Raw genomic sequence first — 57,671 nt, 5'->3', positions numbered from 1 at the left:
GCCGTAGGTGTCGACTTCGCCGGTGGCGCGATTGAGCACGTAGGCGCCCAGGCAGCGTTGACCGTCCAGACCCAAACGACGTTCGGTGATCAGGTCGACCGCGACGCGCTGTTCCAGTAGCTCAATGTTGGGCCTGAGCCGGGCTTGCGCGAGCAGGGTTTTGAAAATCGCAGCGCCTGTCGCATCGGCAGCGTGGATGATGCGCCGATGGCTGTGGCCACCTTCTCGGGTCAGGTGAAACTCGAAACCGCCGTCTTCCGTGGCTGACTGGTCATCGCGAGTAAACGGCACGCCTTGGTCAATCAGCCACTGAATGGCCTCGCGGCTGTGCTCGACGGTGAAGCGCACAGCGTCTTCATGGCACAGGCCGCCGCCTGCATTGAGGGTGTCTTCGACGTGGGATTGCACGGTGTCGGTGTCGTCCAGCACGGCCGCAACACCGCCCTGGGCCCAGAATGTCGAGCCGCTGGCCAGGTCGCCCTTGCTCAAAACGGCAACGCGTAAATGGCTCGGTAAAGTTAGCGCAAGGCTCAGCCCTGCGGCACCGCTGCCAATCACCAGGACGTCGTGTTGAAAATGTTGGCTCATGTCTGAATTCCGAGCTTGGCGGCCACTAGTATATAGAGGGGTGGATCGGCACAATAGCCTCGCCTTTATGGCATTGTGAAACCACGGCGGGCTGGGATTGTGCTCCAGTCGGAACGATGATGCATACCGTTTTCCCTGCGAAAGGGTCGGTGTTGCGATTGTTTCAGGGCGGAATCAGCGTTTACTCGAGAGCCGCCGTGAGCTTCTTACACCTGAGCGCGAAACCAGGGAACTTTTCATGCACGCCCGGGCTCAATAGCAGGTTGCCCATAAAGGAACATGTTGGGTATTTGCGGGGGGTCAAAAGCAGCTTCCACCACGCGCGTATTCGACGACAAGATTATTCACGCAGCCGGCCATGTCCGGGCTGCGTTTTTCGTGCGGGTCTAATGACTGCCCGCAGGAAACTTGCTGAGAGGGGAGAACTTTTGCGCAAAGCCCGAGTCTATGTTTGCAAGCCTGTTCAAGGGTTGATGCAACACTCCTTCAGCTTCAATGAGGAGCGTTCATGTTGACCCAGGAAGAAGATCAGCAGCTGGTCGAGCGCGTACAACGCGGCGACAAGCGAGCTTTTGATCTGCTCGTGCTGAAATACCAGCACAAGATTCTTGGTTTGATCGTGCGATTCGTGCACGACACCCATGAAGCGCAGGATGTTGCACAGGAGGCCTTTATCAAGGCTTATCGTGCACTGGGTAATTTTCGCGGCGACAGCGCCTTTTATACATGGCTGTACCGCATCGCTATTAATACGGCAAAAAACTATTTGGTGTCGCGCGGTCGGCGACCACCCGATAGCGATGTAAGGTCTGAAGACGCGGAGTTCTACGATGGCGATCATGGCCTCAAGGATATCGAGTCGCCAGAGCGCGCATTGTTGAGGGATGAGATCGAGGGCACTGTCCATCGAACTATCCAGTTACTTCCAGAAGATTTGCGGACAGCCCTAACTTTACGTGAATTCGATGGTCTGAGTTACGAGGACATTGCGAGCGTCATGCAGTGTCCGGTGGGTACCGTGCGCTCTCGCATTTTCCGCGCTCGGGAAGCCATAGACAAAGCCCTGCAACCCTTGTTGCAGGACTCCTGAGACAGCGGCGATAGCCAAGAGAGGAACCGCCATGAGTCGTGAAGCCCTGCAGGAATCGCTGTCCGCGGTGATGGATAACGAAGCGGACGAATTGGAATTGCGCCGGGTATTGAATGCCTTCGGCGATGCGGATACACGTGCCACATGGTCGCGTTATCAAGTTGCCCGTGCAGCCATGCACAAAGACTTGTTGCTGCCTCATCTGGATATCTCGGCGGCTGTTTCTGCTGCGATCGCCGATGAAGTCACTCCGCTGAAAGCAAGCCGTAGCCCTTGGCGCAGCTTGGGTCGCCTGGCAGTTGCCGCATCGGTAACCGTTGCTGTATTGGCCGGTGTACGTTTGTACAATCAGGACGATATCGCGGGTGTCGAATTGGCTCAGCAAGCCGCTCAGCCAGCGAATCTGTCGGTACCCCAAGTAAAAGGCCCAGCAGTATTGGCCGGCTATAATGAAAGCGCCGAGCAAGCCCCGGGTCCGATGGCCAGTGGTGTTTTGCAAGGTCAGGCTGGCTGGCATGATCAGCGTCTGCCAGGCTATCTGCGTCAACATGCTCAGCAAGCCGCTTTGAAGGGCACTGAAAGCGCCCTGCCATATGCTCGTGCTGCCAGCCTGGAAAACCGTTAAGGAGGATCATGCGCGCCATCCCTCTATTACCGCTTCTACTCGGTGGATGGCTGGTTCTTCCAGCGCATGCCGATGACGCGCAAGACATGCTCAAGCGTCTTGCGCAGGCTGAGCAAACACAAAGTTTCCAAGGCACTTTCGTTTACGAGCGTAACGGTAGTTTCTCTACCCATCGTATTTGGCATCGTGTGATCGATGGCAAAGTTCGTGAGCATCTGCTTCAGCTGGATGGTTCTGCACAGGAAGTGCTGCGCGTCGATGGGCTTACCCAATGCGTCAGCGGCACGCTTGTACCGGGTGTGGCCAATGTGCGCGATTCGTCGGCACGGGCTCTCGACTCGAAAAAACTGTCTGTCTGGTATGACATGAAAGTCGTCGGGAAATCGCGGGTCGCGGGTCGTAATGCGATCATCGTTTCGATGACGCCTCGAGATCAACACCGCTACGGCATCGAATTGCACCTGGACAGCGAAACAGCATTGCCTTTGAAATCGTTGCTGTTGAACGACAAAGGTCAATTGCTCGAGCGCTTCCAGTTTACCGAGCTTGATACCCGGGACGTCCCGACCGATCAAATGCTTGAAGTCAGTTCTGATTGCAAGCCGGTACAAACGGTCAAAACCAAGGACGACGCCCCCAATACGCGTTCCACGTGGCGCTCCGACTGGTTGCCGGACGGCTTCGAGTTGAGCAGCAGCGCAGCGCGCAAGGACCCCGTTACCAAGGCTTTGGTGACTAGCTTGATGTACGACGACGGTCTTGCACGATTCTCGGTTTTTATCGAGCCATTGAACGGGGCTGCTGTTACTGATATCCGGACCCAGCTCGGTCCGACAGTGGCAGTATCGCGTCGGGTGACGACAGCTGTCGGAGACGCCATGGTTACGGTGGTGGGAGAGATACCGATAGGCACCGCAGAGCGGATTGCGCTCTCGATGCGCAGCGTGGATGACCAAACCAGGCAGGTCACCAAGTGAACGGCTGGGTAAGCGAGAGCAGGAGGCGGTGCCTGGAATGAGAGATGTTCATGCCCGGCTGTTTTCTCTGCGAGGCAAGCCTGTGCTTGTCTTGCGGCCGAGATGCTGACATGTTTGGTGATACTTCCAGGTTGCAAAAAACTTCGATTTTTTTTATAGGTCATGGCTTGGCAGCTTTGGCCTTCGTCGTTTCTGGGGTAAAAAAATGCCCCGAGGAGACGCGCAGCGGTTGCTTGTGATGTGCCCATGCTCCTCGGGCCACTTGGTCCGTACTGTTTAACCATGCTCGTTGTGAACGGGAGCCGTATGTTGATTCCACGCTTGAAGTCTTATCTGTCAATTGTCACCGCAGTCCTGATACTGGGCCAGATGGCCGCCGCGCAAGCGGAAGCCTTGCCTGACTTCACCGATCTGGTTGTGCAAGCCTCGCCCGCCGTGGTGAACATCAGTACCCGCCAGAAAATGCCTGAGCGCTCCACCGTGAGCAATCAAATGCCGGACCTGGAAGGGCTGCCACCGCAGCTTCGCGAGTTTTTTGAGCGCAACATACCCAAGGGGCAACGCACGCCCAAAGGTGATCGCCAGCGCGAAACCCAGTCTCTGGGCTCCGGCTTTATTATTTCTGCCGACGGTTATGTGTTGACCAACAACCATGTCATCGACGGCGCGGATGAGATTCTCGTGCGTCTTTCCGACCGCAGCGAGTTGAAGGCCAAATTGATCGGCACAGATCCTCGCACGGATGTCGCGGTCCTGAAGATCGAAGGCAAAGACCTGCCGATCGTCAAGATTGGCAACTCCGAAAAACTGAAAGTCGGTGAGTGGGTGCTGGCCATCGGTTCGCCCTTCGGCTTCGATCACTCGGTAACCAAGGGTATCGTCAGCGCCAAGGGCCGCAGCCTGCCGAACGATACTTATGTACCGTTTATCCAGACCGACGTGGCGATCAACCCGGGTAACTCCGGCGGCCCGCTGTTTAACATGTCTGGCGAAGTGGTCGGGATCAACTCCCAGATATTCACCCGCTCCGGTGGTTTCATGGGCTTGTCGTTTGCCATCCCGATCGACGTCGCGATGGATGTCGCGAGCCAGTTGAAAGCGGGCGGCAAGGTCAATCGTGGCTGGCTGGGCGTGGTGATTCAGGAGGTCAACAAAGACCTGGCTGAGTCCTTCGGTCTGGATAAACCGGCCGGTGCGCTGGTGGCTCAGGTGTTGGAAAACGGTCCGGCCGCGAAAGGCGGCGTGCAGGTGGGTGACGTTATCCTCAGTGCCAATGGTCAGCCGATTGTGATGTCTGCCGATTTGCCGCATCTGGTCGGCAATCTGAAAGACGGCAGCAAGGCCGATCTGGAAGTGATCCGTGACGGCAAGCGTAAAAACTTGACCGTGACCATCGGCGCGCTGCCCGAAGAAGGCCAGGAAATGGATGTTCCGGATTCTGGCGTCGAGCGCAGCAGCAATCGTCTGGGCGTGTCGGTGGTCGAACTGACCGCTGAACAGAAAAAAAGCTACGACCTCAAGGGTGGCGTGGTCATCAAGGAAGTGCAGGACGGTCCTGCGGCCTTGATCGGCTTGCAACCGGGCGATGTGATCACGCACCTGAACAATCAGGCGATCACGTCGGCCAAGAACTTCACTGAGGTTGCCAAGGAGTTGCCGAAGAATCGTTCCGTGTCCATGCGCGTTCTGCGTCAGGGTCGAGCGAGCTTCATCACCTTCAAATTGGCCGAGTAACAGATTGGCGTGACGAAAAGGGCGGTGATCACCGCCCTTTTTTGCGCCTGTCGTCCAGAGAATGCGGTTACTGACCGCTGGTGTGGCCTGCGAACGTGACGCCCCAGTCTTCCATCAGGTACAATTCCCGGCTATTTTTCGGCGGGCAATCTGCCTGCAACCTTTTTGAGTGTTGATCCGTGAGTGATTTGAGTCATATCCGCAATTTCTCCATCATCGCCCACATTGACCATGGCAAGTCGACGCTGGCCGACCGCTTCATTCAGATGTGCGGTGGCTTGTCCGAGCGCGAAATGGAAGCTCAAGTCCTCGATTCCATGGACCTGGAACGCGAACGCGGCATCACCATCAAGGCCCATAGCGTTACCCTGTATTACAAAGCGCTGGACGGCAAAACCTACCAGTTGAACTTCATCGACACCCCAGGCCACGTAGACTTCACCTATGAAGTCAGCCGGTCTCTGGCCGCCTGCGAAGGCGCGCTGTTGGTTGTCGATGCGGGTCAAGGGGTCGAGGCCCAGTCCGTCGCCAACTGCTACACCGCTATCGAGCAGGGCCTTGAGGTCATGCCGGTACTCAACAAGATCGACTTGCCGCAGGCCGACCCGGACCGCGTCAAGGAAGAGATCGAGAAAATCATCGGTATCGATGCCACCGACGCGGTTGCATGCTCGGCCAAGACCGGTCTGGGCGTCGACGAAGTGCTTGAGCGTCTGGTTCACACGATTCCTGCGCCGACCGGCAACATCGAAGACCCGCTGCAAGCGTTGATCATCGATTCCTGGTTCGACAACTACCTGGGCGTTGTCTCGCTGGTGCGTGTACGCCACGGTTGCGTACGCAAGGGCGACAAAATCCTGGTCAAGTCCACCGGCAAGGTGCATTTGGTCGACAGCGTGGGTGTTTTCTCTCCCAAGCATACGCAGACCGTTGACCTGAAAGCCGGTGAAGTAGGCTTCATCATCGCCGGCATCAAGGATATTCACGGCGCCCCTGTCGGCGACACCCTGACCCTGAACACTACGCCCGACGTGGACGTACTGCCTGGCTTCAAGCGTGTTCAGCCGCAGGTGTATGCCGGTCTGTTCCCGGTCAGTTCGGATGACTTCGAAGACTTCCGCGAAGCGCTGCAAAAGCTGACGCTCAACGACTCGTCCCTGCAATACTCGCCAGAAAGCTCCGACGCACTGGGTTTCGGCTTCCGTTGCGGATTCCTGGGCATGCTCCACATGGAGATCATCCAGGAGCGTCTGGAACGCGAGTACGATCTGGACCTGATCACCACCGCGCCAACGGTAATTTTTGAATTACTGTTGAAGAACGGTGAAACGATTCACGTCGATAACCCGTCCAAGCTTCCAGATCAGTCCGTGATCGAAGACATGCGCGAGCCGATCGTGCGGGCCAATATTCTTGTGCCGCAAGAGCACCTGGGCAACGTCATTACACTGTGCATCGAAAAACGTGGTGTGCAGCACGACATGTTGTTCCTGGGGACTCAGGTACAGGTGACCTATGACCTGCCGATGAACGAAGTGGTCCTGGACTTCTTCGACCGTCTCAAGTCGGTGAGCCGTGGTTATGCGTCTCTGGACTACCATTTCAACCGTTATCAGTCAGCAAATCTGGTCAAGCTCGATGTATTGATCAACGGTGAAAAAGTCGACGCTCTGGCGTTGATCGTGCACCGCGATACGGCGAACTCTAAAGGTCGTGCGTTGACCGAAAAGATGAAAGAACTGATCCCGCGGCAGATGTTCGACGTGGCAATCCAGGCCGCCATTGGTGGTCAGGTTATCGCACGTACATCCGTCAAGGCGCTCAGAAAGAACGTACTGGCCAAATGTTACGGCGGCGATGCCAGCCGTAAGCGTAAACTGCTCGAGAAGCAAAAGGCCGGTAAAAAACGCATGAAGCAAGTGGGCAACGTGGAAATTCCACAGGAAGCCTTCCTTGCAGTGCTCAGGTTGGATAGTTAGGTCCTATGTCACTCAATTTCCCGCTGTTGTTGGTCATCGCTGTCGTCGTATGCGGTTCACTTGCATTGCTCGATCTGCTCATTCTGGCACCACGCCGGCGGACGGCCATCGCGACTTATCAGGGCAGCGTCAGCCAGCCGGATGTCGCGGTATTGGAACGCCTGGACAAAGAGCCTTTGCTGGTTGAATACGGCAAATCGTTCTTTCCGGTGCTGTTTATCGTGCTGGTGCTGCGCTCATTTCTGGTCGAGCCCTTCCAGATCCCTTCGGGGTCGATGAAGCCAACGCTGGACGTGGGTGACTTCATCCTGGTGAACAAGTTCTCCTACGGTATTCGCCTGCCAGTGCTGGATCAGAAAGTGATTCGGATCGGTGATCCTCAACGCGGCGATGTGATGGTGTTCCGTTACCCAAGCGACCCGACCGTCAACTACATCAAGCGTGTGGTCGGTTTGCCAGGTGATCAGATCCGTTACACCAGCGACAAGCGTCTGTTCGTCAACGGTGATTTGGTGGCCAAGCAGCTGATTGGCTCCGAGCCGGGGACCTTGGGCAGCGCGGATCTTTATCTTGAGAAGCTTGGCGCCATTGAACACCAGATTCGCCAGGAGATGAGCCGCTACCGTGCGCCGCCAGATCATGAATGGACTGTGCCGGCCGGGCACTACTTCATGATGGGTGACAACCGGGACAACTCGAATGACAGCCGTTTCTGGGATGATCCAAACATTCCCAAGGATGAGCTGGGCATGGTTCCCGACAAGAACATCGTCGGCAAGGCCTTTGCTGTCTGGATGAGCTGGCCTGAGCCGAAACTGAGCCACCTGCCGAACTTCTCGCGGGTTGGTCTGATCAAGTAGCCAATGCGGCGCTGTACTCAACAGCGCCGTACGTCGTTTGGGCTGCGTTGAAACGATGGCAATGGAACACCAACCTTGCCGGCACCATAGAACAGCTACGCTTGAGGTCGAACATGACACCTGCCGGTTCGCAGAAAGGCTTGTCGTTCGTGGGGTGGTTGCTGGCTTTGGCTTTGGTCGCGTTTGCGGCAAGCACGGCCTTTAAACTGATTCCGCATTACCTCGACTATATGTCGATGAAGAAAATCATTAGCTCGGTCGAAACCGACAAAACGCTGGAAATTACAACGGTCAGCGATTTTTACAGCCATGTCAGTAAAGGCATGCAGGTCAACAGCATTCGGGATTTGGATTTGAACAAGGCGTTAAGTGTGACGGTGGAGAACAACAAGTTTCTCGCCCATTTGAAATACGAGAATCGTGAGCCACTGATCCAGAATATCGATCTGGTGGTCAAGTTCGACCACGAATTCAGCGTGGGCAAACCGTGAGCGTTTCCTTGAGTCGCCTGGAGCGTCAGCTCGGCTACACCTTTAAAGACCAGGAACTGATGATTCTGGCCCTGACTCACCGTAGTTTTGCCGGGCGCAATAACGAGCGTCTGGAATTCCTCGGTGATGCCATTCTGAACTTCGTCGCAGGGGAAGCCTTGTTCGACCGCTTCCCTCTGGCGCGCGAAGGCCAGTTGTCGCGCTTGCGGGCGCGGTTGGTGAAGGGTGAGACACTGGCCCTGCTGGCCCGTGGTTTCGACTTGGGCGAGTACTTGCGCCTTGGCTCCGGCGAATTGAAAAGCGGTGGTTTTCGCCGCGAATCGATTCTGGCCGATGCCCTGGAAGCGCTGATCGGTGCGATCTACCTGGATGCGGGCATGGACATGGCGCGTGAGCGTGTGTTGGCCTGGCTGACCACCGAGTTCGACAGCCTGACCCTCGTCGATACCAACAAAGATCCTAAAACCCGGCTGCAGGAGTTTCTCCAGTCGCGTGCCTGTGACCTGCCGCGTTACGAAGTGGTGGATATCCAGGGCGAGCCGCACTGCCGAACGTTTTTCGTCGAGTGCGAGATCAACTTATTGAATGAAAAAAGCCGGGGTCAGGGTGTCAGCCGTCGTATTGCCGAACAGGTAGCAGCGGCCGCAGCACTCATTGCCCTTGGCGTGGAGAACGGCCATGACTGATTCAACTGCAACACGCTGTGGCTATGTTGCCATTGTTGGCCGGCCCAACGTGGGCAAGTCCACGCTGCTGAACCACATCCTTGGGCAAAAACTGGCGATCACGTCGCGCAAGCCGCAGACCACTCGCCACAACATGCTCGGTATCAAGACCGAAGGCACGGTACAGGCGGTCTACGTCGATACCCCCGGCATGCACAAGAACGGCGAGAAAGCGCTCAACCGTTACATGAACAAGACTGCTTCGGCCGCGTTGAAAGACGTCGACGTGGTGATTTTCGTGGTTGACCGTACCCGTTGGACCGATGAAGACCAGATGGTCCTCGAGCGTGTGCAATACGTGCAGGGCCCAGTGATTCTCGCGATCAACAAGACTGACCGCCTCGAAGACAAAGCCGCGCTGATGCCGCATCTGGAGTGGCTGCAAGGCCAGTTGCCGAACGCGCAGATCGTGCCGATCTCTGCTCAGCAGGGTCATAACCTCGAAGCGCTTGAAGGCCTGATCGCCGCCCATTTGCCGGAAAACGATCACTTCTTCCCGGAAGATCAAATCACCGACCGCAGCAGCCGTTTCCTGGCCGCCGAGCTGGTCCGCGAGAAGATCATGCGTCAGCTCGGTGCCGAGTTGCCGTACCAGATCACCGTGGAAATCGAAGAGTTCAAGCAGCAGGGCAAGACCCTGCACATCCACGCGCTGATTCTGGTCGAGCGTGACGGCCAGAAAAAAATCATCATTGGCGACAAGGGTGAGCGGATCAAACGTATCGGCACGGACGCACGCCGGGACATGGAGTTGCTGTTTGACTCCAAGGTCATGCTCAACCTGTGGGTCAAGGTCAAAGGCGGCTGGTCCGATGACGAGCGCGCCCTGCGTTCGTTGGGCTACGGCGACCTGTAAGCCTCATAAGCCTGGTGATTGGCCGCCTCGCCGCCGATCACCGGGCAACGCTGCACCTTTTCCTCGCTATGCCCTTCCTACTGCTGCGATCTGCGAGCCTGCCTGAACGATGAGCACGCCCACCGGCCAACTTGCTTATGTGCTGCACAGCCGGGCGTACCGCGAAAGCAGCGCATTGGTCGATTTCCTTACCCCGCAAGGCCGATTGCGAGCCGTGTTACGCAGCGCTCGCGGCAAGGCAGGCACCCTCGCGCGTCCCTTTGTCCCGCTTGAAATCGAGTTTCGTGGGCGCGGCGAACTGAAAAACGTCGGGCGAATGGAAAGCGCAGGCCTTTCCACCTGGCTGGTGGGTGAAGCGTTGTTCAGCGGTCTTTACCTGAATGAGTTGCTGATCCGCCTGCTGCCCGCCGAAGATCCTCACCCTGCTGTTTTCGATCACTACGCCGCCACCTTGCTGGCACTGGCTGAAGGTCGGCCACTCGAACCCCTGTTGCGCTCCTTTGAATGGCGGCTGCTCGATGATCTGGGCTACGGCTTCGATCTGGACGCCGACATCAACGGCGATCCGGTGGAAGCCGACGGCTTGTATCGCTTGCAAGTGGATGCGGGCCTGGAGCGAGTATGGTTGTTGCAGCCGGGGCTGTTTCAGGGGGCTGAGCTGTTGGCCATGGCTGAAGCCGACTGGAGCGCCACAGGGGCCTTGGCAGCCGCCAAGCGATTGATGCGCCAGGCGTTGGCCGTGCACCTTGGCGGTCGCCCGTTAGTCAGCCGTGAACTGTTTCGCAAGCCGTGAGCAAGCCTTATGCTTGCGCGGTCTGTTTTGATCAAATTTCTAGGAGAGATCCGTGACCCATAGCACTCGCATTCTTCTTGGCGTGAACATCGACCATGTCGCCACCCTGCGTCAGGCCCGTGGTACTCGCTACCCGGACCCGGTGAAAGCAGCGCTGGATGCTGAAGAGGCGGGTGCCGATGGCATCACCGTGCACTTGCGTGAAGACCGTCGGCATATTCAGGAGCGCGACGTACTGTTGCTCAAGGATGTGCTGCAAACGCGCATGAACTTCGAAATGGGCGTCACCGAAGAAATGCTCGCGTTCGCCGAGCGTCTGCGTCCGGCACATATCTGTCTGGTCCCGGAAACACGGCAGGAACTGACCACCGAAGGCGGTCTGGACGTTGCCGGTCAGGAAGCGCGGATCAAGGCTGCGGTGGACCGTCTGGCGAAAGTCGGCTGTGAAGTATCGCTGTTCATCGACCCTGATGAGCGGCAGATAGCGGCATCGAAACGCATCGGTGCGCCCGCCATCGAACTGCACACCGGCCGTTATGCCGACGCGCAAACACCGAGCGAAGTCGCGGAAGAACTGAAACGCATCGCTGACGGCGTGGCGTTTGGTCTGGCCCAAGGCTTGATCGTCAATGCCGGTCATGGCTTGCACTACCACAACGTTGAGGCGGTGGCGGCGATCAAGGGCATCAACGAACTGAACATCGGCCACGCGCTGGTGGCTCATGCCCTGTTCGTCGGTTTCAAATCGGCTGTAGCGGAGATGAAGGCGTTGATACTGGCAGCAGCTGCCAAGGCTTGATCAGATAGACCCCATTCGCGAAGCTTTATTTCCAAACGCTGAATCTAAGGCTTGCGCGCCACGATCACTGCACGCATCGGGGCGGGCAGGCCTTCCACCGTGCGGCTGTGGTCGGCCGGGTCGAGGTAGTCGCTCAGTGACTGAAAGCGCATCCAGTCGGTGCCGCGCTGTTCCTCGACGGTGGTGATGCTGACGTCCACACAACGCACGTCAACAAATCCGGCACGTCGCAGCCATAACTCAAGGGCCGGTACCGACGGCAGGAACCAGACGTTGCGCATTTGCGCATAACGATCTTCCGGCACCAGCACTTGCTGCACGTCGCCTTCCACCACCAAGGTTTCCAGCACCAGCTCTCCGCCTTTGACCAAGCAGTCTTTCAACGCCAGCAAATGGTCGATGGGCGAGCGGCGGTGATAGAGCACGCCCATGGAAAATACAGTGTCGAAGCCTTCGAGATTAGCCGGCAAGTCTTCCAGGGCGAATGGCAGGTGCCAGGCGGGCAGGTCGGGCAGGTAACGCTGGATCGCCTGGAATTGGCAGAAGAACAGCCAGTTCGGGTCGACACCGATCACACTGTCGGCCCCGGCGCCGAGCATCCGCCATTGGTAATAGCCGTTACCGCAACCGACATCCAGTACGCGCTTGCCTTTTAAATCGAGGTGCGGCGATACCCGCGACCATTTCCAGTCCGAGCGCCATTCGGTGTCGACATGCACACCAAATACATCGAACGGCCCTTTGCGCCAAGGCGACAGGCCCATCAGCGCTTTGTGCAACTGCACCCGCGTTTCGGCATCGCAGTCGTTATCAAGGGTGAAGCTTTCAACCAGGTCGATGCGTGTCGGCACCAGTTCAGGAAGGGCCTCCAGCGCGCTTTGCCAGCGTTGCAGGTCGCCGTGACTCTTGGTCATTTTGGCATCGAGTTGCGCTTGCAGGCCATTGGCCCATTCAGCCAGAGGGGTGCCCGCCAAGCGGCGGGCCAGAGGAGCGAGATCAATCATGGCAGGGCAATCAACGAGGCAAAGTTAAGGCATTGAAACCATGGGACCACCTTGGAGAAGCCGGCGGCCAGCAAACGTTCGCGGTGTTCTTCGAGGCTATCGGGCTTCATGACGTTTTCGATAGCGCTGCGTTTTTGGGCAATTTCCAGATCGCTGTAGCCATTGGCGCGCTTGAACGCGACGTGCAGATCAGTGAGCAGCGCGTGTTCCTGCTCATCGTCGAAGCGCAGTTTTTCCGACAGAATCAGCGCACCACCGGGCACCAGCGCCTGGCGGATGCGACCGAGCAGGGCGAGGCGTTGCTCGGGGGCGATGAATTGCAGGGTGAAGTTCAGCGCCACCACCGACGCGGGCTGGAACTGCAGGGCGAGAATATCGCCGTCAATCACTTCAACCGGCAGTAACTCCTGAAACATCGAGTCTTGAGCTTTCAGGTATTCGCGGCAGCGTTCAACCATCGCACTCGAGTTATCCACAGCGATCACGCGACAGCCTTCACTGCGCACGTGACGGCGTAACGATTGGGTGACGGCACCGAGCGAACTGCCCAGGTCATACAGTACGCTATGGGGTTGGGCGAATTGCGCCGCAAGCACCCCCAGGTTCTCGACAATAGTCGGGTAGCCCGGCACCGAACGCTTGATCATGTCCGGAAACACCCGCACCACGTCCTCGTTAAAGGCGAAGTCCGGCACTTGGGCCAGGGGCTGGGCGAAAATGCGGTCGGGTTCTTTGCTCACGGCGGTTCCAGCAGATATCTGAAAAGGGCTGCATTTTAGCCGGGTTGTCGTGTGAGTGCACGGCTCAGACGGCCCCGTTCTATCGGATGAGTGGTCGATCTATTTGCCGATACCTGTCATTTATGACAGTAGACCACCGGAGTACATCCTTTTAGGCTGGGTGTCAGCGGCAGTAAAAAACTATCGCACAAGGAGAGTGACAATGAGCCTGAAAATTGAATCATCTCATACGGATTTGGCTTCACTGATTGACGAGATTCAGAAAATTAACGAAGAGAAGGGAGAAGAAGTTTCAGTAGTTACAATTGCCGAGTTTCAAGCGTTTAGAGATAAGGCAGACAGGGAAGTGGAAAAAGTGACTGACCTCTCTGTTCAGGAAAGCTTGGGTACGCTTCAACGGTTAGCTGATGAGTTTGTTCAAGCGCTGCAACTCATCGCGTTGGCAGCAAGAAAAAGTAAATTGTCTGCCTCTAAAAACAAGCTTTCCTTTGCGTCGAAGGATCCTGTTGTCGAGGCTGAAAATGCAGCTAAAAAATTACAGGTAGCGGCACTCAAGAAAGCGGCTGAATATCAGCTCACATATGCGGTGTTGGGCTATAAATCCAGCGTCGAACTTCTTTGAGCCTATCGTTGCGACGCTGGAAACCCTCTCAATGGCGTCTCAGTTAACCGAGATCGCACAATCGAAGGTCTGCACAGGCGCCACTTCAGGCGCCCACGGCTGTTGATACATCATCAATAGCTGCCCATCTCCCGCGTTGGCAGCCTGATAGCGCCATACCGATTGCCCGGCGCTCCCCACAAGCCCTACCTCTTCCGGGTTGCTATAAACCTCCGGCCCCAGGCTGCGCAGCACGCCCGGGGCAGGGGACTGCACCTTCCAGCGATAACCGGTAGTGGGTGTGCTGGGCAGGGTCAGGATCAAGGTTTGCCCTGTTTTCAGCTTCAACGGGCACTGGCTTTGCTTTTCAACGGAGACGATCTGCCGTGGTTGTTGCGCACAGGCAGCAAGCAGGACAAGGCTCAGCGGGACGAGCAGGCGGACAGCAGTCATGGAGGCTCCAGTCGTATACAACGAACAAGGAGCATAACTGAAGATGGGGGAGATGCTAAGGCAGGGGCGTTCATGACGCCGCCTCGCCAACACGTGGGTTCCTACAGAGGGTCACGATTCTCTGTAGGAACCCACGTGTTGGCGAAAGGTGTGACGCGGTCTCTTAGAACAACACCTTCGCCACGTCGGCAAAGCGTTTGGCGAAGTGTACGGTGATGCCTTCCTTGAGGTAGTCGGGCAGTTCTTCGAAGTTGCCACGGTTTGGCTCAGGCAAAATCAGTTCGTGGATCTTCTGTCGACGCGCCGCGATGACCTTTTCCCGCACGCCGCCAATCGGCAGTACATGCCCGGTCAGTGTCAGTTCGCCGGTCATGGCCACGCCTTTTTTCGGCGCTTGATTGCGGGCCAGGGACAGCAAGGCGCTGGCCATGGTCACCCCGGCGCTTGGGCCGTCTTTGGGCGTCGCGCCTTCGGGCACATGCACGTGCACAAAAGCCTCGTCGAAGAAACGCGGATCGCCACCGAATTGCGCCAGGTTCGCGCTGATGTAGCTGTAGGCGATTTCCGCCGACTCTTTCATCACGTCCCCCAGTTGCCCGGTGAGTTTGAAGCCGCGGTTAAGCGTGTGGATTCGGGTCGCCTCGATCGGCAATGTGGCGCCGCCCATGCTGGTCCACGCCAGACCGGTAATGACGCCGGTGCCTGACAGCACTTGTTCGTTACGAAATACCGGCATGCCCAGCGAGGCTTCCAGGTCTTTGGGCGCGATCTTGATCACCGCTTTCGGCTCATCCAGCAGCTTGACCACGGACTTGCGCACCAGCTTGCCCAGTTGCTTCTCCAACTGCCGGACCCCGGCTTCACGGGCATATCCATCGATGACGGCCCGCAGCGCAGTGTCACTGATGGACAGGCTGCTCTTGGCCACACCCGCCTTTTCCAACTGCTTAGGCCACAGGTGGCGTTTGGCGATGGCGACTTTTTCTTCGGTGATGTAGCCAGACAGGCGAATCACTTCCATTCGGTCGATCAATGGGCCAGGGATTGAATCCAGGGTGTTGGCGGTGCAGATGAACAGGACTTTCGACAGGTCCAGACGCAGGTCCAGGTAGTGATCGAGGAATTCCACGTTCTGTTCCGGGTCGAGGGTTTCCAGCAGCGCCGAGGCGGGGTCGCCCTGGTAGCTCTGGCCCATCTTGTCGATCTCATCGAGCATGATCACCGGGTTCATCACTTCGACGTCTTTGAGCGCCTGGACCAGTTTGCCCGGTTGCGCGCCGATGTACGTGCGACGGTGGCCCTTGATCTCAGCCTCGTCGCGCATACCGCCGACGCTGAACCGATAGAACGGCCGACCCAGTGATTCGGCAATCGAGCGGCCCACGCTGGTTTTGCCCACGCCCGGCGGACCGACCAGCAAGACGATGGAGCCGCTGATCTCACCCTTGTAAGCGCCAACCGCGAGGAACTCGAGGATCCGGCTCTTGATGTCATCCAGGCCTGCATGGTGCTGATCCAGCACTTTGCGCGCGTGCTTCAGGTCGAGCTTGTCCTTGCCGTAAACGCCCCACGGCACCGAACTGGCCCAATCCAGATAGTTGCGCGTCACCGCGTATTCCGGTGAGCCGGTTTCCAGTATCGAGAGCTTGTTGATTTCTTCGTCAATTCGCTTGCGTGCCTGAGGCGGCAGGGTTTTGCCCTCCAGGCGCTGCTCGAACTGCTCGATGTCGGCGCTGCGATCATCCTTGCTCAACCCCAGCTCTTGCTGGATCACTTTGAGCTGCTCTTTAAGGAAGAATTCGCGTTGGTGTTCACCGATCTTACGGTTCACTTCAGCGGAGATTTCTTTCTGCAGACGTGCGACTTCGACTTCCTTGCGCAGCATAGGCAGGACTTTGCCCATGCGTTTGAGCATGGGGACGCAATCGAGGACTTCTTGCAGTTCGACGCCGGTGGCCGAGGTCAGCGCCGCAGCGAAATCGGTGAGCGGCGACGGATCGTTAGGGCTGAAGCGGTTCAGGTAGTTTTTCAGCTCTTCGCTGTACAGCGGGTTGAGCGGCAGCAGTTCCTTGATCGCGTTGATCAGGGCCATGCCATAGGCCTTGACCTCGTCGGTCGTCTCATTGGGTTGATGCGGGTACTCGACCTCCACCAGATACGGCGGGCGATGGTGCTTGAGCCAGGTGCGGATACGTACCCGACTCAGACCCTGGGCCACGAATTGCAGTTTGCCGTTCTCGCGGCTGGCGTGGTGGACCTTTACCAGCGTGCCGTATTCAGGCAGGGCATTGGTGTCGAAATGGCGGGGGTCGTCGGGGGGCGTGTCCATGAAAAACAGCGCCAGTGAATGATGGTCCGACTTGCTGACCAACTCCAGAGTCTCGGCCCATGGCTCTTCGTTGACAATCACCGGCAGCACTTGAGCCGGGAAGAACGGGCGGTTGTGGATCGGGATGATGTAGACCTTGTCCGGAAGGTTTTGCCCCGGAAGGGCCAGGCTGGTGTTGGTCGATCCCTCGTTTATGTCGCGCTCGGCAGTAACGTCATCTGACAAATCTTGTGAGTCTGCTTGCTGGTCGCTCATGGGGCACCTGCACAATTGAACATGGGGTTTAGATGGGGCGCAGCAGCAAGGGTTTCAATGGTGAGTACAAATAGATTCGGTCGAGCTTGGGTTCTCGATCAATGTGCCGATACCCATTTGTAAGCCCCCGGCAGAATGATAGCTAAAGGCCTTGTTTAGTGCGTGATCTTCTCCTGACTGCCCGCTAATCTACGAGCGCGATATTTCGTTGCCAGGGTTGGCGAACTTTAACCGGCTTTGCCGCTGAAAATTGGAAACAGGTATGTCCAGCATTTTACCTTCCGCGGTCCTGGTGGTTGTGTGTATGTTGCTCAGTATAGGGGCGTCTGCGGCAACCCTCGGTGCTGGTGTTGTCGACCAGCAAGGCAAGCCGCTGGGCGATGCCGTTCTGACCCTGCGTGGGCCGCTAGGCAAGCCGGTGGTTGCGCTGAAAGCGGACATGGACCAGCACGACAAACAGTTCGCGCCGCATGTGCTGGCCGTGCGCACTGGGACACAGATAGCGTTTCCCAACAGCGATAACATTCGCCATCAGGTTTACTCCTTCTCCCCCGCCAAACGTTTTGAATTGCGTTTATACGAAGGCACGCCCTCGCAGCCGGTGTTGTTCGATAAGCCAGGCGTGGTGGTGCTTGGGTGCAATATCCATGACTGGATGCTCGGTTATGTCTATGTCACAGATGACTCTTGGTTCGCGGTCAGTGATGACAGCGGCACGCTGAAAATAGATCAGTTGCCCGCCGGGCGATATGCCGTGACGTTATGGCATCCGCAAACCGCTGACATGCAACCGCAGTCTGGTGGTGAAATCGACGTGCCGGCGGAGGGCATTCATCACCGCTTTAGCCTGGTGGTACAGCCCAAGGCGCAGGACATGCCCAAGGCCCCGGCACCCAGCGCGTTCGGCGATGCCTTTCATAAAGCTGCACATGAATGAACCTGCGCAGTAGTTTTCAGGCGCGTATCGCCTGTGTGCTGATCCTCCTGCTCCTTGTGGTAGTAGGCGCCGTGTATTTTGCGGTCAAGGCCGCGACCAGTAGCGCCGTATACACTCAGGCCGAGGAGCAATTGCAGGTCGGCTCGCGAGTGTTCGAGCGGCTGCTGGAGATCCGTGGTCGGCAGTTGCGTGACGGCGTGCAACTGCTGGCGGCGGATTTCGGCTTTCGCGATGCGGTGGCCAGCGGTGAATCTGCGACCATTCGCTCGGTATTGCGCAACCATGGCGCACGGATCAATGCCAGTGACATGTTCCTGCTCAGCATGGATGGCAAGGTCATGGCCAGCACCGTGGCCCAAGTGCCTGAGGGCAGCCAGTTCCGCTACGACACAGCGCTGCGCGAGGCCCGGCGCAAGAATCAAACGATGTTGATCGTCCCGGCGCAAGGCAAACCGCATCTTCTGGTGGAAAGCACCGTGCTAGCGCCGTTGCCGATCGGTCGCGTGGTCATGGGTTTTGCGATGGACAGTGGCTTTGCCCAGGAACTACGCTCGCTGAGCGGGCTGGAAGTGTCCTTCCTCGCGGTTGAAAATCAGCAACCAGGGAAAATGGTCAGTACTCAGCCGGATTCGCTGTATGCCAGCCTGAACGCGCTCATGCTCGATCCCTCTCAGGATCGGCATATGCGCATGACGGAACACCAGAGCGCGCGTTTCCTCAGTCAGTCATTGTTGGTCAACACCGGGGATGGCAGTGACGGGCAAGTGATTGCTTTGCTGCAAAGCCCGCTCGATAAGGCCATGCAGGCCTTTGCTCCGCTCGACGAGAAACTCTTCTGGATCGCCCTTGCGGCGTTGCTGGCTTCATTGGTTGGCGCGCTGTTGCTGGCGCGAAGTGTCTCGTTGCCGGTGCGTGCCTTGGCACGGGCGGCCGAGCGCATTGGCGAGGGTGATTATCAGACCCCCGTGGCCCTGAAGCGCAGCGATGAATTGGGGTTGCTGGCCAGTGCATTCAACTCGATGCAGAGCGGCATCGCCGAACGCGAGCAGCAATTGGCGCACAACGCGCTGCATGACGCCCTTACCGGTTTGCCCAACAGGGCGCTGGCGATGGAGCGCCTGGGCAGTGCCATTGCGGCAGAGCGTTCGGTGGCGCTGTTGTACCTGGGCATCGATAACTATCGGGCCATCAACGAAAGCTGTGGTGTTGAAGGTGTCGATCAGATGTTGCAACAGGCCGGTGCACGGTTGCAGGCGGCGTTGCGTCCGGGCGATACCGTGGCTCGGCTGACTGCCAACGAATTTTTGCTGTTGCTGGAAAATACCGGCAGCGATGGCGCGGTGGCCATGGCCGACACCCTGCAACAGTTGTTGATCGAACCACAGAAGATAGGCGGCCACGAGATTACGCTGGACTGCTGCGTCGGCATCGCGGCGTATCCCACCGACGGCGACGCGCCGCAGGAATTGCTCAGTCGCGCCGCTATCGCCCGGCAAGATGCCGCGCAATTGCCTGGGCGTTTGCAGGTTTATCAGCAGGGTCGCGACGTGGCTCACCAGCGCCAGATTCGTTTGATTCGTGACCTGCGCCATGCAGCGGCCAATAACGAGTTGGTTCTGCATTATCAGCCCAAGCTGGATATTCGTCTGGGGCGGGTACGTCAGGCCGAAGCACTGTTACGTTGGCAGCATCCTCAATTGGGTCTGGTTTCGCCCGCAGAATTCATCGAGTTGGCCGAGCGCACCGGCAGCATTCAGTTGCTGACCAATTGGGTCATCGAAGACACCATGCGCCAGATTGCCGAGTGGTCCGGGCGTGGGTTGCAGCTACAGGTGTCGCTGAACATTTCGGCCGAAGACCTGCTCAGCCATGATTTGGTTGACCGTGTGTCTGTGTTGCTCAAGCAATACCGTGTCCCTGCCGAACAACTGATCTTCGAGATCACGGAAAGCGCGGTCATGCGTGAACCGGAACATGCGCTTGACGTTCTGCACCGTCTGCGCGAATGCGGCATCAGCCTTTCAATTGATGACTTCGGGACGGGTTTTTCGTCGCTGGCGCACCTCAAGCGGTTGCCGGTTCAGGAATTGAAAATCGACCAGTCGTTTGTGCGCGACCTCGATGAAACCAGTGAAGACGCCGTGATCGTGCGTTCCACCATTGAGATGAGCCATAACCTTGGCCTGAAAGTGGTCGCCGAAGGCGTCGAGTACGCGCGCAGCCTGCGCCTGCTTGAGCGCTGGCAGTGCGACACGGCGCAGGGTTATCTGATCAGCCGGCCATTGACGGCCGCTGCGTTTGAAGCCTGGATCGCCCAACCCCTACCTTCCTCCAGCCTGATGGTCCATTGATTTATGCCGCGTCGTTTTTTCCTGTTACTGGGGTGTTTACTGGGGTTATTCGAACAAACTGTTCTGGCTGATCAGGGCCGGTTGATCGCCACCGGAGGTGCCAGCAGTCTTGAGGGCGCGTCCGGTGGAGGGATTACCCCGTGGGCGGTGCTGGCGGGTTATGGCGAGCAAGGCGAGTGGGGCGGCAATGTGTTCGCCACTCATGTCGATCTGCCAGACTACAGGCTGGATGTAGTGGGCCTGGCCGTTGCGTTCGATAATCGCGTCGAGGTGTCTTTTGCACGCCAGCGTCTGGACCTGGGTTCGCTGGTCAGCAAGTTTCACCTGCCCGAGGACAGCCTGAGTCAGGACATTGTCGGAGTGAAAGTCAGGCTGTTCGGTGACGTGATCTACGACCGTCTGCCGCAGGTGTCCCTGGGGCTGGAATACAAGCACCAGAACGATTTCCTGATCCCCAGCCTGGTCGGCGCCAAGCGTGATCAGGACACCGAGGGTTACTTGACCGCCAGTCGTTTGTTCATGGGCGGGGCCTTTGGCTACAACCTGCTGATCAACGGAGGGTTGCGCTACAGCCGGGCCAACGAGCTGGGGCTGCTTGGCTTCGGTGGTGATCGACGCGACACCCGCAGCGTGCTTAAGGAGGGCTCGGTGGCTGTGCTGTTCAACCCGCGCTGGGCGTTGGGCATGGAGTACCGCGAGAAACCGGACAACCTGTCGTTCTCCGGCGAGAGCGATTGGTCGGACCTGTTCATCGGTTATTTTCCGAACAAACACCTGTCGGTCGTGCTGGCTTATGCGCGGCTCGGCGAGATTGCTACGCTGGACAATCAGAACGGTACTTACCTGTCGGTACAGGGGAGCTTTTGATCATGCGCCTGTTACCGTGGATTTTGATCGCCGTACTGGCTGGCTGTGCGCAACACTCCGCCCCGCCAGTCGAGAATGACCCGAGCCTGTACAACGCGCTGGGGCAGCGTGCAGGCATTCAGCAGATTGTGGAAGGCATGCTGATCAACGTCGCTCATGACAAGCGCATCGTCGAGCATTTCAAAAAGGTCGATATCGTGCGCTTGCGCGACAAACTGGTTGAACAGTTCTGTGTCAAAGCGGGCGGCCCTTGCCGCTACACCGGCGACCCCATGCCAGAGGTCCACAAAGGTCAGCATGTGTCCCGCAGTGATTTCAACGCGCTGGTTGAAGACTTGATCGACGCCATGGACGCGCAGGGCATTTCAGTCCCGACGCAGAATCGCTTGATCGCAACGTTAGCGCCCCTGCGTGGGGATGTGATCGAGAAGTAAGGCTGATCAGCGCTGCAAAAAAAGGCGGCTACCTTTCGGTAGCCGCCTTTTTCATGGGGTCATTGCATCATCAGTCCGGCAGTTTGAACGCCAGGATGTAATCGCCTTGTTTGGTGCCCAGTGAACCGTGACCGCCCGCCATGACCAGCACGTACTGCTTGCCGTCCTTGCCGGTGTAGGTCATCGGTGTGGTCTGGGCGCCTGCTGGCAGGCGACCTTCCCACAGCTGCTTGCCGTTACGAACATCGTAGGCGCGCAGGTACTGGTCGAGGGTGCCGCTCAGGAACGCCACGCCACCCTTGGTGACAAACGTGCCGCCCAGGCTAGGTACGCCCATGGTCAACGGGATCGGCACTGGCGCACTGTCACGCACAGTGCCGTTCTGGTGTTTCCAGATCGTGGTGTGATTGGTCAGGTCCACGGCTGCGACGTAACCCCAGGCTGGCGCTTGGCAAGGCAGGCCCATCGGCGACAGCATCGCTTCGAGGATCACCCCATAAGGCGCGCCTTTGTTGGGTTGTACGCCTTGGGTTTCGCTTTTACGGCCCGGGCCACCTTCAACTTCTGCTGCGGGAACCAGCTTGGATTTGAAGGCCATGTAGCTTGGGTTTACGAACGCGATCTGACGCACGGGATCAACCGAGATACCCCCCCAGTCGAACACGCCGAAATTGCCTGGATAGACAATCGACCCTTGCAGCGATGGCGGAGTGAAAGGGCCGTCATAGCGCAGGGATTTGAAGTCGATCCGGCACAGCATCTGATCGAACGGCGTCACGCCCCACATGTCGCGCTCTTTCAGGGGCGGCGGCATGAAGTTCAGGTCAGACTTGGGCTGGGTCGGCGATGTGTGATCGCCGGCAACCGCGCCTTGTGGTACCGGGATTTCGTTGATGGGCACGATCGGTTGACCGTTGCTGCGGTCCAGCACGTAGATGCTGCCCTGCTTGGTCGATGCCAGGACAGCTTGTTTCATGCCGTCTGCGGTTTTCATGTCCATCAGTGTCGGCTGACCGCCGACGTCCATGTCCCACAAGTCGTGATGGGTGAACTGGAAGTTCCAGCGTACGTGGCCGGTAGCGATGTCCAGCGCGACGAGGCCGGCGCTGTACTTCTCTGATTCAGGGGTGCGATTGCCGCCCCACTGGTCAGGCATCTGGTTACCCATCGGCAGATAAAGCATGCCGAGCTTTTCGTCGACGCTGAACATCGACCACATGTTGGGAGAGTTGCGGGTGTAGGTTTTGCCCGGAGCAATCGGTGTGGTGTCGTTCGGATTGCCGCTGTCCCAGTTCCAGACCAGGCGACCGGTGTGCACGTCGAACGCGCGAATCACCCCGGACGGCTCATCGGTGGAGAGGTTGTCAGTGACGTGACCACCGATGACGACCAGATTTTGAGTCACGGCAGGCGGCGAGGGGGAGTAGTAGCCACCCGGCGTGAAGGCACCGATGTTGGCGCCCAGATCAATCGAGCCGTTAACACCGAAGTCTTCGCACGGCTTGCCGGTGTCGGCGTTCAGCGCGATCAGACGGGTGTCCGCGGTTGGCAGTAACAGGCGACGTGGGCACGCGTTGGTGCTGGTCGCCGCTGTTGCTGCTGGCGCAGGGCTTCGCCCAGGCACTGCCGACGGCGCCGGAGCGGGGGTCGCAGCGTAAGCAGCATCATCGTGATACGACACGCCACGGCAGGTCATGTGCGCCCACCCTTTGAAGTTTGCCGCTTTCTGCGTGCTGATCTTCGGGTCGAAACGCCAGATTTCCTTGCCGGTGTCCGGGTCCAGCGCGATCACCTGGCTGTGGGGCGTGCACACGTAGAGCATGCCGTTGACCTTGAGTGGGGTGTTCTCGGCCGTGGTTTCCCCCGGATCGTTCGGCCCAGGGATATCCCCTGTGCGATAGGTCCAGGCAGGCACCAGCTTGCCCGCGTTTTCAGGGGTGATCTGCGCCAGCGGCGAATAGCGATCACCGAACGCGGTGCGCCCATAGGATTGCCAATCACCGTCGGGCATGGCCGGGGCGGTGTTGGTGGTGCCTGCGGTCTCGCGGTCCAGTTGGCCTTTGATCTCACCAGGGTGGGTGAACTGGCTGGCCAACGCTGTAAGACCGGCCAGCACCACGGCGATGCTTAATGCGCCGGTGGCCATGGGTGCGGGTTGCCCACGCAGCAGCGGACGACGAAACCACGGCAGCAAAAGCACGATGCCCAACGCGAACCACAGCGCCAGACGCGGCACCAGTTGCCACCAATCCAGGCCCACTTCCCACAGTGCCCAGAGCGTACTGGCGAGCAGAAGCAGCGCGTACAGGCCTAGCGCGGCACGGCGTGCGGCGATGAGCAACACGCCAGTCAGGGCAAAGCCGATACCGGCCAGCAGGTAGTACAGCGAGCCGCCCAGCAGCGTCAGCTTGATACCTCCTGCCAACATGACCAGGCCCATCAGCAGCAACACCAGACCGAGCAATGTCGGTAACAGGCGTGTTCTGCTTAAAGCACCATCAGTGCTCATAATGTGTTTCTCCAGGACGATTAAGGGGGGTGTCGCTTGGTGCGTAACGTCTGTTTGTGAGCCTAGTCCAGTCACATGCATGCGCATTGAAGCCACTGATTTTGGCGACTGGATGCGTTCCGTCGGCGGGGGCGCAGTCAGGATTTGACGGGGTTATTTCATAGGCAGCTATCGATGCTCAGAGTTCAGGCCTTTGTGCCTAACATGAGACGTATTCGTTGGTGAATCGATTCAGCAATGATCTGTAATGATAGAGACCTGAGCCCATAAGCGAAAGGAAAGGATGCGCCAAGGCTTATTGCGGATTCAGTAACAGTGAAAGGTAGGCAGGCAGGCAGCGCAGGTGAAGGGGTTATTTCCTACAACTTCTATCGGTGTTTGTCTGATGCCAATCTGATGCCTCGGCACGCTAAGCTCTTCCCGCTACGGGGAGGCTCGGCTAAGGTGCGCACCTTACGGGGCAAACCCCGCTTAAATCAGCTCGAAGGCCTGGTATGACGACATCCAACAACAATCCTCTGCATGGCGTAACGCTGGAGCAGATCCTCACCGCGCTGGTGGCGCACTACGAATGGTCGGGATTGGCGGAGCGTATTGATATTCGTTGTTTCAAAAGCGATCCGAGCATCAAGTCCAGCCTGACGTTTCTGCGCAAGACCCCGTGGGCGCGGGAGAAGGTCGAAGGTTTGTACGTGAAGCTGGCACGCAGCAAAGGCTGGTGAGGTTCCCTGCTTTCTCTGCCGACACCCAAGGATGATTAAAACGATGCACAGCGAACACTCGCAACAGTCGCAAGGACAGCGCAGCTTCATCATCATCGCAGCACTGCTGGGATGGTCGGCATTGGCTATCCAGTTGTTTTTGATTTTTTTCGCGCGGTGGGCGGATCAAGCGAGTCTGCTCGGTGGGTTGGTGAGGTTCTTCAGTTTTTTTACCATACTCACGAACACCTTGGTGGCGAGTGCCCTGACCTGCGCGGTCGTTAGGAGAAGCGATGGTGTTCATCGCTTTTTCCGAACCCCTTGGGTGTGCAGCGGCATTGCCGCCAGCATTGTGCTGGTGGGCCTCGCTTACAACGTGCTCCTGCGCCATTTGTGGCAGCCTCAGGGCTGGCAATGGATCGCGGACGAATTGCTGCACGACATCATGCCGCTGCTGTTTCTGGTGTATTGGTGGCTATACGTCCATAAAGGGGTATTGCGCTTGAGCCACGTGCTGCTGTGGGCGATTTACCCGCTGGTGTATTTCGCTTACGTGCTGTTGCGGGGGGATTTGATTGGCGACTACATGTACCCCTTTATTGATATCGGCACCCTCGGTTATGCCAAGGCCTTTATCAATGCAGGTGGCGTGTTGGCAGGGTTTGTCATGGTCTCGCTGGTGCTGGTCGGGCTGGACAGGGTCAAGGGCCGCAACGCCAGAGGATGAAGGAATGCGGTCTGTTCAAGACCGCATCGCCGGTACCTCCTGTTGCGAAGCACCTTCAACCGTTGTCGGCCTCATTCAGGCGCCAGTAACCGACCGTTTTTACCAGGCTTTCCTCCAGGCCAAATTCATTCAGCAATACACGACGAACCTTGCGTGACAATGCCGCTTCAGTTGCCACCCAGGCGTATAGCTTGCCTTCCGGCATTTCCAGCCTGCGGGTGACCTCCACCAGATCCTGCTCGCCCCGCACAATCCAGATCACGTCGACCTGAGCCTGGCTGTGCAACGTCTGCTGTTCGGACGAGTCGGCGATCTCGACCACCACCAGCGCACTGCGGTTGGCCGGCAGGCTTTCTACACGGCGGGCAATGGCGGGGAGGGCGGTTTCATCGCCGATCAGTAAATAGCTGTCGAAAATGTCCGGGACGATCATCGAGCCCCGTGGGCCGGCGATGTACAGCGATTGCCCCGGTTTGGCCTGCGCTGCCCACGTGGCGGCAGGACCCTCGCCGTGGAGGACGAAATCGATGTCCAGCTCGCCAGCCTCTGCGTCATAGCGGCGGGGCGTGTAGTCGCGCATCGCCGGGCTTGGGCCATCGCCTGGGGCGCCGGGGACAAAGGTCTCGAGTGCTGCCTGCTCTTCGGTCGTTTGCGCGAAGATCAGTTTGACGTGGTCGTCGGTGCCTTGGCTGACAAAGCCCTGCAGTTGCGGCCCGCCCAAGGTGATGCGGCGCATCCGGGGTGTCAGGTCGATGACGCGCAGCACCTCCAGCTTGCGGCGTTTGATGTCATGGCTGACGCGGTGAATGGTTTGTTGCGAATTCATCAAGACTTCTCCGGGGGGCGGACAGGGCCATCGACGATGGCTTTGGCGGTGTCGTTCAGCAGGGTGCTCACGCGCAGGATTTCTGCAGCATTCCAGCGCCCGTGATGCAGTTGCAGTGCATGCCGCAGGTTGTGCACGGCTTCATGGATTTGCGGCGGTCGATCATGTCCGCGCAAGGCGCGCTTACTGACGTCGATGCGGGTGCGCACACCCTCCAGCGCGATGGCCTGTTCCGTCAGCGACTGCTCGCCGATGCGGGTCACGACGTAGTGTTTTTTCCCGCCCTGGGCGTCGCCGAGGATCATTTCGCTTTCTTCAAGAAAGGTCAGCGTCGGGTAAATCACCCCCGGGCTCGGGCTGTAGGCACCGTCAAACATGCCTTCGATCTGGCGGATCAAGTCATAGCCGTGGCTGGGTTGTTCGGCGATCAACGCGAGCAGCAGTAATTTCAGGTCGCCGGGGGCAAAGACGCGCGGGCCGCGTCCTCCGCGTTCACGGCCGGGACGTTTCTCGAAACCGTCGCGACCGTCACCGTGATCGCGGTGGTCTCGATGGGCATGGTGAGTGGGGTCACTGGGTTCACTCATTTATCTCTCTCCTGCGTAAGTTAGATATACCTTAAGATATATCTAACTTTGAGCGCAAGAGATAAAAGAGAATTATTCTTATTCAGTGCTGGCCTGCAATGGCACGGGTGGGGCGTTACAGGCGGTGTGGCTGCCTGGCACGAGATAGGGGTTAAGGATCGGCGCCATGCCTTTGAGCACCTGTACGGGCAATGCTGACGTGAACTTGAAGGCTTCAGACGCGCGACCGGGTACGAATGCCGTCAGCGTCCCGAAGTGATTGGCACCGATGTAGAACACAAACGTCGCCGTGCGGTTGATTGACCGCGACCCGAGGATTCGGCCTCTGGCGCCAATGCTCTCGATCCGGTTGTCACCAGTCCCGGTTTTGCCGCCCATGGCCAGCACGGTGCCGTCCTCGAGTTTGAAGCTGCCCTGCACACGCCGCGCCGTGCCGGCATCCACCACTTGCGACAGCGCTTCACGCATGGCCGTCGCGACCTCGACCGGGAGCACACGCTTACCCAGATTGGGGTTATTCGCCAACTGCGTTTCGTAGGGCGTCCCGGCAGCAAAGTGCAGGCTGTCGACACGCAGTACGGGCAGGCGGATACCGTCGTTCTGAATGATCCCGATCAACTCGGCCAATGCTGCCGGACGGTCCCCCGAACTGCCAATCGCGGTCGCCAGTGACGGCACCAGGTGATCGAATGGATAACCCAGTCGTTGCCAGCGGCTGTGAATATCGAGGAACGCTTCGATCTCCATCATCGTGCGAATCCGGCTGTCACGAGCGCTTTTGTGCCGACTTTTGAACAGCCAGCTATACACCTCTTGACGCTCGTTTTGACTGGCAACAAGTGCCTCGTTGAACTTCGCCTGCGGGTGTTGCAGCAAGTAGCCCACCAGCCACAGATCCAGTGGGTGAACCTTGGCGATATACCCTTGATCCGGCAGGTTGTACGCGCCCGGCCCGTAGTTTTGATACAGCTCGCCGAGGCGCTTGTCGGTCAACTTGTCGACCGCCGCTTTGTCATCGGCCAGGTGCGCGCGAACGAAGGCGTTAAACGCGCTCTGATCGGCATTGGGCAATAAGTAACGGTGCACGGCGGCCAGGCGAATCGCCGTGGGGTGCATGCCGTCGAGGAAGGTATCCAGCCGGTCCTGGGTGGACTTGTTCTTGTAGCGCTTCCAGAAGCGCAGAAGAAACACCGTGCCCTCGCGGTCGGCAAACTGGCTCAGGTATTCCTGACGTCTGGGGTCATTGTCATCTTTGAGCAAAAGGGCGCTGCTGTTGGCCGACTGGTAGATGCTGTAACGCACCACGTCGCGCATCAAGCGTATGAACGGCAGGTTGATGGACTCACGTATCGCGTCACGCAAGCTTGGGCTCCGGCCATTGTCCTCTTTGCGAAAGTTATTGAAGTGATGCATCCCGCCGCCGGTGAAAAAACTTTCGCCGGGGCTGGCGGAGTACTGCCGATCCAGCGCTGCGGCGAGCATCTTCGACAGGTCTTGATCCTTGTTCTGCATCAGGTAATCGAGGGCCCAGCGGGTGAGCCGGTCCTGGTCTTCGACCGGGACTTTTTTCAGTTCGGAGGGCATTTTCCCGGCGTAGCGTTGATGCAGCTCAGACATGATTTCCAGGTAGGTGGTCAGTACCCGCATTTTTGCAGTTGAGCCCAGTTCCAGCTTGCTGCCCTCGTTGATGTCGAACGGTTGGTCGGTGCTGTCGGTCTGCACCCGCACCCGAGAACCATCCGGGTCGCGTTCGAACAAGGTGAAGCTGTAACGCACCTCCTGGGTGCTGGTCGGCGTCAGCAAATGCTCGCCGATCAAGCCCATTTTTGTGGCGAAGGCCGGGTCTGCCAAGTCCCGCAGGTATTGACTGACGCTGGTTTGCAACTCCCCTTGCAAGGTACTGGTCGCCGCCAGATCCAGACGGTCGAGGTCATACAGAGGGCGATTGAGCAGAGTCGACAGGCGACTGCGGGCGACACTGATGCCCTTGTTGGTTTCGATGGGCTGAAGGGTCGGTTGCTGAGCCCAGTCACGATAAGTCACAGCGCTGGCCAACGCCGCATTCGACAGCGCCTGGTCAATGACATTGTTCTGCGCCAGCAGGCGGATATGGCTGTCAGTCAATTGCGCCAACTCTTCGCGACCTCGGGCCAGATAATGCGAAGGCCGACGTTGGGCGATCACCAGTGACAACACCTGACGCAACGCCAGACCGCGTTCAGCGAGGCTTTTTGGGTCGTTGGCAGTGTCAGTCAGTTGTTGATTGACCTTGTCGAAGTCCGCGCCATACCAGACGCGTAAACCCTCAGCCAGGCCATGCACTTCGCCATGCCCAGGCACGGCGGACAGAGGGACACTGTTGAGGTAATCACGGACCACGCGTTGCCGTGCCTCCAATGTCTGCGGGCCATCTTGATAGGCACGAACGCTGGCGGAGATCATCTGCCGCAGCTTCTCGGCACCGGACTGGGTCAAGCCATCGGGTGAATGGCGATACTTTTCCAGTTGCGTGGCGAGGGTACTGCCGCCCGCGGATTGGCCGGGCAGGGCGAAAAGCTTGGCGACCTGGGAGAGCGCTGCCTTGGCAAAGCGCGGCCAGTCGACGGCAGGGTTGGCCAAGGGTTGTTGCGGGTCAAGCAGGTCGCGGTTCTCGATAAACAGCAAACTATGCACCACCAAGGGCGGGATCGCCGCAAAGCTGGGGTAGAGCTGCTGTGGGTAACTGAACTGATAGAGCGGAGCTCCCCGGCAATCAGTAATCGACAACCCGGCCTGAATTTTCTCTTGATAGGGCACGAAGAAGCCATGCTGGCTATAGGCGAGCAGGGCGGGAGAGAACCGGGTTTGCTGGGTCACTAGGTAATCGCGCTTGAGCAGGCGCGGCAGAAACTCATCCAGCGCCGAATACCCCAGACGTCGATCAAACGGGCCCTCGCCGGGGTACATGATCGAGTTGCTGGGACCGGGCTGCATCGAATAACTGAGCGTGGCGGCGAAGCGGCTGAACTCCCGGGCTTGCAGTTTTGAACTGCGGGTTTCGGCAGATATGGCCAGCCCTAGAGCAACCAGCCCTATCAGCGACAGCAACCAGAACAGACGCCAGCCATACCGTTTGCGGCGTGGACGTTTAGGCAGGGGAGCGTCATCAGGACCGTCAGCAGGAACCACGGTCTTCTTTGAATCGGAATGCCATAAAGCGCCCATAGTCGATTGGCCCGGTTAAGCGTGTTAATCGCACCTGTCACAAGCTTAGACGCTGGTCGCGATTGGGGAAAACTTTGTAAGACGCATGTAGGAAAAATCCCTTAAAACCCACTGCTCGATATCGAGGCGCCAGCAGTGCGTCAGGTCGGGGCGGGCGGGCGATGTAAACCCTCTTTGCGTACCTGATGGATTAAAACCCTATGGCAGAATATATCCCTCTTCTAAAGCCGTTTAGGCCGTGAATTATCGCCAAATAAAAGTGTTTATATAGTGAAAGCCACTGGCTGTGGGTTTTTATACTGCGCGACCATTGCGAGAGTGTGTGCCTGACCCTTTTCGATGGACGCTCTTTTTTGAGGCGCAGTGCGCATGTTTTTTGTGCGAGGTTCGCCTCCGATTTCAGTAGGACCATTCGCGCATGACGGGCTCACTCATAAGGATGAACCTGATAATGCGACGCGCAGGCTTACCCGCCGGTGCTTTGAATCGTCGACTGACTCCATATCCAATAACAATACGAGGTTGTAAATTTATGCCAGTCGGCAAACACACTTTGCACACAGAGACCGCTCAAGGCGGACCTCTGAAACGAGAGTTGGGCGAGCGCCACATCCGCCTGATGGCTCTAGGTGCCTGTATTGGTGTCGGTCTGTTTCTCGGTTCTGCCAAAGCCATCGAGATGGCCGGGCCCGCGATCATGCTGTCGTACATCATCGGCGGCCTGGCCATCCTGGTGATCATGCGCGCCCTCGGCGAAATGGCCGTGCACAACCCGGTCGCCGGCTCCTTCAGCCGCTACGCACAAGACTATCTCGGCCCCTTGGCGGGCTTCCTTACCGGCTGGAACTACTGGTTCTTGTGGCTGGTAACCTGCGTTGCGGAAATCACCGCCGTGGCCGTTTACATGGGCGTCTGGTTTCCCGAGGTCCCGCGCTGGATCTGGGCGTTGGCGGCACTGATCAGCATGGGCTCCATCAACCTGATCGCCGTCAAAGCCTTCGGTGAATTCGAGTTCTGGTTCGCCCTGATCAAAATCGTCACCATTATCGCCATGGTCGTCGGCGGTATCGGTGTCATCGCCTTTGGTTTCGGCAATGACGGTGTCGCGCTGGGCATTGCCAACCTGTGGAGCCACGGCGGCTTCATGCCCCACGGCGTGCAAGGCATCCTGATGTCACTGCAAATGGTGATGTTCGCCTACCTCGGCGTTGAAATGATCGGCCTGACCGCCGGTGAAGCGAAGAACCCGCAGAAAACCATTCCCAGCGCAATCGGCTCGGTATTCTGGCGGATTCTGTTGTTCTACGTTGGCGCGCTGTTTGTGATCCTGTCGATCTACCCGTGGAACGAAATCGGCACCCAGGGCAGCCCTTTCGTGATGACCTTCGAGCGTCTGGGAATCAAGACCGCCGCCGGCATCATCAACTTCGTGGTCATCACTGCGGCACTGTCGTCCTGCAACGGCGGCATCTTCAGCACCGGACGCATGCTCTACAGCCTGGCGCAGAACGGCCAGGCACCGCGTGGCTTCGCACAAACCTCGAGCAACGGCGTACCGCGTCGTGCACTGCTGCTGTCGATTTTCGCCTTGTTGATCGGCGTATTCCTCAATTACCTGGTGCCGGAAAAAGTCTTCGTCTGGGTAACGGCCATCGCGACCTTCGGTGCGATCTGGACCTGGACCATGATCCTGCTGGCGCAACTCAAGTTCCGCCGTGGCCTGAGCAAAACCGAGCGCGACCAACTGAAATTCCGCATGTGGCTATGGCCGCTCAGCTCCTATCTGGCGCTGGCGTTCCTGATCCTGGTGGTAGGCCTGATGGCTTACTTCGAAGAAACCCGCATCGCGTTGTATGTCGGGCCAGCGTTTCTGATACTGCTGACGGTACTGTTCTACGTATTCAAACTGGCGCCGAAAAACGAAGCAGTGGGTGCTGCACGTACGGCGTAATAACACAGCTTGAAACGCAAGAGCCCTGGTCAGTTCACATTATGATCAGGGCTTTTTTATACGCCTCACGGTCTCCCCTATTATGAGGGGCGAGGATGTCTAGGCTTTGATGCTGATAAGTTTTTGCTGCGAAGGGGTAACCGTCAATGAGTCAGTTGTTGATGGGTATGTGTTTTTTTTCTTTGAGCTGGACAGTGAATCTTGATAGTTGATAAGTGCGCTGAAGTTTTCTTTTGTCAGCTTGCCTGCGCCGTCCTTGTCTTTATAGTAACTGGCGAGCGTCACTAGCGAGTTAGCGTGTCTGTTGATGGCCGAGACTAAGGGCTTGAATAAATTTATGGCTTCTAAAAGCTGGGGTTTTTCTTGTGATGTGAGCGTTTCTTTAAAGTCGATAATTTGGAGTCTGGTTTCTTTGTCCAGCGTGAAGCTGAACTCTTTTTTCGATAATTCAGGATTCGATAAGCTGAGTGTTTTTCTGAACGCGAGGAGTTCCGATCTGACGCTCTCCAGCTCAAGCTCGGCATTCCATCTCACATTCCATGTGTCGAACGCGCGGCATGTCCAGCAGCATTCTTTTTCTGTCAGTGGGACCATATGGGTTCCCCAAGGATCGGTCCCCCTCGTGTAGACCTCTGAAAGTTGGTCTTCCGACACGGTGACAGGGAAACAGCTTTTCGGCCAAAGCGCCTCTAGGCTATACATCCTGGGGCGCTTCATTGCCGCTAGATCTTCCGGACAACTCCAGTTTGCAGGCAGCGGTTGCAGTGGTTCCTCAACCGCCTGATATCCCCCCACCCAAACGCCAGTATCTTTGATTTCCATCATCCTTCCCTCACTGATTCGTTCACTCTCCTTGCATAACGACCCACCTTCAAAAAACTTGGCCTTATAAACCCGTAGGAAACTTCCGAAAGTGCGTTTCAGTGAGACGGCGTTCTCAAACTGCCACCACCCGGCCCGGCGTCCCCAGCCGTTTATTCAATTCCAACCCGCTCGCCATGAGCATCATCAAGGCCAAACCCAGCAGCGCGGTAAACACTTGCATCGGCCAGGTGTCGCCAGCGAGTGCGTTGGCCATGTCGGCCAGCGGCGCGAGCAGGACGCTGAGGCAGAAGACTTCCAGGGAGTAGCGGCCCATGCGGCAGGTTTGTCGGGCAGGCCAGTTGTTTAGCCATGCGTGCCCCGTCGGCAGGCATTTTGCGGTGCAGTAGGCCAGCGCCAGGAAGTGCAGCAGGCGCACCGGCGAGAGGTCGGTTTTGCTGATCGGGTACAGCAGGTTGGAGATGGCTTTTGGTATCAACATCTCGTGCAGCCCCGGCCATTTCCACGACAGGGTGATCAGCCCGGAGATCACCACGTAGGTCGCGCAGATGATGAACAACGGTTGCTGCTTCAGCGGGCGTGGTTGCTGGACGCTCGGTCGTTGCCCACGAATTGCGCAGGCGCCGCCGAGGACGAACAGCAGTTGCCAGGCCACGGGGTTGAAGTACCAGACGCCGCCTTCATACGCCGACAGATTCCAGCCAGACAACGGCACCATCAGGTACAACGCAACGGACAGGCCGACCACGTGTTCGGTCCGGCGCAGCATCCAGGGCAGGATCAGTGGCAAGGCCAGCAACAGCAGAATGTAGAGCGGCAACGGGTCAGTCAGGTTGGGTTTGAAGCGCAGCAGTAGCTCATCGGCCAAGGCTTGTTGCGGGTTTCTGACGAAGTAGCCCAGGCCCATCTCCTGAATCATGTCGCGGGTTTCGACATGATTGTTGGCGACGAACACGATGCCCATCAGCAGGGTCAACAGGAAAATATGCACCACATACAGCACCCACGCCCGCCGCAGAATGCGGACGCAGGCGACGACAAACCCGTCGCGCAGGGCGATGCGCCCATAGGCCAGTACTGCCGCGTAACCGGCGAGGAACACGAAGATCTCCGCCGCATCGCTGAAGCCGAAGTTGCGCACCGTGAGTTGGGCGAAGGGGTTGCCAGGCACGTGATCCCAGAAAATGAAGATCAGCGCCAGACCTCGAAAGAAGTCGATTCGAGGATCGCGTCCGTTAGTCATGCCGGCGGGCTCTTGAGCGGGTATTCAATAAGGAGGTGTGCGCGGCCTTAGAGGTTCCATGCCGCACATCGGCCGCGCGCAGGGTGGCGTCATTGGTGAATAAATGCAAAAACAGGCTATTACTTAATGTCTCGGGAGCATGGGGCTGCAGCGGTGGAACCTTAGGCAATGGTCACAGTCTGCAGGGTATGCAGTGCTCAGGATCAGTCTGGAAGCTTAAGCGCAAGTCGGGGGAAATTCGCATGATGGAGCTACTTCAGCCCCAAAAAAGGACGAGTGCTGAACGTGTTGTATGGTTTTTTCGGGAGCGCTGGGTGCTGCTGCCCATCCTGGCCCTTGCGGCCGTGGTGCGCTTTTATGACATGACCGGGCCGGCCATCTGGTATGACGAAGCCGCCAGCGTGCTGATGAGTGAGTTCTCGCTCCCTCTCATTTGGTCTCACACCACATACGATGTCCATCCGCCTCTGTACTACCTGCTGCTGCATGGATGGACGGCTGCATTTGGGAACGGGGTTTTTGCGCTTCGGGCCATGAGTGTGTTGGCGGGCGGGGTGACCGTTGGGTTGGGTGTCTGGCTGGTGAGGTTGATTGCAACCCGTCGAGCCGCAATGTTGGCCGGGCTGCTTCTGGCACTTCTGCCTATTGCCGTGCGTTACAGCCAAGAGGTGCGGATGTACGCACTTCAGGGGGCTTGGCTGATGGGGGCGACGATTGCCCTGATTTACTGGATTAAACATCCGCAGCAGCATCGATACCTGATCGTCTACACGTTGTTAATGACAGCGGGGCTTTATACCCACTATTTTGCGGGTCTGTGTGTGGTCTCGCATTGGCTCTATCTGCTGTTGCTACGTTTCCAGCCCTCTCGTACAGGCCACCTTATTACGCGACCTGCCTGGTGGATCGCCAACGCTGCCGTGGTGGTTCTTTACTTGCCTTGGGTCCCTCATTTAATCAATCAATTGTCGCTGACCGGGGAAGTGGGCTGGATACCACCTGTCACGGTCTTCAGCGTGCCTTCCATTATCTGGGAATCGTTAACGCTCAGTGATGGGAGGGACCTGCCCTGGCCGATATTTATTGCCCTTCCTGTGTGGATGTTGCTGGCTTCCGGATGGAGTGTCCTGCGCGACAAGGGGACCTACAAACTTCATGCATTACTGGCCATCTACACCTTTGTACCCATAGGGGTGGTGTTTTTAATTTCGTTTAAACATTCATTTTTTGTGCCCCGTTATTTCATGTTCGCTGTGATTGGGTTGCCGCTGATGTTGGCCATCGCACTTGATCGGCTGGCGCATCGGTATCGAACGCTTGCCATCGTATGCCTGACAGTTTTAGTCAGTGGGGAGGGGGTAGGGCTCTACAACGTTTATACCCAGACAAATAAATTGAATGACACGGTCAATCAGCCAAACAATCAGATCGACAGGACGACCGATTACATTAATCAGCACTTCGCTACGGGTGACCGCATCGTGGTAAACGATATTTACTGGTACTTGAGTGTTGCCTACTACAACAAAACCGGGACGAATCCGTTGCTCTACACCCCGCCGTTGTCAACGGGGGAGTCCGGACGTCCGGGCGAACAGGCTGAAGGTGCTTTGCTGTATCAAGATGCAGACGCGCTGTATGTCGACAACCTCGGCTCACTGCCTTCCGAGACAAAGCGGGTGTGGGTCGTGCAGGGCAGTGAGCCGGACGAAGCCATGACCGTTCCGAAAAACTGGCTGCCCGTCAGTGCATTGACCACGGGCGACACGCAAGTCTGGCTTTATGCCGTCTGCACAACGGCCGTGTGTGGGCCGTTGAGAGCAGCCAGTAACTAAGTGCAGTGTTAGTAACGTTGAGCCCCGACCATCGTTCCTCGTCGGGGCTCAACGTATTAGTCTGCCTCAGGCTGCAGCAGTGTTGGGCTCAAAGCTATCCGCGCGCGCCATCTGCCACATGTTCGAGTAGAACTCGCCATCCACTTCGCCCGTCAGCAATTCGCCGGGCTTGAGGAATACGTGGGACTGGGAGAACAGTTTGATCTCTGTGGCGGACATCCGACGAACCAGATGCTTGGCCTCAAGCTGCGAGGGATGATCAAGGCCGGCGGCAGCCAGCATTTCGGCCAATGCCTTAAGCGTGCTGCGGTGGAAGTTGAACACCCGCTGCGCTTTGTCTGGCACCACCAGTGCCCGTTGACGTAATGCGTCCTGGGTGGCAACGCCGGTCGGGCATTTGTTGGTGTGGCAGCTTTGCGATTGAATGCAGCCAATCGCAAACATGAAGCCGCGTGCCGAGTTGGCCCAGTCGGCGCCAATCGCCAGCACGCTGGCGATGTCGAACGCGCTGACGATCTTGCCGCTGGCGCCCAGCTTGATTTTGTCCCGCAGGTTCAGGCCGACCAAGGTGTTGTGCACGAACAGCAGGCCTTCACGCATCGGCACGCCCATGTGGTCGGTGAACTCCACCGGCGCGGCGCCAGTGCCGCCCTCTTTGCCGTCGATCACGATGAAGTCCGGAAGGATACCGGTCTCGAGCATGGCTTTGGCAATGCCCATGAACTCCCACGGATGGCCCAGGCAAAACTTGAAGCCCACGGGTTTGCCACCGGACAGCTCGCGCAGTTGAGCAATGAAGTGCATCAGTTCGCAAGGAGTCGAAAATGCGCTGTGCCGGGAGGGTGAGATGCAATCTTCGCCCATCATGATGCCGCGGGTTTCAGCGATTTCCTTGGTCACTTTGCCTTTGGGCAAGATGCCGCCGTGCCCCGGTTTGGCGCCTTGGCTCATCTTGATTTCGATCATCCGCACCTGCGGATCCTTTGCCTGCGCGGCGAAACGCACCGGGTCGAAGCGGCCATCCGATGTCCGGCAGCCGAAGTAACCGCTGCCCAGTTCCCATGTCAAATCGCCGCCGTTTTCCCGGTGATACGGGCTGATGCTGCCTTCGCCGGTGTCGTGGGCGAAGTTGCCGAGTTTGGCGCCCTGATTCAGCGCACGAATCGCATTGGCGCTAAGCGAACCGAAGCTCATTGCCGAGATGTTGAAGACCGAGGCCGAGTACGGTTGTTTGCACTGCGGACCGCCGACCAGCACGCGAAAGGCGTGGGGGTCGCTCAACGGTGCCGGGCGCATCGAGTGACCGATGAATTCGAAACCGGTCTGGTAGACATCGATCAGCGTGCCGAAAGGCTTGTCCGCCGTTTCATTTTTGGCACGCGAATACACCAATGAACGCTGGGCCCGAGAGAAGGGCAGGGCGTCGCTGTCGGACTCCAGCAGGTACTGGCGGATCTCCGGGCGGATGCCTTCGACCAGGTAACGGATGTTGCCCAGGATCGGGTAATTGCGGCGTATCGCGTGCGGGGTCTGTAGCAGATCGCCGATGCCGATCAGGCTGAGTACGCCGGTGACCAGGGTGAATGGCCAGAGCCACTCGTGGTGCCAGAACGGAATGCTGGCGAAGGTGAAACATACGCAAAACACAAAAAAAGCGTAACGACTGAGGAGGGACAGGCTCATGCGGAATCCTGGGGCTTTATGACGGTTAATGACGAAAACGCTGGCGCTGTTCCGCGCCTATCAATCAGTGGTTTCACTCCGTGTCTCTGTGGACCGGTAATGAGACCTTCCCTCGATTCAGGCGCTTTGCGCCTGAAGAAAAATCGAAAACAGCTCAGATTGCGACTTGATGCCGAGCTTGCTGTAGATGTGTTTCTTGTGCACCCGCACAGTTTCGGCGGAGATTTCCAGTTTGCGGGCGATCTCCTTGCTTGAGCAACCGCTGAGCATCAGCCGCCCGACATCCAGCTCACGGGCGGTTAATTGTGCACCTCTACTTTGCTGTACCGATGCTTCCAGCTGGGTACGCCAATCATTGACGGGTTGCAGCGGCTGTACGTGCTGCTCGGATTGGGCGTCCGGCTCAAGCAGCTCGAACGGCATGCGTTGCCGGAGCAAGGCCACCACCCAGGGTTGAATCATCGAAAGCAGGGCAATGTGTTCGGTGCTGAAACGTTGGGTCGAGCCCAGTGACAGGCACACAGTGCGATCCGCATCGAGTTGGCAGTTGAACTGAATCTCATCGGCCACTACGTTCAGGCGAAAGTAGCGCTGATAATACTCCGTCAGCTCGAAGTGTTCCGGGGCGACTTGCGCCAAACGAAACAATCCGGTCTGCGACTGCTCGCGACTGGCGATGTAGAACGGGTCAAGCAGGTATAGACCCTTGAGGTAATCCTGGAACAACGGGTCGGGCGAGCCATCTTCACCGGGGCATTCGGCGAACACCAGCGGGCGTTGCCCTGAGCTGAACTGCAGCGCGACCCAACTATCGAAATTCACGTATTGATTGAGCATGCGGACCAGTTGCGCCCAGAAATTCGGCTTGTCCAACGCGTCTATCAATTGCGCGACCGAGCGATGCCAGGCGATGTCCTGTAATGCGATTGTCATCCTTCTACCCCTATTGGGTTACCACAGCTGCGTAATTCCCCGCGCACGCTGCTGATGCGCATACTGCCCGCAGAGCCGATGACCAGGCCAGCATTTATTGTGCCGGATCGGCCACGACAATGAATAAGGAGAACCCATGAAGGTCGAACTCGCCCAACTGGCAGGCCAGGATAACGGCACCGACTACAACCTGCGGCGTGCCTTGGCAGCGATTGCCGCCTGCGCCAGCGACACCCGGTTGATCGTCTTTCCGGAAACCCATCTGATGGGTTTTCCGTCGGCCGAAACCGTGGCCCGGATCGCCGAACCGCTGGATGGGCCGACGGTGCAAGCGGTGCAGCAGGCGGTCCGCGAGCGCAATGTAGCCGTGGTGATCGGCGTAGCCGAAAATGATAACGGCCAGTATTTCAACACCACGCTGCTGATCACCCCTGAAGGTATTGCCCTGCGCTATCGCAAGACGCACCTGTGGGCGTCGGACCGTGGTGTGTTCAGCCCCGGCGACCGCTTCGCCACCTGTGAGTGGAACGGCATACGGGTCGGTCTGCTGATCTGTTACGACATCGAGTTTCCGGAAACAGCCCGTGCCCTCGCGCAGTTGGGGGCTGATCTGATCATCGTCACCAACGGCAACATGGACCCGTACGGCCCCACGCACCGCACCGCAATCATGGCCAGAGCCCAGGAAAACCAGGTGTTTGCGCTGATGGTTAACCGTGTCGGCGAAGGCGATGGTGGCCTGCTGTTTGCGGGAGGCAGTGCGTTGGTCGACCCGTTTGGCAGTCTGCTGTACGAAGCGGGGCGCGAAGAAAGCCAGTTCAGCGTCGAGCTGGACCTCAGCCAACTGGCTGCCGCGCGCCGCGATTACCGTTATTTGAACGACCAGCGCTTGCGTTTACCAGGCGAAGTCCTCGAACACGCCGATGGTCTGCGTGAGCTGTTGATTCCTCGATAAGTACAGATGTTCATAACAATAACTGCTTTTGTTCTGCCGAACTTTTCTCTGCCATAAAACCAATAAATTCGGAGTAGTCGCTCATGGCTCGTTTGCAACGCACCCTTTCACTGGGGTCGGTGGTGCTGTTTGGCATCGCCTATATGACACCGATCATCGTTCTCGGCACTTTCGGCATCCTCGCGCAATCTACCCAAGGCATGGTGCCGGCGGCGTATCTGGCGGCGCTGGTGGCGATGTTTTTCACCGCCATGAGTTACGGGCGCATGGCGGCGGCGTTCCCGGTCGCAGGGTCGGCTTACAGCTACGTGCGCAAAGCCATTAGCCCGAAACTGGGCTTTATCGCCGGTTGGGCGGTGCTGCTGGATTACTTGTTTCTGCCCATGGCCATCTGGCTGATCGGCGCGGCCTACCTCGGTTCGGCCTTTCCGGCGATCCCGCAACCGATCTGGGTCTTGGCGTTCATTGTCATTACCAGCGTGATCAACGTGGTTGGTTTGAAGCTGGCCAATACGATCAACGCGTTGCTGATGATCGTGCAATTCCTGGTGCTGGCGGCGTTCGTCGCGCTGAGCATTCATTACATCGGCGGTGATGCGAGCAAACCTCTGTGGACATTGGCCCCCTTCTTCAGTGGCGACATGCAGATGCCGCTGATCATGAGCGGCGCGGCAATTGCCTGTTATTCGTTCCTCGGGTTCGATGCAGTCAGTACCCTGACTGAAGAAACCAAAGATCCACGCCGCACTATTCCTCGGGCGATTATGTTGATTACCCTGATCGGTGGCTTGATCTTCGTCGGCGTGTCGTACTTTGTGCAGTTGGCGCATCCCTCGTTCGTGTTCGAAAACGTCGACTCGGCTGCTTATGAAATCGCCCGCAACATTGGCGGCGACCTGTTCGTGTCGATTTTCCTCATCGGCTTGATCGTCGGTCAGTTCGCCTCAGGTTTGTCGGCACAGGCCAGCGGCTCGCGGCTGTTGTTCGCCATGGGCAGGGACGGGGTTTTGTCGAAATCTTTCTTCGGTCGCCTGAACGAGCGCTTCGGTACACCCGTTAACAGCATTGTGCTGTGCGGAGTGGTGGCGTTGCTGGCGTTGAAACTGGACGTCACTACCTCGACGTCTTTTATCAACTTCGGCGCGTTCCTGGCCTTCAGTCTGGTTAACCTGTCAGTGATTTTCCATTACTGGATCGATGGGGAAAAGCGCGGCCTGCGCGAGCTGGTGCTGTTCCTGATCTTCCCGTTGATCGGCCTGGTCGCTGACCTGTGGCTGATGGTCAGCCTCGACAAACTGGCGATCATCCTGGGCCTGAGCTGGTTGGCGATTGGTTGCGTCTACCTGGCATGGCTCACCGGTGGTTTCCGTCGTCAGCCACCGGAAATCGACTTTCAGGAAGCCACCTGATCCACACGCATGCGGTCTGCCAGGCAGACCGCTTCGCTTGCTGCGTAAGCCTCGGGTCGAATCAGGCGGCCCGGTCCTATCGAACGGCACTCACCCCATCCAGCGTGGAAAACGAGGTGTCTTTGGCGGTCAGCAGGAAGTCACGCATGTACGGCGCGTCGAGCATGTCGGCGCGAATACCGGCGTACAGCGTGGCGAACAAGCCCTTTTCGCCTAGCCGCTTGGCCTTCACATAGCCCCGCGAGCTGTATTCATGCAGCGCCCAATGGGGCATGCCGCAAACGCCGCGTCCGCTGGCGACCAGTTGCATCATCATCACCGTCAACTCCGAGGTCCGTACTTGCGCCGGTTCAACATCGGCGGGTTCCAGGAAGCGGGTGAAGATGTCCAGGCGGTCACGTTCTACCGGGTAGGTAATCAGGGTTTCCTTGAGCAGGTCTTCCGGGACGATATACGGCTTGTTCGCCAGAGGATGCTGATTGGCGACCGCCAGCATGGCTTCGTAAGTGAACAACGGCACGTAAGTGATACCCACCAGTTCCAGCGGATCGGAGGTCACCACCAAATCCAGATCACCACGGGCCAGCGCCGGTAGAGGGGCGAATGAGAATCCGGAAGCCAGGTCCAGCTCGACTTCGGGCCACGCGTCGCGGAACTGGTCGATAGTCGGCATCAACCACTGGAAGCAGCTGTGACACTCGATAGCCATGTGCAGGCGCCCCGCAGTTCCGCCCGCCAGACGGGCGATGTCACGCTCGGCACCCCGCAATTGCGGGAGGACTGAATCCGCCAGTTGCAACAGACGCAGCCCGGCACTGGTGAAACGCACGGGTTTGGTCTTGCGTGTGAACAGCGACATGCCCATCCGCTCTTCCAGCTCCTTGAACTGATGGGACAAGGCAGATTGCGTCAGGTGCAGGCGCTCGGCTGCTTCCACAAGGCTGTCGGCCTCGCGCAAGGCGTGGAGGGTTTTCAGGTGGCGGATTTCCAGCACAGAGAGCTCCATGAGTAAACTTTGTGATCAACACGAATACAATGAGTTTGTCTCATGTTGGTCAGGCTGTCGACAATAGGGCCATCTTTTATTGGGAGGACGTTGTCATGGCCTTGGCCCACACGCTTGGATTTCCGCGCATCGGCGCAGACCGTGAGTTGAAAAAAGCGCTTGAAGCGTACTGGAAAGGCGAGCTTGATCAAGCGGGCCTGCGCGCAGTCGGTCGTGAGTTGCGCGCTACTCACTGGCGGCTACAGAAAGATGCCGGGATTGACCTGCTGCCAGTCGGCGACTTTGCTTGGTACGACCAGGTGCTGACGCATTCGCTGACCTTCGGCGTGATTCCTGAGCGCTTTGCTGGGGCCAAAGATGACGCTGGCTTGCCAACCCTCGATACCTTGTTCGCCATGGCCCGTGGCGCCAGCGATCACTGCTGCGGCGATAGCCACGGCAAGGCGCAACACGCTCAAGAGCTGACCAAGTGGTTCGACACCAACTACCACTATCTGGTCCCTGAGTTTACTGAGGATCAGCGTTTTCAACTGAGCTGGGAGCAGTTGTTCGAGGAAGTCGACGAAGCCCTGGCGCTGGGTTATGCGGTCAAGCCGGTATTGATCGGTCCTTTGACGTATCTGTGGCTGGGCAAAGCCAAGGGCGACAGCTTCGACAAACTTGACCTGCTGGAACGCCTGCTGCCGTTGTACGGCGAGATCCTCGGGCGTCTTGCGGCGCAGGGCGTTGAATGGGTGCAGATCGATGAACCGATCCTGACCCTCGACCTGCCACAAGACTGGAAAAACGCGTTCGAACGGGCGTATCACAGCCTGCAATACTCGCCGCTGAAAAAGCTGGTGGCCACTTACTTCGGCGGTCTGGAAGACAACCTTGGGCTGGCGGTGGCGCTGCCGGTGGCGGGTTTGCACATCGATCTGGTGCGCGCGCCGGAACAGCTGGCGGCGGTACTTGATCGCCTGCCGACCTATAAAGTGCTGTCGTTGGGCGTGGTCAACGGGCGTAACGTCTGGCGCTGCGATCTGGACAGCGCACTGGAGCAACTGCAACACGCGCACGTCCGCTTTGGCGACAATCTGTGGGTGTCCGCTTCGTCCTCGCTGTTGCACAGCCCGGTGAGTCTCGAGCGCGAAGACACGCTCGATGCCGAACTGAAAAGCTGGCTGGCCTTTGCGGTGCAGAAGTGCGAAGAAATCGCGGTGCTCAGTGCGGCGTTGAACGATCCGCACGCGGCGACAGTGCACGCCGCGCTGGCCGAGAGCCTGGCCATACAGCTCAGCCGCGAGCAATCGCCGCGTATCCATAAACCGCAGGTCCAGGCACGTCTGGCGGCGATCACTGCGGCTGACAGTCAACGTCAGTCCGCTTTTGCCGAACGTATTGAACAGCAGCGCGCGCGGCTGAATCTGCCGCCGTTTCCGACCACCACCATTGGCTCGTTCCCACAGACAGCGTCTATTCGTCTGGCGCGGCAGGCATTCAAACAGGGCACCTTGTCGGCCACTGATTACACCGAAGCCATGCACCGCGAAATTCGCCATGCGGTGGAGACTCAGGAGCGTCTGGGCCTGGACGTGCTGGTGCATGGCGAGGCTGAGCGTAACGACATGGTCGAGTACTTCGCCGAGCAGTTGGACGGGTATGCGTTTAGCCGGTTTGGCTGGGTCCAGAGCTACGGTTCGCGGTGCGTGAAGCCTGCGGTGATATTCGGTGACGTGAGCCGCCCGCAGGCGATGACGGTTGAATGGACGCGCTACGCGCAGAGCCTGACCGACAAGGTCATGAAGGGCATGCTCACCGGCCCGGTGACCCTGCTGATGTGGTCGTTCCCGCGTGAAGATGTTTCACGCAAGGTTCAGGCGCAACAGCTGGCGCTGGCGATCCGTGACGAAGTGCTGGATCTGGAGCGAGCCGGGATTAAAATCGTGCAGATCGACGAAGCCGCTTTTCGTGAAGGCTTGCCGCTACGTCGGTCGCAGTGGCAGGCGTATCTGGAGTGGGCGGTGGAGGCTTTTCGCTTGTGTGCTTCAGGCGTGCGTGACGAAACCCAGATCCACACCCACATGTGTTACAGCGAATTCAACGATGTGATCGAATCCATTGCCGCGATGGACGCCGACGTGATCACCATTGAAACGTCTCGCTCGGATATGGAATTGCTGGAGGCCTTCGACGCGTTCGATTACCCGAACGACATCGGTCCGGGCGTCTACGACATCCACTCGCCACGAGTGCCAGACACCACCGAGATGGTCAAGCTGATGACCAAGGCGGTCCGGCACATCCCTGCTGAACGGTTGTGGGTCAACCCGGATTGCGGCCTGAAAACCCGTGGCTGGGTCGAGACAGAAGCCGCGTTGGCAAACATGGTGGCGGCGGCGCGGCAACTGCGGCGCGAATTGGCCTGAGAGCGGACTGAACCCCGACCACCGGGCAGCATTCATCAAATTGTCATGCAACTGTGGCAGCGCGCTTTGAAAAACATCATCAAACTTCGCACCTACTGGGGATAGGCGGCTTGGTGTTTTTCATGCGGGTGTTAATTTTTTGGGTCGCACTTCTATGCGGCCTGCCGTCTTTTGCGGCTTCTCGATGCGACGTCAACGTCCCCACGCAAGTGGCCGATCTCAAAGAGGTGCACCTGGCGTATCAGAGCATCGGACGTCACTCCGATCCGGCTCTGGTTTTGGTGATGGGGCTGGGTGGCCAGTTGATTCACTGGCCTGACGAGGTAGTGGTCGCGCTCTGTCAGCAAGGCTTTCGGGTCATCCGTTACGACAACCGCGACGTGGGGTTGTCCACCTGGACACAGGCGCCAGCGAGTCCCAACCTCACGTATGAAGTCCTGCGCTACAAGCTTGGCTTACCGGTTTCTGCACCTTACAGCCTGACCGATATGGCCGACGACGCCCTGGGCTTGATGGACGCGCTGCACGTTCGGCAATTCCATGTGCTGGGCGCGAGTATGGGCGGGATGATCGCTCAGCACCTGGCGGACATTGCGCCGGATCGCGTAGAAAGCCTGACCCTGATCATGACGAGTTCCGGCGCGCAGGGGTTGCCTGCACCGAGCCCGGCATTGCTGCAACTGCTGGCCCGACGCAGTGCGCCGAGTCGCGAGGTGGCCATTGAACAACAGGCCGACTTGCTTGCCGCACTGGGCAGCCCTCAGGTGTTGGATGATCGCAAGGTGCTGTTGCAGCAGGCGGCGACTTCTTATGACCGCGCCTTCAATCCCGATGGCGTAAAGCGCCAGATCCTGGCGATTCTGGCCGAGTCCAGCCGTGTGGAACTGCTTGATCGTCTGCGCCTGCCGACGCTGGTGGTGCACGGCACGGCCGATCCGTTATTGCCGGTGATGCACGGGGTTCATGTGGCCGCGCATATTCAGGGCAGTCAGTTGCGCTTGATTCCGGGGCTGGCCCATCGTTTTCAGGAGGCGTTCAAGGCGCCGCTCCTGGCGGCGGTTCTGCCGTATCTGAAAGCGCATCAACGCGATGGCAGTCACGTCGCGCAGTTGTAGCTCAGGTGAAAAGGACGCCGACGAAGGTGTAAGGTGCGAGCTTTCCCACTGCAATACGTGAGCGAGGGTTCCATGAGCACACCCCTGAAAATCGATTTCGTTTCCGATGTGTCCTGCCCCTGGTGTGTGATCGGCCTGCGGGCCTTGACCCAGGCGCTGGAAGGGCTGGGCGATGAGGTCAAGGCCGAGATCCATTTCCAGCCGTTCGAGCTCAACCCGAACATGCCCGCCGAAGGTCAGGACATCAACGAGCATATCTTCGAGAAATACGGCTCGACGCCCGAACAGTCCCGGCAGAGTCGCGAAGTGATTCGCCAGCGTGGTGCCGAGCTGGGGTTTACCTTCTCGCAGGGTGACCGACGCATCTACAACACCTTCGACGCCCACCGCCTGTTGCATTGGGCTGAGTTGGAAGGCAAGCAGCAAGCGTTGAAAGAAGCCTTGTTCGCCGCGTACTTCACGGATCACGCCAACCCTTCGGATCATAAAGTACTGGCAGCCGTGGCTGAACAAGTGGGTTTGGACCGCCAGCGTGCCGAAGCAATTCTGGCGTCAGGCGAGTACGCCGCGGAGGTCCGTGAGCTGGAACAACTGTGGGTTTCGCGCGGGGTCAGCTCAGTGCCGACCATCGTCTTCAACGACCGTTATGCGGTGTCTGGCGGGCAACCGGTGGAAGCGTTCACCGACGCCATTCGTCAGATCATTACTGAGGCTGCCGAGCAGCAATAACACGTCTACCGGACAATTTTGTCGACGTGGATGGCCAGTTTTTTCAGGCGATACCACAGGCTGCGCTCGGAGACCCCGATCAAGTGCGCGGCAGCGGCCTGGACGCCGTGGGTTTCATGCAGGGCGGCGAGGATGTAGGCTTTTTCCACTTCGGCGAGGGCCGCCTCCAGGTCTTTCGGGATCGCTGTCCCTTCGCTGACCAGGTTGATGACGCTGCTGTCTACCGGGCGCGAGCCAAACAGGTAGGCCGGTAGATCGCTTTCTTCAATGGTGTGGCTGGAGGCGACGATGGTGGCGCGTTCTACACAGTTTTGTAGCTCGCGAATATTGCCCGGCCATGGGTAATTGGCCATCGCCAGCATGGCTTCCGGGCTGAAACCGGTGATGCGCTTGCCCGCTGCGGCGCCCAGGGTGTGGGCAAAATGCATGGCCAACGGTGCGACGTCCTCGGCCCGCTCGCGCAGGGGGGGCAGGGGGATCGGGAACACATTCAGGCGGTAGTAAAGGTCCTCGCGGAACTCCTTTTTCGCCACGGCTTCAAGCAGGTCTTTGTTGGTCGCGGCAATCACCCGCACATCAACCTTGCGCTCACGTGAATCACCCACGGGCTCGATCACCCGCTCCTGCAAGGCGCGCAGGATTTTCGCCTGCAGCGCCAGCGGCATGTCGCCGACTTCATCAAGAAACAGTGTGCCCTTGTCGGCCTGCATGAACCGTCCGACGCGATCAGCCACGGCGCCAGTGAAGGCGCCCTTGCGGTGGCCGAACATTTCGCTCTCAAGCAAGCCTTCGGGGATTGCCGCGCAGTTGACCGCAATAAAGGGCTGGTCCGCGCGGTTGCCGTGTTTGTGGATCGCCCGGGCGACCATCTCTTTGCCGGTCCCGCTTTCGCCGGTCAGCAGGATGGTGGCGTTGCTTTCGCGCACTGAGTCCACTGCCTGCAACACCCGACGAAAGGCCGGACTCTCGCCCACCAGGCTGTCGATCTGCTGATGCTGATCGAGTTCGGCGCGCAGGCGTGCGTTGTCACGCAGGATGTCGCGAAATTGCAGGGCCTTGTTGACCGTGATGTCGAGCTCATCGATATCAAAGGGCTTGCTGATGTAGTCATACGCGCCGTTGCGCATCGACTGCACGGCATTTTTTACCGTGCTGTAGGCGGTCATGACGATCACCGGCAGCAGCGGGAAGCGGAGTTTTATTTCAGCCAGCAATTGCGGACCATCCATGCCTGGCATGCGCCAGTCAGTGATCACCAGATCAATCTCTTCGCGCTCGAGCACCGCCAGGGCATGCAGGCCGTTGCCTGCGGTGAATACCTGGATGTCATTCTGGCTCAGGGCTGAAGCCAGCAGATCGCAGAGCTTGGGTTCATCATCGACGACCAGTACGTTATGGCTCATGACCGCTCTCCTCCATAAGCGGGCACGTACAGATTGAACGTCGCCCCGGCACCCGGCTGGCTGACGCATTCAACCCGGCCGTCGTGGTTCTCCATGATCGAAAATACTTTCGCCAGGCCTAGCCCGGTGCCGGATGCCTTGGTCGTGACAAATGGGCTGAAAATGCGTTCTGTCATGTCAGATTCAATGCCATGGCCGGTGTCGGAAATACTGATGATCGTGGTGTCTTGAACGGTAGCAATACCCATCGTCAAGCGCCCGCCGGTGGGCATCGCGTCGATCGCATTGAGGACCAGATTCAGACAGGCTTGGGTCAACTGTCGGGCGTCGGCATACACCGTGGCATTGGGGGTGTGCTCGATGATCACCGCATCAATGTTGTGGGTCGACAACTCCGGGGCACAAAATCCCAGCAAGTCATCCAGCAGGGGTCTGACCCGTTGCGTGGAGCGGATCGGAGGGCTGGGTTTGGCGAAGTCGAGGAACTCCGTGATCAGGTCGTTGATCCGGGTAACCTCGGAAATCACGTACTCCAGGTGGCGCATGTCGGTTTCCGGCAGCTGCGCGCGACGGTGCAGCAGTTGGGTGGCCGTCTTGATGATGCCAAGCGGGTTGCGGATCTCGTGGGCCAACCCCATGGCCACTTCGCCCAAGGTATGCAGGCGGTCACGGCGGCGCAGTTGTGCTTCCAGGTGCTGAAGCTCTTTGAGGCGCTCGGTCATGTCGTTGAAGGTCACGCTGAGTTCGGCCAACTCGTCGTTGCCGATGACCTCGACGTGCTGACGATAATCGCCAGCGGTCACAGCCCGTACGCCTTCGGACAAACCGCGCAGCGGCTTGGTCAGGCGTTGGGAAATCAACCAGCCGACGCTCAGTGACAGGGCTGAGCCCAGCAGCAGAATCAGCAGGAATAAGTTGGTCTGATTGACCAGTCCAACCAGGGAGGCATGCCGTAGCAGGCCACTGAAAATGATGCCTTGAAGCTCTCCGGTGTCATTGAATACCGGGGTATACAGACCGGCGTAGCTGCTGGTGAACTGCTCGCTGGGCTCTTTGGTATCGCGCAATGTCTGCTCGATTTCGGGCGGCACGATCGCCGGATGGTTCATGAAGCGCTGTGTTGAAAAAATCTCGCTGAAGCCTGCAGTGTCTTTCATGTACAGCCGCAGGTCGAGGGAGTGCACATCGGCCACGCTGGTGAGGAAACTGCTGTCCAGATAGGTCCCGACCAGTAACTCATAATCGACGCCATCCTGAGTTGACTGATAGGTCGACACAACGACGCCCGTGAACACGCTGCCGTTATGGATGGTTTGCAGCACGGCGTTGGGCGCGATGCTGATTTGCTCGATGATGTTGTCGGCAACGGTGGAAAACACCACTTTATGGTCACTGCTGCGGATCAGCGCGACGACGTCGATGCCCATGGCATTGGCGAGATCGGAGGTCAACTTGTTGTGCCGGGCGGTGGAGGGTGTCGAGGGGCGGGTATTTTGCAGGAACAGCTGGGACACCCTGGTGTTAACCCGCAGGATTTCGCTGATTTCGTCCTGGACGATCCGGGTCGATTCCTGGAGCCAAGTACTGACGTTACTTTCAAAAATCTGCGACACGGTGGTCGCCGCCAGTTCGGCGGCGATCATTGTCGGAATGACGCTGACCAGCCAGAACGCGAGGACCAGCTTGCGCTGTACGGTCCAGCGCGAAAGGGTAAACGTTTTTCGGGTGCGGCTTTTTTCTTCGCTCATCAACGCTCGCTTATTGCAGCAGCCGTGCCTGGGTCGAACCGCTCCGGTGTACAGCGAGTTTGCCCCGTTTCAATACAGTCCTCCAGCGCCCCGGGAAAACAATTATTGCAGGCGGCGCTGCTTGCCCAAAGGCCGAAGAAGGGAGATGGGGTGAGCATGGTGAGGTCATGCCAGTTGCCGACGATCATTCAGAGGAACAGCCTGGAGGGGCGGTTGCTCGGTCAGGTTGTCGATAAAGTCTGCGCTCAGCGTGATCACCTTACGGTACTGCAGGTCCACGGTGATCATGTGATAGCAGTTGTCGAGCAGCACTTTAGTCACCTTGCCGCCAAGGTGTTTCTCGACATAGTCAGCATTCCAGCGGCTGGTGATGTCGTCTTCGATGGAGTGCAACACCAACGCAGGCGTGGTGACCGAAGGCATTTCTCGTTTCACGACCGCAACCAATCGATGCAGCTCGCGAACGTTGACTCCCGACATGGTCAACAACCCGGCGCTGCTGCTTTCGCCTGCTTTCATCTGGCGTTCGACGATAGCCCGCAAACGCTTGTCTTTGATGCCGTAAGGCGATGTTTCGTTGAAACGGCACAAGTGCACGCCGAACGGAATGGCCATCAACAGCGGTGTCAGCACCGCAGCTTTCGGCATGTTCCAGCCGTCGTAGCGCAAGGTCGTCGAATACAGCAGCAAGCCGGCGATTTGCCCCGGATGCTCGGCAGCCATGTGCATGGACATCACTGCGCCCATCGACAGCCCGCCGACGAATACCTGTGCGTGGCGTTGGCGGATGCCGACAAAGGCCTTGCGCGCGCTCTCGTACCAGTCTTTCCAACCCGTGGCTTGCAGGTCGGCGTTGTCGCCGCAGTGCCCGGCAAGCGTGGGTACGTATACGGTGTACCCCCGCTTGGCCAAGCCTTGGGCAACCCGACGTAACTCCGTCGGGGTGCCGGTCAGGCCGTGGATCAACAACACCGCGACCGGACCACTGCCGAGAACGAAACTGGCGTTACCTTCGCCCATATCGATCTCAGGCAGGCTCACCGCTTCATGGCTCGATGCAGCAGGCGGTCGAGCAGGGCAATGCCCAGGTCGATTTCTGCGTAGCTGATTTCCAGCGACGGAGCCAGGGTGATGACGTTCTTGTAGTAGCCGCCCACGTCGAGGATCAGGCCCAGGCGTTTGCCGTCGATTTCGATGTCGCCTTTCATGCCTTCATCAACCATGAAGTCGAGTGTGGCCTTGTCCGGGGTGAAGCCATCCGGGCCGCAGATTTCTGCGCGCAGTGCCAGGCCCAGGCCGTCGACGTCGCCGATGATCGGGTAGCGCTTTTGCAGGTCTTGCAGGCCAGCCAGGAAGTACTTGCCCTTTTCCATGACCATCGCGCCGTAGTCGACTTCGGAGGTCATTTTGAACATTTCCAGACCTACCGCAGTACCCAATGGGTTGGAGGCGAAGGTAGAGTGAGTCGAGCCTGGCGGGAAGATCTTCGGGTTGATCAGTTCTTCGCGAGCCCAGATGCCGCCCAATGGGTTGAGGCCGTTGGTCAGCGCTTTACCAAACACGATCACATCGGGTTTGACGTCGAAGTGCTCAATGGACCACAGCTTGCCGGTGCGGTAGAAGCCCATCTGGATTTCGTCGACCACCATCAAGATGCCGTGCTGATCCAGTACGTGCTTGAGCTCGCTGTAGAAGTTCATTGGCGGGATAACATAGCCGCCGGTGCCTTGAATCGGCTCGACGTAGAATGCCGCGTATTCGCACTGGTTGGTTTTCGGGTCCCAGACACCGTTGTATTCAGTCTCGAACAGGCGGGCGAACTGCTGGACGCAGTAGCTGCCATATTCTTCTTTGGTCATGCCTTTCGGGCCACGGAAGTGGTAAGGGAAAGGAATGAACTGCGCACGCTCGCCAAAATGGCCGTAACGGCGGCGATAGCGATAGCTGGAAGTGATCGACGACGCGCCGAGGGTACGGCCGTGGTAGCCGCCTTCGAACGCGAACATCAGGCTTTTGCCGTTGCTGGCGTTGCGTACCACTTTCAAGGAGTCTTCGATGGACTGCGAACCGCCGACGTTGAAGTGAACGCGGCCGTCGAGACCGAATTTTTTCTTGGCGTCTACGGCGATCATTTCTGACAGCTCGATTTTGCCACGGTGCAGGTATTGGCTGGCAATCTGCGGCATGGAGTCGATCTGTTGCTTGAGTGCGTTGTTCAAGCGTGGGTTGGCGTAACCGAAGTTGACCGCCGAGTACCACATTTGCAGGTCGAGGTACGCCTGGTCACTGGTGTCGTAGACGTACGAACCTTCGCAGCGATTGAAGATACGCGGCGGGTCGATGTAGTGAACGGTGTCGCCAAAGGAACAATACTTGGCTTCTTTCTCAAGAAGAATCTGGTCTTCGGGCGTTGCGATACGAATGTCAGACATGGTGGAAGAGTTCCTGCTGTTCAAGAGGGAGGCTGATTGCGTGGGCCGGATCGCTGTGAGGCAAGCGGGCGAGCAAAGCGGGTAAGTCGGCGAAAGAGTCGAAGCGGGCATACGGAATGCCACTGCGTTCGCAATGTTCGGCCAGGCGATCTTTGGCGAATACGAAGTCGGCAGTCCCGGCCACGCACATGTCTGATTGACCGTCACCGATCACCAGGATGCGCTTGCCTTTGGGGGCGGACTTGCATTTGCAGTTGCCGGAGGCTGCGCGGCAGGCATCGCTGGAATGCGGGAACTCGATGCGCCAGCTGTCCTGATCGACCTGGCGCAGGCGATTGGCAATGATCGGCAGCAGCGGGCATTCATGCCGCGAAAGAACGCGGGCGATGCCTTGTTCGATGCCGTCGCTGACGATGTCCAGCGTCGCGCCGCGACTCAGGACACGTTCGACGAAGTCAGAAAACGCCGGGTCTATATCGACGCTGTCGAAATAGCCGAGGAGCTGGGAGGGTGAGGCTTTCACCAGCGCGAGCTGCCGACCCAGGCATTCTCGCGAGCCGATCTTGCCAGAGAGCCATTCGTCTTCGATGGCCTCCCAGCTTGGATCGGCAAAACGCTCGAGGATGTTATCCACAGCGTCGGTCCGGGTGACGGTCCCATCGAAATCACACACGATATGCCAGTGCATCATCTGCAGGTGCCTATTTGATAAGGTCGATCAGGTAAATAGAGAGCGCGTTTTGCGCTTGCGGTGGGGTTGAGCATGGACTGTGCCAACGTGCCGGAACCCTTCTGGCAGTGGGTCTTGGCGGTGGCGGTCAAAAAAAACGGGCCTGCAAGCTACAATTTTTGTAGGTTGCTACAAACAACATCAGTGCTTGCGCAAGAGCCCCTGTTTGGGGGTTGATGCGCGCATGTTTCATTGTTCGAGATGGTTTTAATGCCCCTTTCCAGGTTCAATCGCTGTGCTCTGTTCGCAAGCTTTGCGTGTGCTGTCGGTTTCAGCGCGCCTGGACAGGCTGAGCCAATCGTTGGCGACCTTGGCATGGCGCTCAGTTATGAACCCCATGACCCCAGCGGCAGCCGTTACGAAGTTCGACCCTTGCCCTATATGGATCTGACCTGGGGTGACCTCAGTCTGAGTTCGGACGATGGCTTGTCCTGGAAGGCGCTGAAGGGGGGCGGCTGGAGCGCCGGGCCGTTCCTTAACTATGTTCCGGGCCGCAATTCCAATGGCTCATTGCGCGGTTTGCGTGATGTGTCGGGCATGGGCGAGGCGGGAGGCTTCGTGCAATACAGCCCTGAAGATTTCTGGCGTGTGTTTGCCGAGGCGGGTCGCGTGGCGGGGGGGAGTGACGGCCAGGGCGGGGTGCTGGGCCGGATCGGTGGCGAGCTGGGTTACCCATTGGGGCTGGGCATCATTGGCGATACGTCGGTGACGGCGAACTATGCGGATGGTCGTCAGGCTCAAACCTTTTATGGCGTGAGCGCACAAGAGGCACAGGCTTCGGGCATCCGCCAATACGACGCCAGTGGCGGCCTGCAGAACGTCACGTTGACCCAGAGCGCGCAGTTCCCCCTGGCTCCAGGCTGGTCGCTGCTGACCAGCGCGAGCTGGACGCATCTGGTCGGTTCAGCCGCAGACAGTTCAATCGTCAAACAACGGGGCAATGATAATCAGGGCGAGGTCAGTGTCGCCGTGGCTTATCATTTCAACGGCCTCTAGAAGCGTCGGCTGGAAGCGAGCATCGACCTTTACGTGGCCGCTGGTTGTTGCCCTTCCGCCAGCAGCACAATCCCGCCAATGATCACGCACACCCCCAGCCAGTGCAGCGGGCTGATGGTTTCACCCAGGCCCAGCCATGAGCCGAGCAATACCACCACGAACACCAGTGAACTCAAGGGAAAAGCCAGCGACAGGTTGCTGCGGCGCAGGATCAGCATCCAGCTGAGGAACGAGCCGATATAGCAGACAATCGCGACCATGACCGCCAGATTGCTCACCGCAGCCAGTAGCCAGCCCACACCGAACGGAATGGAAGCCAACCCGTCTCCGCCCACTTTCAGCGAGATTTGCGCGCCGCTTTCAAAGGCGATCAACAGTGCCCAGAGGCCGATGCTTGCGCCGCGCCCTTCGATCCAACTCTTTGTCATAGAGGCCTCAAACGCCCGTGGCGCAAACCAGCATGACGCCGGTAGTGATGACGACAGTGCCCAGCCAGCGTCGGCGACTGACGGTTTCGCCCAACACAAGACGCCCGCCAAGCACCACCCCGCAATAGCTCAGGCTGATCGCTGGAAAGACCAGGCTCAGCGGCGCCAGTGACAGCACCTCCAGCCAGGCAACGAAAAGCACGGAATAACAGGCAACCCCACACCACAGCAGGGGGGCACCGGCGATTTGTCGCCAGAAATGGCGCAAGCGAAAGCCGCCGACGTGCTCCGGCAGTCGATCCAGGCCGAGCTTGAAGGCGAGTTGGCCAATCACATCGAGCACGATGCACAGCGCGATCAGCAGGATCACGGTTGGGGTCAAGGGAACAGCTCCTGCCAATGGGCCGAGGGAAAGTGGATCGGGTGAATGCAAGGGATGGGCCAGTGCAGGGATGCGACGGCCACTGAGTCATTGTGGGAGTAGGCTTGCAACTGCGTGTCCCGCTGCGAGTGTGTCGACGCGGTTACCCGTGAAATCGAATCCAGAACGTCACCAGCAGAGTCGCCGCAACTAGCCAGGCCAGTGCCGCCAGGGCAAGGGAGACCTCCAGGCGCCAGCGGTCGACCATCAGGTACAGCGCTGCCAGGTAAATGAAGTAGGGAATGATCGACCACATGCCAAACAGGATGGTGGTCTTCAAATCGTCCAGTGAACGCCCCTTACCGACGATGTAATGGGCGATCAGGGCGAAGGTCGGGAACAGCGGTACCAGACCGGCGATGTAGTAATTTTTGGTTTTGGCCAGCGCGGCCAGGATCACCACCACGGCAGCGCCCAGCAGGGCTTTGAACATCAGGTCCACAATGGCCTCCTGTCAAACTGCTTTTTAATTTTTTAAAAACAATGTGTTGGCGCTGGTTTTGATGTGTATATCCGGCATCGGCGTGTGCTGGAATTACGGTTCCGCTCTTACAGCGGGTCACCTTTTACAAACGCCTAAAAGGTAACCGAAAACGCTTGCCCCTCCATACGGATCCTCGCCTAGGCTCGGATTTCCCTCGCTCCGGCGTTGCTCCGGGGGCCGCCGCAAGGGGCCATCCATGGCCCCGTGCGGCTAACTCGGCGTCCTTGCCTCGTTACCCCCTGCGCAACGCCTGCGCTCGGCCTTCTGGAAACGGGGCCTTGCCGTGATTCGGCAGTCAATTCACTTAAGAACTAAAGGCAAATCAAGACCCCGGTGGGAGCGAATTTATTCGCGAAGGCGACTTATCTGATACGCCATCAAACACGACACGCAAATCGCAACCTAGTTTGCTGCGCGACAGCGCGGGGCCTTTTGTCCAGATGGCACAGGGTTGGATCGATCAACCCAGCCCGTATTTTTTGACCTTGTCGAACAGCGTGGTCTTGGCCATGCCCAGTTCCTGACTGGCCTGGCTGAGGTTGCCGCCGCTGCGTTGCAAGGCATCGCCGAGCAGGTTTTTTTCGAATGCTTCCACCGCTTCGGCAAAGTCCAGGCTGTTGCCGGCGATGCTCGCGCCGGACTTCTTGAACGCCGGCAAGCCAAGGGCGTAACGCTCGGCGACGTTGCGCAGCTCGCGCACGTTGCCCGGCCAGTCATGGCTCATCAGGTTCGACAGGGTTTGACGATCCAGCTCCGGGGTTTCGCGATCAAAGCGTAACGACGCGAGCTGCAAGAAGTGTTCGAACAACTGCAGAATGTCCTCGCGTCGCTCACGCAACGGAGGCAGTTCCAGGGTCACCACGTTCAGCCGGTAATACAGGTCGCTGCGAAACTGACCGACTTTGCTCAACTCATCCAGATCGGACTTGGTCGCGGCAATCACGCGGCAGTCCACGGCGACGCTCTGGTTCGAGCCCAGGCGTTCCAGCGTGCGCTCCTGCAACACCCGCAGCAGTTTGATTTGCAGGGTTATCGGCATGCTTTCGACTTCATCGAGGAACAGCGTGCCGTTGTGGGCGTGTTCGATCTTGCCGATACGACGTTTGCCTGCGCCGGTAAATGCGTTAGCTTCGTGGCCGAAGATCTCGCTTTCGAACAGGCTCTCCGGCAGACCGCCACAGTTGAGTGCGACGAACTGCTGAGCATGGCGGCGACTGAAGTCATGCAGACAGCGGGCAACCAGCTCCTTGCCCGTGCCGGTTTCGCCTTCGATCAGGACGTTGGCTGAGGTGTCGGCAACATTGGCAATCAACGCACGCAAGTTTTGCATGGCTGGCGAGCGCCCGATGATTCGGCCTTCCAGTGAGTTTCGCTCGGCCAGTTGCCGTCGTAGCGTCCACACCTCACGCGCCAGGCCGCGTTGCTCCAAAGCACGTCGGGCGACGTCCACCAGGCGCTCGGGGGAGAAGGGCTTTTCCATGAAGTCGTAAGCGCCGTCGCGCATCGCGTTGACGGCCATGGAGATGTCGCCGTGACCGGTAATCAGCACCACCGGCAGGCTGCGGTCTCGTGCCTTGAGGCGGGTCAGCAGTTCTAGCCCGTCGATTCCCGGCAAGCGGATATCGCTGATGACGATGCCGGCAAAGTCTTCGCCAATCCTCGCCAGTGCCTCTTCGGCACTGCCCACACCTTCGCTGGGAATGTCTTCCAGGGCCAGGGCTTGCTGGCAACCCAGGAGGACGTGAGGGTCGTCTTCGACGATCAGAACGGTCAGGTCGCTGTTCATGCTGTTCGGCTCATTAATAGCGGCTCATATCGGCTCGGCTTCAGGAGGTGCGGGTGTATCGAGCAGTGGCAGGCTCAAGATAAAAGCGGTGCCGCCGCTGGACGGATGCTCGGCGCTGAGACTGCCCCCGGCTGCGGCAGCGAGGCTGGCAGAAAGGGTCAGGCCAAGGCCAAGGCCGTGTTCACCGGGTTTGGTGGTGAAGAACGGTTCGAACAAATGCTTGCGCGCTTCCGGACCGATGCCGTGACCGTTGTCACGCACATAGAGGCGATAGCGGCCGTCGGCGATTTCACCTTCAAGCCACAACTCGGGCAAGGGCTGGGCCTGCATCGCATCCAGGGCATTACCGACGAGGTTGACCAGAATTTGCTCCAGGCGCGTTTGATCGATTCGTAAGGCCACGTCCTCAAAATGCTCATGCAGCGTGAGGTCGAAGTTCTCCAGTCGGCCATTGAGTACTTGCAGCGCGGCGTCGACAGCCTTGCGCAACGACGCTTGGCCTTTGTCATCGCCACGTCGGGCAAAGGCGCGCAGGCTGGCAGTGATCCGGCCCATACGATCGACCAGCTCATTGATGGTTTTCAGGTTGGTGCTGGCGGTGTCCAGCGCGCCGCGCTCGATGAAGCGTATGGTATTGCCGGACAGGGTGCGCAAGGCGGCCAAGGGTTGATTGAGTTCGTGGGCGATGCTGGTGGACATCTGGCCGATGGCGGCGAGTTTTCCAGCCTGGACCAGTTCATCCTGAGCGCGACGCAATGTGTCTTCGGCGAGGCGCCGTTCGCGGATCTGCGCTTTGAGGCGTTCGTTGCTGGCGCGCAAATCGGCGGTGCGCTCGGCAATTTTGCGCTCGAGTTCATTGTTGGCTTCTTGCAGGGCTTCGCGGGCAGCCAGTCGAGTGGCGATCACTTTGCGCCGCTCATTCCAGGCGATCAGCAGAAACGCGACCAGTGCGCAGGCCACCGCGACCAACATCCCCTGGCGCGCGGCTTCGCTGCGCAACTCTTGCAAGGGCGTCAGCAGGGTCAAGTGCCACGGCGTATCGTTCAGCCGTCGGGTCTGGGCCAGGTAGCTGACGTCGGTAGGGTCGTGATCAACGCTGGTATTGGCGGGGA

At 58.4% G+C, this 57,671-nt stretch carries 50 protein-coding genes (1 of these 50 only partly in view); 26 read left to right on the top strand and 24 right to left on the bottom strand.

Going from position 1 to position 57,671, the window contains the following annotated elements; translation table 11 throughout:
• Positions 1-588 carry the start of an L-aspartate oxidase gene (nadB, locus tag K0F75_RS12155; protein WP_219062108.1) on the bottom strand. It extends 1,029 nt beyond the left edge of the window, so 588 of the gene's 1,617 nt are visible here — the first part of the coding sequence; its start codon is at positions 586-588; its stop codon lies beyond the left edge, outside the window.
• Between the two features lie 508 nt (positions 589-1,096).
• On the opposite strand from nadB, the gene rpoE reads away from it, so the two are divergent.
• The 11 genes from rpoE (at position 1,097) to pdxJ (ending at position 11,517) form a co-directional block, all read left to right on the top strand.
• The gene (gene rpoE / locus K0F75_RS12150; protein ID WP_219062107.1) at positions 1,097-1,678 is read left to right on the top strand and encodes an RNA polymerase sigma factor RpoE; all 582 of its coding nucleotides are present in this window, start codon (positions 1,097-1,099) and stop codon (positions 1,676-1,678) included.
• A gap of 31 nt (positions 1,679-1,709) precedes the next feature.
• Entirely contained in the window at positions 1,710-2,303 is a 594-nt protein-coding gene (locus K0F75_RS12145; RefSeq protein ID WP_219062106.1) for an anti sigma-E factor RseA C-terminal domain-containing protein, read from the top strand.
• Positions 2,304-2,311: 8 nt separating this feature from the next.
• Positions 2,312-3,280 (top strand): MucB/RseB C-terminal domain-containing protein, encoded by a 969-nt coding sequence (locus K0F75_RS12140; RefSeq protein WP_219062105.1) that lies wholly within the window; start codon positions 2,312-2,314, stop codon positions 3,278-3,280.
• A gap of 369 nt (positions 3,281-3,649) precedes the next feature.
• Positions 3,650-5,014 (top strand): DegQ family serine endoprotease, encoded by a 1,365-nt coding sequence (locus K0F75_RS12135; protein WP_374028645.1) that lies wholly within the window; start codon positions 3,650-3,652, stop codon positions 5,012-5,014.
• Positions 5,015-5,193: 179 nt separating this feature from the next.
• A complete protein-coding gene (gene lepA / locus K0F75_RS12130) occupies positions 5,194-6,993 on the top strand; it encodes a translation elongation factor 4 (protein ID WP_219062103.1) in 1,800 nt (599 codons plus the stop codon).
• Between the two features lie 5 nt (positions 6,994-6,998).
• Positions 6,999-7,853 carry a signal peptidase I gene (lepB, locus tag K0F75_RS12125; protein WP_219062102.1) on the top strand — a complete coding sequence of 285 codons (855 nt, stop codon included), beginning with the start codon at positions 6,999-7,001 and terminating at the stop codon, positions 7,851-7,853.
• 113 nt (positions 7,854-7,966) lie between these two features.
• A complete protein-coding gene (locus tag K0F75_RS12120) occupies positions 7,967-8,344 on the top strand; it encodes a DUF4845 domain-containing protein (protein WP_219062101.1) in 378 nt (125 codons plus the stop codon).
• Positions 8,341-9,030, top strand: a complete 690-nt coding sequence (gene rnc, locus K0F75_RS12115; protein ID WP_219062100.1) for a ribonuclease III — start codon at positions 8,341-8,343, stop codon at positions 9,028-9,030. The genes K0F75_RS12120 and rnc overlap by 4 nt, the downstream gene beginning before the upstream one ends.
• Positions 9,023-9,925 (top strand): GTPase Era, encoded by a 903-nt coding sequence (era, locus tag K0F75_RS12110; RefSeq protein WP_219062099.1) that lies wholly within the window; start codon positions 9,023-9,025, stop codon positions 9,923-9,925. Before rnc ends, era begins: the two co-directional genes overlap by 8 nt.
• A gap of 109 nt (positions 9,926-10,034) precedes the next feature.
• The gene (gene recO / locus K0F75_RS12105; RefSeq protein WP_219062098.1) at positions 10,035-10,718 is read left to right on the top strand and encodes a DNA repair protein RecO; all 684 of its coding nucleotides are present in this window, start codon (positions 10,035-10,037) and stop codon (positions 10,716-10,718) included.
• Positions 10,719-10,770: 52 nt separating this feature from the next.
• Complete coding sequence (pdxJ, locus tag K0F75_RS12100; RefSeq protein WP_219062097.1) at positions 10,771-11,517, top strand: pyridoxine 5'-phosphate synthase; 747 nt, start codon at positions 10,771-10,773, stop codon at positions 11,515-11,517.
• Positions 11,518-11,561: 44 nt separating this feature from the next.
• On the opposite strand, the gene cmoB is transcribed toward pdxJ, so the two are convergent.
• Positions 11,562-12,521, bottom strand: a complete 960-nt coding sequence (gene cmoB / locus K0F75_RS12095) for a tRNA 5-methoxyuridine(34)/uridine 5-oxyacetic acid(34) synthase CmoB (RefSeq protein WP_219062096.1) — start codon at positions 12,519-12,521, stop codon at positions 11,562-11,564.
• Positions 12,518-13,261, bottom strand: a complete 744-nt coding sequence (cmoA, locus tag K0F75_RS12090; RefSeq protein WP_219062095.1) for a carboxy-S-adenosyl-L-methionine synthase CmoA — start codon at positions 13,259-13,261, stop codon at positions 12,518-12,520. Before cmoA ends, cmoB begins: the two co-directional genes overlap by 4 nt.
• Before the next feature lie 202 nt (positions 13,262-13,463).
• On the opposite strand from cmoA, the gene K0F75_RS12085 reads away from it, so the two are divergent.
• Positions 13,464-13,883: a hypothetical protein gene (locus K0F75_RS12085; protein ID WP_219062094.1), complete on the top strand. Its 420-nt coding sequence runs from the start codon at positions 13,464-13,466 to the stop codon at positions 13,881-13,883.
• A 39-nt stretch (positions 13,884-13,922) separates the two neighbouring features.
• Here K0F75_RS12085 and K0F75_RS12080 read toward each other — a convergent pair whose 3' ends face one another.
• A complete protein-coding gene (locus K0F75_RS12080; protein WP_219062093.1) occupies positions 13,923-14,315 on the bottom strand; it encodes a protease inhibitor I42 family protein in 393 nt (130 codons plus the stop codon).
• Positions 14,316-14,478: 163 nt separating this feature from the next.
• The gene (gene lon, locus K0F75_RS12075; protein WP_219062092.1) at positions 14,479-16,899 is read right to left on the bottom strand and encodes an endopeptidase La; all 2,421 of its coding nucleotides are present in this window, start codon (positions 16,897-16,899) and stop codon (positions 14,479-14,481) included.
• A gap of 262 nt (positions 16,900-17,161) precedes the next feature.
• Here lon and K0F75_RS12070 point away from each other — a divergent pair, with 262 nt between their 5' ends.
• From K0F75_RS12070 to K0F75_RS12055, 4 genes are read left to right on the top strand one after another with little or no spacing between them, the layout of a single operon-like run.
• Positions 17,162-17,836 (top strand): methylamine utilization protein, encoded by a 675-nt coding sequence (locus tag K0F75_RS12070; RefSeq protein ID WP_219062091.1) that lies wholly within the window; start codon positions 17,162-17,164, stop codon positions 17,834-17,836.
• On the top strand, positions 17,833-20,187 hold the full coding sequence (locus tag K0F75_RS12065; protein WP_219062090.1) for an EAL domain-containing protein: 2,355 nt from the start codon (positions 17,833-17,835) through the stop codon (positions 20,185-20,187). Before K0F75_RS12070 ends, K0F75_RS12065 begins: the two co-directional genes overlap by 4 nt.
• A 3-nt stretch (positions 20,188-20,190) precedes the next feature.
• Positions 20,191-21,054, top strand: a complete 864-nt coding sequence (locus tag K0F75_RS12060) for a DUF3034 family protein (protein WP_219062089.1) — start codon at positions 20,191-20,193, stop codon at positions 21,052-21,054.
• Positions 21,054-21,488 (top strand): group 1 truncated hemoglobin, encoded by a 435-nt coding sequence (locus K0F75_RS12055; RefSeq protein ID WP_219062349.1) that lies wholly within the window; start codon positions 21,054-21,056, stop codon positions 21,486-21,488. Before K0F75_RS12060 ends, K0F75_RS12055 begins: the two co-directional genes overlap by 1 nt.
• Positions 21,489-21,558: 70 nt before the next feature.
• Here the strand turns inward: K0F75_RS12055 and K0F75_RS12050 are convergent, their stop codons facing one another.
• Positions 21,559-23,997 (bottom strand): glucose/quinate/shikimate family membrane-bound PQQ-dependent dehydrogenase, encoded by a 2,439-nt coding sequence (locus K0F75_RS12050; protein WP_219062088.1) that lies wholly within the window; start codon positions 23,995-23,997, stop codon positions 21,559-21,561.
• A gap of 494 nt (positions 23,998-24,491) precedes the next feature.
• On the opposite strand from K0F75_RS12050, the gene K0F75_RS12045 reads away from it, so the two are divergent.
• Both K0F75_RS12045 and K0F75_RS12040 read left to right on the top strand, forming a co-directional pair.
• Positions 24,492-24,719, top strand: a complete 228-nt coding sequence (locus K0F75_RS12045; RefSeq protein WP_219062087.1) for a VF530 family DNA-binding protein — start codon at positions 24,492-24,494, stop codon at positions 24,717-24,719.
• A 43-nt stretch (positions 24,720-24,762) separates the two neighbouring features.
• Complete coding sequence (locus K0F75_RS12040; protein ID WP_219062086.1) at positions 24,763-25,425, top strand: Pr6Pr family membrane protein; 663 nt, start codon at positions 24,763-24,765, stop codon at positions 25,423-25,425.
• A gap of 55 nt (positions 25,426-25,480) precedes the next feature.
• On the opposite strand, the gene K0F75_RS12035 is transcribed toward K0F75_RS12040, so the two are convergent.
• The 3 genes from K0F75_RS12035 to K0F75_RS12025 form a co-directional block, all read right to left on the bottom strand.
• Positions 25,481-26,251, bottom strand: coding sequence for a siderophore-interacting protein (locus tag K0F75_RS12035; RefSeq protein WP_219062085.1), 771 nt, complete (start codon positions 26,249-26,251; stop codon positions 25,481-25,483).
• Complete coding sequence (locus tag K0F75_RS12030; protein WP_219062084.1) at positions 26,251-26,838, bottom strand: PadR family transcriptional regulator; 588 nt, start codon at positions 26,836-26,838, stop codon at positions 26,251-26,253. The genes K0F75_RS12035 and K0F75_RS12030 overlap by 1 nt, the downstream gene beginning before the upstream one ends.
• 78 nt (positions 26,839-26,916) lie before the next feature.
• Positions 26,917-30,042 (bottom strand): transglycosylase domain-containing protein, encoded by a 3,126-nt coding sequence (locus K0F75_RS12025; RefSeq protein WP_219062083.1) that lies wholly within the window; start codon positions 30,040-30,042, stop codon positions 26,917-26,919.
• Positions 30,043-30,574: 532 nt separating this feature from the next.
• Between K0F75_RS12025 and K0F75_RS12020 the strand changes: the two genes are divergently transcribed.
• Entirely contained in the window at positions 30,575-31,993 is a 1,419-nt protein-coding gene (locus K0F75_RS12020; RefSeq protein WP_219062082.1) for an amino acid permease, read from the top strand.
• Positions 31,994-32,092: 99 nt separating this feature from the next.
• Here the strand turns inward: K0F75_RS12020 and K0F75_RS12015 are convergent, their stop codons facing one another.
• Both K0F75_RS12015 and K0F75_RS12010 read right to left on the bottom strand, forming a co-directional pair.
• Complete coding sequence (locus K0F75_RS12015) at positions 32,093-32,815, bottom strand: hypothetical protein (RefSeq protein ID WP_219062081.1); 723 nt, start codon at positions 32,813-32,815, stop codon at positions 32,093-32,095.
• 115 nt (positions 32,816-32,930) lie between these two features.
• On the bottom strand, positions 32,931-34,058 hold the full coding sequence (locus K0F75_RS12010; protein ID WP_219062080.1) for an OpgC domain-containing protein: 1,128 nt from the start codon (positions 34,056-34,058) through the stop codon (positions 32,931-32,933).
• Positions 34,059-34,300: 242 nt separating this feature from the next.
• Between K0F75_RS12010 and K0F75_RS12005 the strand changes: the two genes are divergently transcribed.
• Positions 34,301-35,893 carry a glycosyltransferase family 39 protein gene (locus K0F75_RS12005; protein WP_219062079.1) on the top strand — a complete coding sequence of 531 codons (1,593 nt, stop codon included), beginning with the start codon at positions 34,301-34,303 and terminating at the stop codon, positions 35,891-35,893.
• 66 nt (positions 35,894-35,959) lie between these two features.
• Here K0F75_RS12005 and K0F75_RS12000 read toward each other — a convergent pair whose 3' ends face one another.
• Together K0F75_RS12000 and K0F75_RS11995 are read right to left on the bottom strand one after the other, a co-directional pair.
• Complete coding sequence (locus tag K0F75_RS12000; protein WP_219062078.1) at positions 35,960-37,576, bottom strand: FMN-binding glutamate synthase family protein; 1,617 nt, start codon at positions 37,574-37,576, stop codon at positions 35,960-35,962.
• Positions 37,577-37,693: 117 nt separating this feature from the next.
• Complete coding sequence (locus K0F75_RS11995; protein ID WP_219062077.1) at positions 37,694-38,509, bottom strand: helix-turn-helix transcriptional regulator; 816 nt, start codon at positions 38,507-38,509, stop codon at positions 37,694-37,696.
• 136 nt (positions 38,510-38,645) lie between these two features.
• On the opposite strand from K0F75_RS11995, the gene K0F75_RS11990 reads away from it, so the two are divergent.
• Together K0F75_RS11990 and K0F75_RS11985 are read left to right on the top strand one after the other, a co-directional pair.
• Complete coding sequence (locus K0F75_RS11990) at positions 38,646-39,464, top strand: carbon-nitrogen hydrolase family protein (protein ID WP_219062076.1); 819 nt, start codon at positions 38,646-38,648, stop codon at positions 39,462-39,464.
• Between the two features lie 83 nt (positions 39,465-39,547).
• Positions 39,548-40,873 carry an APC family permease gene (locus K0F75_RS11985; RefSeq protein WP_219062075.1) on the top strand — a complete coding sequence of 442 codons (1,326 nt, stop codon included), beginning with the start codon at positions 39,548-39,550 and terminating at the stop codon, positions 40,871-40,873.
• Positions 40,874-40,949: 76 nt separating this feature from the next.
• Here the strand turns inward: K0F75_RS11985 and metR are convergent, their stop codons facing one another.
• On the bottom strand, positions 40,950-41,867 hold the full coding sequence (gene metR / locus K0F75_RS11980) for a transcriptional regulator MetR (protein WP_219062348.1): 918 nt from the start codon (positions 41,865-41,867) through the stop codon (positions 40,950-40,952).
• Between the two features lie 107 nt (positions 41,868-41,974).
• Between metR and metE the strand changes: the two genes are divergently transcribed.
• The 3 genes from metE (at position 41,975) to K0F75_RS11965 (ending at position 46,131) form a co-directional block, all read left to right on the top strand.
• Entirely contained in the window at positions 41,975-44,287 is a 2,313-nt protein-coding gene (metE, locus tag K0F75_RS11975) for a 5-methyltetrahydropteroyltriglutamate--homocysteine S-methyltransferase (RefSeq protein WP_219062074.1), read from the top strand.
• A gap of 122 nt (positions 44,288-44,409) precedes the next feature.
• Positions 44,410-45,402, top strand: coding sequence for an alpha/beta fold hydrolase (locus tag K0F75_RS11970; protein ID WP_219062073.1), 993 nt, complete (start codon positions 44,410-44,412; stop codon positions 45,400-45,402).
• A 72-nt stretch (positions 45,403-45,474) separates the two neighbouring features.
• Positions 45,475-46,131 (top strand): DsbA family oxidoreductase, encoded by a 657-nt coding sequence (locus tag K0F75_RS11965; protein WP_219062072.1) that lies wholly within the window; start codon positions 45,475-45,477, stop codon positions 46,129-46,131.
• A gap of 5 nt (positions 46,132-46,136) precedes the next feature.
• On the opposite strand, the gene K0F75_RS11960 is transcribed toward K0F75_RS11965, so the two are convergent.
• The 5 genes from K0F75_RS11960 to K0F75_RS11940 form a co-directional block, all read right to left on the bottom strand.
• Complete coding sequence (locus K0F75_RS11960) at positions 46,137-47,534, bottom strand: sigma-54 dependent transcriptional regulator (protein ID WP_219062071.1); 1,398 nt, start codon at positions 47,532-47,534, stop codon at positions 46,137-46,139.
• On the bottom strand, positions 47,531-49,282 hold the full coding sequence (locus K0F75_RS11955; protein WP_219062070.1) for a HAMP domain-containing sensor histidine kinase: 1,752 nt from the start codon (positions 49,280-49,282) through the stop codon (positions 47,531-47,533). Before K0F75_RS11955 ends, K0F75_RS11960 begins: the two co-directional genes overlap by 4 nt.
• A gap of 165 nt (positions 49,283-49,447) precedes the next feature.
• Positions 49,448-50,323 (bottom strand): carboxylesterase, encoded by an 876-nt coding sequence (locus tag K0F75_RS11950; protein WP_219062069.1) that lies wholly within the window; start codon positions 50,321-50,323, stop codon positions 49,448-49,450.
• Positions 50,320-51,714 (bottom strand): aspartate aminotransferase family protein, encoded by a 1,395-nt coding sequence (locus K0F75_RS11945; RefSeq protein ID WP_219062068.1) that lies wholly within the window; start codon positions 51,712-51,714, stop codon positions 50,320-50,322. The genes K0F75_RS11950 and K0F75_RS11945 overlap by 4 nt, the downstream gene beginning before the upstream one ends.
• Positions 51,707-52,405, bottom strand: coding sequence for an MtnX-like HAD-IB family phosphatase (locus tag K0F75_RS11940; RefSeq protein ID WP_219062067.1), 699 nt, complete (start codon positions 52,403-52,405; stop codon positions 51,707-51,709). The genes K0F75_RS11945 and K0F75_RS11940 overlap by 8 nt, the downstream gene beginning before the upstream one ends.
• A 249-nt stretch (positions 52,406-52,654) precedes the next feature.
• On the opposite strand from K0F75_RS11940, the gene K0F75_RS11935 reads away from it, so the two are divergent.
• Positions 52,655-53,440: a MipA/OmpV family protein gene (locus tag K0F75_RS11935; protein WP_219062066.1), complete on the top strand. Its 786-nt coding sequence runs from the start codon at positions 52,655-52,657 to the stop codon at positions 53,438-53,440.
• A gap of 29 nt (positions 53,441-53,469) precedes the next feature.
• Here the strand turns inward: K0F75_RS11935 and K0F75_RS11930 are convergent, their stop codons facing one another.
• From K0F75_RS11930 to K0F75_RS11910, 5 genes are all read right to left on the bottom strand, one after another.
• The gene (locus tag K0F75_RS11930; protein WP_219062065.1) at positions 53,470-53,868 is read right to left on the bottom strand and encodes an EamA family transporter; all 399 of its coding nucleotides are present in this window, start codon (positions 53,866-53,868) and stop codon (positions 53,470-53,472) included.
• A 7-nt stretch (positions 53,869-53,875) separates the two neighbouring features.
• The gene (locus K0F75_RS11925; RefSeq protein ID WP_219062064.1) at positions 53,876-54,250 is read right to left on the bottom strand and encodes an EamA family transporter; all 375 of its coding nucleotides are present in this window, start codon (positions 54,248-54,250) and stop codon (positions 53,876-53,878) included.
• 142 nt (positions 54,251-54,392) lie between these two features.
• Positions 54,393-54,722: a GlpM family protein gene (locus tag K0F75_RS11920; RefSeq protein WP_219062347.1), complete on the bottom strand. Its 330-nt coding sequence runs from the start codon at positions 54,720-54,722 to the stop codon at positions 54,393-54,395.
• 511 nt (positions 54,723-55,233) lie between these two features.
• Positions 55,234-56,559, bottom strand: a complete 1,326-nt coding sequence (locus K0F75_RS11915; RefSeq protein ID WP_219062063.1) for a sigma-54 dependent transcriptional regulator — start codon at positions 56,557-56,559, stop codon at positions 55,234-55,236.
• 24 nt (positions 56,560-56,583) lie between these two features.
• Positions 56,584-57,671, bottom strand: a 1,088-nt coding sequence (locus K0F75_RS11910) for a sensor histidine kinase (protein WP_257604342.1), incomplete at its 5' end; no start/stop codon positions are given.

Origin of the sequence: Pseudomonas sp. UMAB-08 (genome assembly GCF_900095225.1) — a bacterium.
In the GTDB taxonomy this organism is placed as follows: domain Bacteria; phylum Pseudomonadota; class Gammaproteobacteria; order Pseudomonadales; family Pseudomonadaceae; genus Aquipseudomonas.
This window is presented reverse-complemented; position numbering and strand designations above follow the sequence as displayed.

What these genes read in the sequence shown, in the direction of transcription:
- K0F75_RS12080 (WP_219062093.1), bottom strand. Translation starts at nt 14,315, where the DNA reads ATGACTGCTGTCCGCCTGCTCGTCCCGCTGAGCCTTGTCCTGCTTGCT.
- K0F75_RS12005 (WP_219062079.1), top strand. Translation starts at nt 34,301, where the DNA reads ATGATGGAGCTACTTCAGCCCCAAAAAAGGACGAGTGCTGAACGTGTT.
- K0F75_RS11985 (WP_219062075.1), top strand. Translation starts at nt 39,548, where the DNA reads ATGGCTCGTTTGCAACGCACCCTTTCACTGGGGTCGGTGGTGCTGTTT.
- K0F75_RS12015 (WP_219062081.1), bottom strand. Translation starts at nt 32,815, where the DNA reads ATGGAAATCAAAGATACTGGCGTTTGGGTGGGGGGATATCAGGCGGTT.
- K0F75_RS12000 (WP_219062078.1), bottom strand. Translation starts at nt 37,576, where the DNA reads ATGAGCCTGTCCCTCCTCAGTCGTTACGCTTTTTTTGTGTTTTGCGTA.
- K0F75_RS12070 (WP_219062091.1), top strand. Translation starts at nt 17,162, where the DNA reads ATGTCCAGCATTTTACCTTCCGCGGTCCTGGTGGTTGTGTGTATGTTG.
- K0F75_RS12010 (WP_219062080.1), bottom strand. Translation starts at nt 34,058, where the DNA reads ATGACTAACGGACGCGATCCTCGAATCGACTTCTTTCGAGGTCTGGCG.
- K0F75_RS12025 (WP_219062083.1), bottom strand. Translation starts at nt 30,042, where the DNA reads ATGGGCGCTTTATGGCATTCCGATTCAAAGAAGACCGTGGTTCCTGCT.
- K0F75_RS11970 (WP_219062073.1), top strand. Translation starts at nt 44,410, where the DNA reads ATGCGGGTGTTAATTTTTTGGGTCGCACTTCTATGCGGCCTGCCGTCT.
- K0F75_RS11960 (WP_219062071.1), bottom strand. Translation starts at nt 47,534, where the DNA reads ATGAGCCATAACGTACTGGTCGTCGATGATGAACCCAAGCTCTGCGAT.
- K0F75_RS11965 (WP_219062072.1), top strand. Translation starts at nt 45,475, where the DNA reads ATGAGCACACCCCTGAAAATCGATTTCGTTTCCGATGTGTCCTGCCCC.
- K0F75_RS12030 (WP_219062084.1), bottom strand. Translation starts at nt 26,838, where the DNA reads ATGAGTGAACCCAGTGACCCCACTCACCATGCCCATCGAGACCACCGC.
- cmoB (WP_219062096.1), bottom strand. Translation starts at nt 12,521, where the DNA reads ATGATTGATCTCGCTCCTCTGGCCCGCCGCTTGGCGGGCACCCCTCTG.
- K0F75_RS12145 (WP_219062106.1), top strand. Translation starts at nt 1,710, where the DNA reads ATGAGTCGTGAAGCCCTGCAGGAATCGCTGTCCGCGGTGATGGATAAC.
- K0F75_RS11995 (WP_219062077.1), bottom strand. Translation starts at nt 38,509, where the DNA reads ATGACAATCGCATTACAGGACATCGCCTGGCATCGCTCGGTCGCGCAA.
- K0F75_RS11920 (WP_219062347.1), bottom strand. Translation starts at nt 54,722, where the DNA reads ATGTTCAAAGCCCTGCTGGGCGCTGCCGTGGTGGTGATCCTGGCCGCG.
- K0F75_RS11935 (WP_219062066.1), top strand. Translation starts at nt 52,655, where the DNA reads ATGCCCCTTTCCAGGTTCAATCGCTGTGCTCTGTTCGCAAGCTTTGCG.
- K0F75_RS12045 (WP_219062087.1), top strand. Translation starts at nt 24,492, where the DNA reads ATGACGACATCCAACAACAATCCTCTGCATGGCGTAACGCTGGAGCAG.
- K0F75_RS12140 (WP_219062105.1), top strand. Translation starts at nt 2,312, where the DNA reads ATGCGCGCCATCCCTCTATTACCGCTTCTACTCGGTGGATGGCTGGTT.
- K0F75_RS12120 (WP_219062101.1), top strand. Translation starts at nt 7,967, where the DNA reads ATGACACCTGCCGGTTCGCAGAAAGGCTTGTCGTTCGTGGGGTGGTTG.
- K0F75_RS12035 (WP_219062085.1), bottom strand. Translation starts at nt 26,251, where the DNA reads ATGAATTCGCAACAAACCATTCACCGCGTCAGCCATGACATCAAACGC.
- K0F75_RS12040 (WP_219062086.1), top strand. Translation starts at nt 24,763, where the DNA reads ATGCACAGCGAACACTCGCAACAGTCGCAAGGACAGCGCAGCTTCATC.
- K0F75_RS11915 (WP_219062063.1), bottom strand. Translation starts at nt 56,559, where the DNA reads ATGAACAGCGACCTGACCGTTCTGATCGTCGAAGACGACCCTCACGTC.
- K0F75_RS12020 (WP_219062082.1), top strand. Translation starts at nt 30,575, where the DNA reads ATGCCAGTCGGCAAACACACTTTGCACACAGAGACCGCTCAAGGCGGA.
- K0F75_RS12060 (WP_219062089.1), top strand. Translation starts at nt 20,191, where the DNA reads ATGCCGCGTCGTTTTTTCCTGTTACTGGGGTGTTTACTGGGGTTATTC.
- K0F75_RS11940 (WP_219062067.1), bottom strand. Translation starts at nt 52,405, where the DNA reads ATGATGCACTGGCATATCGTGTGTGATTTCGATGGGACCGTCACCCGG.
- K0F75_RS12135 (WP_374028645.1), top strand. Translation starts at nt 3,650, where the DNA reads ATGGCCGCCGCGCAAGCGGAAGCCTTGCCTGACTTCACCGATCTGGTT.
- K0F75_RS12065 (WP_219062090.1), top strand. Translation starts at nt 17,833, where the DNA reads ATGAACCTGCGCAGTAGTTTTCAGGCGCGTATCGCCTGTGTGCTGATC.
- K0F75_RS12050 (WP_219062088.1), bottom strand. Translation starts at nt 23,997, where the DNA reads ATGAGCACTGATGGTGCTTTAAGCAGAACACGCCTGTTACCGACATTG.
- lepB (WP_219062102.1), top strand. Translation starts at nt 6,999, where the DNA reads ATGTCACTCAATTTCCCGCTGTTGTTGGTCATCGCTGTCGTCGTATGC.
- rpoE (WP_219062107.1), top strand. Translation starts at nt 1,097, where the DNA reads ATGTTGACCCAGGAAGAAGATCAGCAGCTGGTCGAGCGCGTACAACGC.
- K0F75_RS11945 (WP_219062068.1), bottom strand. Translation starts at nt 51,714, where the DNA reads ATGTCTGACATTCGTATCGCAACGCCCGAAGACCAGATTCTTCTTGAG.
- metE (WP_219062074.1), top strand. Translation starts at nt 41,975, where the DNA reads ATGGCCTTGGCCCACACGCTTGGATTTCCGCGCATCGGCGCAGACCGT.
- K0F75_RS11990 (WP_219062076.1), top strand. Translation starts at nt 38,646, where the DNA reads ATGAAGGTCGAACTCGCCCAACTGGCAGGCCAGGATAACGGCACCGAC.
- K0F75_RS11955 (WP_219062070.1), bottom strand. Translation starts at nt 49,282, where the DNA reads ATGAGCGAAGAAAAAAGCCGCACCCGAAAAACGTTTACCCTTTCGCGC.
- K0F75_RS12085 (WP_219062094.1), top strand. Translation starts at nt 13,464, where the DNA reads ATGAGCCTGAAAATTGAATCATCTCATACGGATTTGGCTTCACTGATT.
- era (WP_219062099.1), top strand. Translation starts at nt 9,023, where the DNA reads ATGACTGATTCAACTGCAACACGCTGTGGCTATGTTGCCATTGTTGGC.
- K0F75_RS11930 (WP_219062065.1), bottom strand. Translation starts at nt 53,868, where the DNA reads ATGACAAAGAGTTGGATCGAAGGGCGCGGCGCAAGCATCGGCCTCTGG.
- lon (WP_219062092.1), bottom strand. Translation starts at nt 16,899, where the DNA reads ATGAGCGACCAGCAAGCAGACTCACAAGATTTGTCAGATGACGTTACT.
- recO (WP_219062098.1), top strand. Translation starts at nt 10,035, where the DNA reads ATGAGCACGCCCACCGGCCAACTTGCTTATGTGCTGCACAGCCGGGCG.